We start from the raw sequence: 46,667 nt of genomic DNA, 5'->3' as shown, positions 1-46,667 counted from the left end.
CAAATCATTTATTTCTAACTATTAAAGGAAGTATTTGAAGTATTTCCCTTTTTCATACAAGAAAAGTAATTAGCTTTTGTTCATCAAAAATTGATAATTTGTAAATAAGCAGCTCTGTTGATTTCCACTACAGGGAACTCGCTTTCCGTGGGGCGTGAGCTGAGCCTCCTCGGCAAGCCTGCGGGGTCTCAGCCTTCCCGCATCTCCCAGAGGAGTCGAGTACCCTTTCGTTCCAATCATCTTCTTTTAAAAAATTTATTTTCATAGAGAATTCTTTAGAAATTTAATAATAACCAAGTTTCTTTTTTAAATTAATCAATATGAAAAAGATAAATTACTAATAATTTCTTATAGTTCTTTATGGCACCGTTATATTCTCAGTCATCAAGAAGCTATGTGTTGATTTCCAATTAAGGGTATTTAGTGCAGGAACAAGGAAAGGCAGAATCGAAGAGTATTGAAAAGATATAAAAAAACTTTAGAGAATTATATTGAATTCCTCGATATACCTACTTTTAATATGCCCTTTCCTGCCACTGCCTTTCCCTCCCTTTCCTGCTTTCCCTGCATTCCCTGCCTATAATTTTGCAGGATTTAAGGAAGGTTTTATCGAACATTTATTTTTTAGGCTTGTTAATGTTAATTGTTGATTTTTTACAAAACACAATTTGAAAATGATTTTATGCAATTTAAAGACATTGATTGGAGTGGAAGGTGGGAGAACTAAAAAGCAGGAAGAGCAGGCAAGGCCGGGAAAGAAGGGGAAAACAGATTGATAGGAATACTGAAAGGAAATCAATAAAATTCTCTAAGGTCTTTTAATCTTTTTTCCTTTCTTTGATCCTGCTCTTTAGGGCATCCTGGAACGGAAATCATCAACATTCTTTTTTAACAGAACCATTTTTTAAGAAAACAAATATTTATTTAATCACACTCAATCTAATGAAGAAATCATACTTATTTTGAAAGAGAGAATGAAACTATGAAAACTGATATTGTGCAATCAATCAATTATAATCAAGCGCCTGATTCTGTACGTCGTGAGATTGCTGGATTACTGCATCGGGTTTGGCCGAATGCTTGTCCAATGCCGAATGAAAAGATCCCAGAAGCCCATGGTAAAGAACTAAATGCACACTCATTTTATACTTACATAGATGGAAAGTTAATTAGTTATGCAGGTGTAGTGCAAAAGACGATTAATCACGTAGGACAAACATTTAGTATAGCTGGACTTAGCTGTGTTGCGACTGATCCCGATTATCGCTACCAAGGGTTAGGTTTACGTACAGTAGTTGCCGCTACCCAATGGATTGAAAAACAAAGTGACATAGATTTTGGCATATTCACATGTAGTCCATCTTTAGCTAATTTCTATCATAATAGCGGTGCTTGGACAGTCGTAGAAGATGTGGTGCTGATTGGCAGTCGAGATGAGGGGGCTTTATCTAGTCGATCAATAGATGTTGTCGTTTTGATGCGTTTGTTTTCCGAGAAGGCTAAAGTACAAGAATCACTTTTGCGTCATTCCACAATTAGTCTGGATCTGCCAGTTGGTCAGTTTCTATAGCAAATCATATTAATATTAAATACTTTTATATAAAAAAGGACCGCTATTAATTGCATCTAATTGTTCGTTATGTCTAACAATTGAGATGCAGTTTAGAATAGCTGTCCTTTTTATATAATTTTTAACATTTTAGTTGCGGATAAGTATTTATTGTTTTAGTAAGGTGTTGGCGTTGCAGTACCTGGTGGTCTCCACCATGATTCAACTGTTTTCCAAGCTGTATTGAAATCATAGCCTCTTCCCATTAAATATCCGATTGCTACAGCTTCAGTTAATGCATGTTGATATCCAAGATGTTGTGCTTCACGTAATCCATGGCTAACAGCTGGATTTATGATGGATAAAACTTGTTGCGATGTCATTCCGCTTGTTTGTGGATTTCGATAAAAATCATAATAGTCCATCTAACACACCCCTTTCCATTTAGTAAAGTACACAGAAAAAATGCTTTTTGGGTACTTTATAAGCTATGTTGATATGGGTTAATGCGGAATAGGCTATTAACCCAACACCCGTTTTTTATTTTTGGCTCTGTTAGATACGTAGACATTTTCGAAAAAGATTTTATGGATTTATTCTCCTTAAACTTGCTTTTCCTTGTTCCTACCCTTAATAAATAATTTAAATAAAAGGCTCTGTTAATGTTAATTGTTTATATTTTACAAAACACATTTTTGAGAAAGATTTTATACGATTTAAAGACATTGATTGGAGTGGAAGGTGGGAGACTCCTATGGGAGTAGCGGGAAGGGTGAGACCCCGCAGGCTTGCCGAGGAGGCTAAAGCCTCACGCCCCATGGAAAGCGAGCATCCTGGAACGGAAATCATCAACATTCTTTTTTAACAGAGCCAAATAAAAAAAAACGACAAACTATGAATTAAATTTATCGTCAATCATACGCTTATTTTATATTTTCAAAAAACACATCATATCCACGACCAATATCTTCTACACCATGTGAATCAGATCCATACATAAATTCGATTTTTAATGATTTTGCTAACTGAACAACATGGTTTGGGGGATATGTTTCACCACAGAATGGTTTAAATAAACCTGCTGTATTGTAGTCTAAAATATAATTTTTTTCTTTTACTAAATTTAATAGATCAGTTTGTTTTTTTATGATCTTTGCTGTGTCTTCACATTTTAAAAATTGCATAAATTTATTGCATAAAGTCATATGCCCTATTCGATTTGGTTTGAATCGTCCAAAATCATCTAAAATTGATTGCTTTACTAAATCGTAGTATGCGATTTGAAATGCTTCTGTACTTCCATAATGTTTCACTAGTCCAACTAATGTATCTTCTGCTGAATAATCAATACAGTGGTAGCCATTATGACCTTCTAAATAATGAACTGATAAAATTCCAGTATCACAGTATTTACCATATTCTTTTAAAAAGTTTTTAAACCAAACCTCTTCATTAGGCAAATAATCATATTCGAATCCGATTTTTATTTGAATACGATCTTTATATTTTTCTCTCACTAAAAACATTTCCTTTAAATATTCATCTACATTTTTTTCGGACATAGCTAACGTATTAATCGCTTCTTCAGGCTTTAATGCGTTTTTAAATGAATCTGGAACTGGCGTATGCTCAGTAATATGATATTCACTGAATCCCAGTGCGATTGCTCTCTCAATCATTATTTCTACTTCATCACCAGTTCCGTGAGGGCAGTATTGTGTATGTGTGTGACCGTCAACTTTCAAGACTTTATTTTCTCCTTTCTCTTAAGAAGACTTTCACTGATGTCCTCAAGCTTAACTCCTTTTTCGACCATTAAAACGATTGTGTGATAGACAAGATCACTAATTTCATAAATTAATTCTTCTGTTCCTTGATTTTTAGCTCCAATTATTACTTCACTTGCCTCCTCACCGATTTTTTTCAAAATCTTATCAATTCCTTGTTCAAACAAATAAGTAGTGTAAGAACCTTCAATTGCATTCATTTTTCGATCAAGAATAACCTCATATAAATTCTTTAATAGATTTTGCGATTCATTTTGAACCGTATTCGTTTCATTATTTAATCGTAGTTTATCAGAAAAACAACTATAGCTACCTGTATGGCAAGCAACTCCTACTTGCTTTACTTGAAGTAAAATTGTATCTTGGTCGCAGTCATATGAAATCGTACTTACATACTGGTAATTTCCTGAGGTTTCACCTTTTTTCCAAAGAGATTGGCGGCTTCTACTATAAAATGTTGCAACTCCTGAATCAATCGTCATTTTTATCGATTCTATATTCATATAAGCTAACATCAATACTTCTTTTGAAGTAACATCTTGAACGATAGCAGGAACTAAGCCTTGGTCATTAAAACGAATATTTTCTATTTGAAAAGTCACTTTGTCTCCCCCTATAATCGTACTGAAACGTTTTTATCTTTTAAATAATTTTTTAAGTCCTTAATCTTTATTTCTCCAAAATGAAAAACTGAAGCAGCAAGCACTCCATCAATATTTGCATATTCGATTGCTTCATAAAAATGTTCTAGTTTGCCTGCCCCTCCTGATGCTATGATTGGAATATTTACTTCATCCGTAATTTTTTTCAATAGATCGATATCATATCCTCTTTTCATGCCATCCTCATCAATACTGTTTATAACAATTTCACCAGCACCTAGTTCTACACCTTTTTTTGCCCAATCGATTACGTCCCACTCAGTTTCTTTACGACCACCATTTATAAAAACTTTATATCTGCCATCTTTATTTTTCTTTGCATCAATTGAAAGTACTACACATTGTGAACCAAAGCGATCTGAAGCTTGTTTTATTAGATTTGGATTTAACACAGCAGCAGAATTTACTGAAACTTTGTCCGCACCATTTCTTAATAATTTTGTAAAATCTTCAATTGTTCGTACCCCTCCACCAACACTAAATGGAATACGTAATTCTTTGGCAACCTCTGAAACAAAATGTAATGAAATATCTCTTTCTTCATTTGAAGCTGTAATATCGTAAAAAACAAGCTCATCTGCTCCATTTTCACTATAGTATTTTCCGAGTTTACTAGGAGAATCTACATCTTGGATATTTGAAAATTGTTTTCCTTTTACGACTCGACCGTTACGAACGTCTAAGCACGGAATAATTCTTCTTGCAAGCATTTTATAGCCTCCTCTACCGTAAATTTTCTTTCATACAATGCTTTTCCAGAAATTGCACCATATATATTTAATTGGCTTAGTGCAAGAAGGTCATCAATTGAACTGACTCCGCCTGAAGCAATAATGTTTAAGTTCGTCTCATCATTAAGTTTTTTATAAGCTTCTAGATTTGGTCCACATAACATACCGTCTTTTGAAATATCAGTGTATACAACAGTTTTCACACCGAGTAATTCAAGTTGCTTACAAAAGTTAAAGCTATCTAGATTCGTAGATTCTTCCCAACCATTTATTGCAACATGACTATTTTTTGCATCTACACCAACGATAATTCGATCACCGTATTTTAAAATAGCTTGTTCTACTAGCTGAATATTTTTAATTGCCGCTGTTCCTAAAATGACTCGTTTAATGCCTAATTCTAACCAAAACGTAATTGTCTCAAGTGATCGAATTCCTCCTCCTAATTGAATTTCTAAATTCGTCTTTTGAACGATTTCTTTTACGATCGCTGCATTCTTACGTTCCCCGGTTCTTGCCCCATCTAAGTCAACAATGTGCAAAACTTTACTGCCAGCTTTTTCAAAATCTAAAGCAACCTCTAATGGTGATTTCTCATAGATTACAAGTCTATTAAAATCTCCTTGTTTTAGTCGAACACATTTACCATCCTTCAAATCAATTGCTGGAAATAGAATCATATAGGCACATCTCCTTAAATGCTTTTAATAAATTAAGACCAGTTTCTGAACTTTTTTCAGGATGGAATTGCATACCATAAATATTTCCAGTTTGGATAACCGCTGGAATTTTAACCCCGTAATCACTATAAGCAACCAGTTCATCGTCCGTTGAATTGACGTAAAAAGAATGAACAAAATATACATAATCTCCGTCTTTTATATATTTAAGTAATGGTTCATTTTTACTGAAAATTAACTTGTTCCAACCCATATGCGGAACTTTTACAAAGTTAGGGATTTGCATTACTTTACCAGGTATGAGCCCCAATCCTTTTGAACCATTGTTTTCTTCGCTAAATTCATATAGTAATTGCATTCCTAGGCATATCCCTAAAATAGGAGTACCATTTTTTACTTTGGATTGGATAATCTCTGTCAAATTTAGACGATTTAATTCGCTCATCGCAGCTTCAAATGCGCCTACTCCTGGTAGAATGATCGAAGAAGCCTGATTGACCTTTTTTATGTCATTACTAATTGCTACTTCTAATCCAATTTCTTCAAACGCTCTTTTTAACGAATCTAAATTACCTACGCCATAGTCAATAATAATGTTCAATTTATAACATTCCTTTCGTCGAAGGTAATCTTGTCGAAGTGATCTCAACCGCTTGTTTTATCGCTCTTCCGAAGCCTTTAAATAACGCTTCAATTTTATGGTGATCATTTTCTCCGTACAATACTTCCATATGACAATTCATCTTAGCTTCAGAGCTTAGTGCTTTAAAAAACTCTTTGAAATTTTGTGTATCAATTTTTCCTAGTCTATCTCTTACAGTTCGATCATTATAAACGAGATATGGTCTGCCGCTAAAATCGACCACTACTCTAGCTAATGATTCATCCATTGGAACATAAGATGAACCATACCGATTAATTCCAATTTTTTCACCTAATGCGTCTAATAAAGCTTTTCCGATTGCAATACCAACATCCTCTGTCGTGTGATGATCGTCGACTTCAAGATCTCCATCACAAATAATTTCTAAATCTATGCCACTATGAAATGCAAATAATGTTAGCATATGGTCTAAAAAACCAATTCCTGTCTGGATATTATTTATTCCTTCACCGTCTAAATTTAATTTCAAGTTTATGTTCGTCTCGTTTGTTTTTCGTGAAATAATTGCTGTTCTCACACTTGCTCCTCCTCAAAACGTATACTAATTGCTTTTGCATGGCCGTATAAACCTTCTTCATTTGCAATTATTTCAATATGTTGTTTTGCTTCATTTAATGCTTGTTTATTGTAATAAACAACTGAAGTTTTCTTTTGAAAATCATTCACATTTAATGGTGAAGTAAACCTTGCCGTACCACTAGTTGGTAATGTATGATTCGTGCCTGCATAATAATCTCCAACCGGTTCTGGCGTATAGTCGCCTAAAAAGATCGCTCCAGCATTTTTTATTTTATGAACAATTGACTCAGGGTTATTAATCATCACTTCTACATGCTCTGGTGCAATTTTATTAACAAACTCAATTCCTTCATCGATTGTTTTTACGACAATTATTGCGCCATAATTTTCGAAGGCACTCTTGATAATTTCTTTTCTTGGTTGTTTTTCTAATTGATTCGGTATTTCTTGTAGGATCGACCTTGCGAGTTTTTCTGAATTCGTGATGACAATACTTGATGCCATTTCATCATGCTCCGCTTGAGCCATTAAATCTGCCACTATATACTTTGGATTTGCAAATTCATCCGCTAATACAACTACCTCAGTTGGACCGGCAACCATGTCAATACCTACAACTCCAGAAACATATTTTTTAGCAAGCGCTACATAGATATTTCCAGGGCCAACTATTTTATCTACTTTTTGAATGCTTTCAGTACCATATGCGAGCGCGCCAATTGCTTGTGCACCACCTATTTTTAATACTTTTGTTGCCCCTGCAAGTTTAGCAGCTACTAAAATTGAAGGTTTAATTTTCCCTTCTTTATTCGGAGGAGTAACAATGATAATTTCATCTACCCCGGCTAATTTCGCAGGAATTACATTCATTAAAACGGTTGAAGGATATGCAGCTTTTCCACCTGGGATATAAACGCCAACTTTTTCGATTGGATGAATGATTTGTTTAACGTAATGATTTTCCCCATTAATTTTATAGCCGTCTTGTAATTGTTTTTCATGATATTTTTCAATATTTTTCTTCGCTTGAATTAATGCATTGATCAATTCTTCATCTGTCTGTTCCATTGCTTCATTAAATTCATCTTCACTTACCTCAAAGTTTTCTAGTTTCACATCATCATAGATTAACGAGTATTGCCTTACTGCTTCATCGCCATTTTCTTTTATATTTAATAAAATCTTTTCAATACTTTTTACAATATCCAAAGTTTGTAAATTAGTTCGGTTAAGAATGTTTTCAAGCTTCTCATTTTGTTGATCAATTGATAAAATTTCCAACATATGCATCCTTTCCTTTCTTTACTTTTTCTAGAAATTGTGAAATTCGTAAATGATTAAATCGATAACTAACTCGATTTGAAATGATTCTCGCACTAATTGGAATCATCTTTTCTAAAATTACTAAACCATTCGCTTTTAAGGTGCTTCCAGTTTCAACTAAATCGACAATAATATCTGACATCCCTACGATTGGTGCTAGTTCTACTGAACCATTTAAATAAATTAATTCGATTGGTTGCCTATTCTGAAAATATTTTGACGTTATATTTGGATATTTTGTTGCAATTTTTAATGGTTCATCACCTCGATTTAGTAAAGTTCCTGGAAAACCCGCAGCTGCAAAAATACAATTGCCAAGTTCTAAATCCATCAATTCGTACACATCTTTTTCTTGCTCTAGTAAACTATCCTTCCCTACAAATCCGAGATCAGCCACTCCGCGTTCCACATATGTAGCGACATCTACAGGCTTAACAACTAAATATTTGATTTTGTTCATCTCATCTACAAAAATTAACTTTCTAGTTATCGAATCGATGACATTTCCATAACCTGCATGTATTAATATTTTTATTACTTCTTCTTCAAGTCTTCCTTTTGCTAAAGCTATCGTAAGCCAACTCATTTATCATCCCTCATTTGACTTGTAATCCAAGCATCTGTGTCGATTGAAAAACCAATCGCATCAAGTCTATTTTCCGAATCTTCAGACACTAAAAGATAGCGTCCTCCACTCAAAACCTCTTTGTTTAAATTGTCATAATATCCTTTGATGACAATCCCATCGTAATAATCAAATTTATTTACGATTGATAAATCTAGATGAATAAACGGACTAATTTCTTGTAATTTAATTAGTTTTTCAACCGCATTTTCCATCTCAACATTTAAAATGCAGCTCCTGATTATTGTATTAAGTTTTTCACCTTTACCTTGTAATTTAAAAAGTTGATCAAACACATTTTTACCTTGTAACGGTAGGTTGATCGACTGAATATACCGTTCTAATTCATCTTTGTTTTTTAAATAAATTAACTTCTTCAATTTTGCTTTTTGGGGTTCTGATAATTTACATGCTTTAAATAGCCCATCTAAAAATCCAGTGTGACCAATTTCCAGTATGAATGGAACACTACTTAGTAAATCAATTGCCATTACAATTACTTCAATCTCTGTTGACTCACTAATACTGCCTAAATTCTCAATACCAAATTGATTAATTTCTTGAATTTCTAAACCAAGATTTCGATAGATGGTTGATTGATAAAATACTTTACATTTTTCCTGCTTTAAAGCGATCGGGTAAATTTCTTTCATCAAAGCACTCGTTAAATCTGGTCTTAGCAATAAAATTTGCTGTAATCGAGTTAAAACAACTACTAGATCTTCGCGAGATAATCTAGGGTTTCTACTAGAGAAAGAGTCATACTCTTCAAAAAGCTGAGGACGAAACGGTATATAACCTCGTTCAATCGCATAATCTTCCATCTTTCGTTTATATTGATAATGCATTAAAGACTGTTTTAATTTCCCTTCCACTAAAAGATCCCCTTTCTTTGAAAAATAAAAAGGCCATACAGGTTAATGCCTGCATGGCCTTTTGGCACGACACAAGCACCTTTTTCGTAACACGAAGAGGGCTTGTATCTACGGTCAATTTTTATCCGTAGATTCAAACCCTGGGTGGATGATGATGTTGTAACCCAATAATCGTGCGTGCGAAAATCATGTTTATGTCTCCTTTATCTTTTTATTTTTATTCATATTAATGAATTTAATTATAGTTGTCAATACATTTTGACAAATTAAAATTTTAAAAAGGTTCACATTAAGGTTTTTTAATTAATAGCTCATTTTCACTAAACAGCTGCTTTATTACGTTTATGAAAATATTGCATGTGCTAGTACACTAATTTTTCTATCAGTTATTTTTTAATTTCTTTAAAGTTCTTTGGTAAAAAAGTTCATTAATTCCTTGAATTACAATCAACGTTAAAGCCATAGTAGATAAAATATTTGAAGGAATTTCATAAAAAGTATAATCAATAAACATTAGTAATAACACTATACATATTTTAATAATTTTAGCTTTAAAAGCTTCTTTTTTTATTAATTCAATATTATTCAATAAAAACCCTCTTTTACTATTTAGAATCTATTCCCTTTTATTTAAGAATTGGAACATTAACAATTTTCATTAGTCTTTCATGGTTACTACTTTTATGCCATTTATCATCCTTCCTATGTTATGTGATTTATTTCACTCTTCAAGCTTAACAAATATAAAATGGAATGATTATCCAAAAAATGAATACTTTATGTCGTTTTTTGTCATTCATCAAAGATTAAGTAATCAAAGTTTTTTTGCTAATTAATGAAATTAATTCACGCTTAAATTAAATGAATTCTACTAATTTAAGAAAACAAAAAATCGTCATTTTCAAATGACGATTAACTCAGAAATATATAATGGTTAATATGAATAAAGGTCATTAAAAAGACAATCCTTTTTTTATTTGTCGTTCAAACTGTTTATTAATTTGTTCTAAGTAAAGGTTATTTTTAATGTTTTTTAATGAATACATTTTATTGAAGTATAAGTTGATTGGAACGAAAGGATGCTCGACTCCTATGGGAAATGCGGAAAGGCTGAGACCCCGCAGGCTTGCCGAGGAGGCTCAGGTTTCGCCCCATGGAAAGCGAGAATCCTGTAGTGGAAATGAACATCACTCAACTTCCTTTACGAAAATTTGATCATTAGTTGACAAAATTATATTTCAATAAAGTAAAAAAAAATCGTCATTTTTCAAATGACGATTTTCTACACTCATTATATTTTCGAAGTATTTTTCGTTAACGCAGCTTTTAAATTTAAAATTAATCCTTCATTTTCAGCTGCAGTACCAATTGTAATTCGAATACCATTAGGGAATGCACGGATAATGTATCCTTTTGATTCCAAATCTTTAAAGATTTCTTGGCTATTTTCAACTGGAACAAAAATGAAGTTAGCTTGAGATGGATAGTATTCTATTCCATAATCATTTAAAAATGTTTCATATTGTTCCATACCTTTTTTATTTTCTTCAATACAGTTTTTGATAAAGACTTGATCATCAAGTGCTGCCATTGCTGCCACTTGGGATACCATTGATGTGTTAAATGGAAGTCTTGCTATATTTAATTCCTCAATTAATTTACTATTTGCAATCCCATACCCTATACGGAATGAAGCTAGGCCGTATGCTTTTGAAAATGTTCTTAAAACAATTAGATTATCAAATTGTTTTAACAATGAAATTGTATCAGGGAAATCAGATGCCGATACATATTCAACATAAGCTTCATCTACAACTACAAAAGTTGAGCTAGGGATTTTTTCTAAAAATTCTACTAGTTTACGAGTGCCTATATATGTACCTGTTGGATTATTTGGATTACAGATCCAAACGATTTTTGTATTATTATCTACTTCTGACAACATCGTGTCTAAATCATGAACACCATTTACTAAAGGTACTTTTCTAACTTCTGCACCTTCAATCACTGCATGATGAGCATATTGTGAAAAAGTTTGTGAAGCTTGGACAATATTGTGTTCACTCGTTAGCAATGCTCGACTAATCATTTGAATGACTTCGTCAGCGCCACTTCCAAATATTAATTGATTAGGCTGTATATTTAAGAAGTTCGCTAATTTCACGCTTATTTCTTCTGTCGCCCCATCAGGATAAATCGCAAATTTACTTACTACATTACGTAGTTCTTCAAAAACTTTAGGAGAACAACCAAACGGATTTTCATTTGATGCAAGCTTTACTACTTTTTCAAGACCATATTCTCGCATAACTACTTCACTTGGTTTACCTGGTGTATATGCTTGAAGGGTCAAAATTTGTGGTTTCACGTACATTTTGATTTCTCCTTTTATTCAAATTTTTGTATAATGTTGCTAGTTTATCATATTAAGTTGCTATTAATCTAGTTTTATTTTCAAGAATATTCCTAATTATCTAGTACTTATACTCACCGATGCTAGAACGAACAAAGGATAAAATACACTGTTTTACTTGAATACCTTTTATGTTTTTGGTACTGGATGAGGAGCTTTCGATTTCAAATAAAAAGTAGAATCAAAAGACTCTACTTTTCAATCCAACTACTCATATATGCAGGATCCTCAAATGGATGTGCTTCTTTTACTACATAAAGCGGTCTAAATGTATCGATCATAACCGCTAATTCTAATGTTTCTTTCTTACCAATACTACCTTCTGTTTTACCTGGATGTGGTCCATGAGGGATACCTGATGGGTGTAAAGTTATCGATTCTTGTTCAATTCCTTTCCTACTCATGAAGTTACCTTCAACATAGTATAGGACTTCATCACTATTTACATTACTATGAACATAAGGTGCAGGAACTGCTTCTGGATGATAATCATATAATCTTGGAACGAATGAACAAACAACGAAATTATGTCCTTCGAATGTTTGATGAACTGGTGGTGGCTGATGAATTCTACCTGTAATCGGTTCGAAATCCTCAATATTAAAAGCCCATGGATATAAATACCCATCCCAGCCTACTACGTCGAATGGATGATGTGTTAGAACATGTTTGTAAAGGTTTCCTCTTGCTCTAGTTAGAACAGTAAATTCACCTTTTTCATCAAAAGTTTCTAACGTTTCTGGCCCTCTAAAATCACGTTCACAAAACGGACTATGCTCTAGCATTTGACCATACTCATTCCGATAACGTTTTGGAGTCGTTAATTGGCTATTCGATTCTACAATTAAGAACTTTGTATCATCATTAGGAACTACTTTGTAAATCGTACCAATCGGGATCATAATGTAATCCCCTTTACGGTAAGTAATTGTTCCAAACATTGTTTGGATTTCACCAGAACCATAATGGACGAAGAGCATTTCATCGCCTTCACCATTTCGATAAAAATGGCGACTTTCTTCAGTTACATTCGCTACTGCTATTAACAAGTCAGAGTTCCCTAAAATATAAACTCTTCCTTCTAACGCATCACCAGATCGTTCTATATTTTTCGTACGAATATGACGATGTTGTAGTGAAGATTGTTCTTCAAATTCAATGTGAAGCGATTTATAAAATGCTGTTTCACTTACCGACGTTGGCATATGGTTATGATATAAAATCGATTGAGTACCCGAAAATCCTTTTGTACCCATTACTTGTTCTCTATATAATGAACCATCTTCTTTACGGAATTGAATATGCCTTTTTCTTGGTATTTTACCTAAACTACGATAGTACACAGATTTCCCCTCACTTTCTAACAGTATTTCGTAATGTACCTAATCCGGTAATGCTTAGCTCAACGACATCCCCATCTTCTAACCAGCGATGCTTCTCTTCACCAAGCTCTAAAATACAACCTGTTCCAACAGTTCCAGAGCCAATAACATCTCCAGGATATAAGGTGACATTTTTTGAAGCGTGAGCGATTAATTCAGCAACTGAATAATAAATTGAAGTAAAATTGCCACTAGAAATGACTTTCCCATTTACCGCAGCAGTCATTTCCAAATCATAGCTTTTTTCTGTTCTATATTGTTCAATTTCATCTTTTGTTACAATCCATGGTCCTAAAGAAGTTGCAAAATCCTTGCCTTTTGAAGGACCTAGGCCAACTTTTACTTCATGTGCTTGAATATCTCTTGCACTCCAGTCATTCAAAATTGTATAGCCTAGAATGTAGTCATCCGCTTCTTCAACTGAAATATTTTTGCCTTCTTTACCGATTACACAAGCGATTTCTAATTCAAAATCCATTCTTTTGCAATTAGTTGGAATGCTTACAGAATCATCTGGTCCAATAACCGCTCGATGATTTGTAAAATAGAAAACAGGAACGTCATACCATTCAGGTATCATTTCTAAGCCTCTTTTTCCACGAGCAGTTTTTACATGCTCCTCAAATGCATAAAAATCACGGATACTTTGTGGTTTTGGTAATGGTGCTCGCAATTGAACAGAAGAAAGTGGAATCCACTCTTCTGTTAACTCTGCAATTTCATTTTTATAGTTTTCATAGTTTTCTAGAATTGTTAGCAGATCGGCTGGAATTCGTCCATTACTAACCTTATTTAGGTCAATTACTTTGTCTTCAATTAGTAATCCTGCTTTCTCTTTACCATCATATTGAAAAGTAATAAGTTTCATACATTCACCTTTTTCTTTCAATTGCAAAAGTATCAGAAATAGCACGTGAATATGAATGTCCAGCAAGGCGACCTACAGGATTTAGCTTTTCAGTATTTATTTTGCCATCCTCATATAATTCATCATTTATATGAACATTAACAACTTTACCAATTACTAAACTACCAGCACCTTTGTTCTCACCAAAATGTAATAGCTCATGAAGCTCACATTCTAGTCCTACTAAACTCTCTTTTACTCGTGGAACTTGTACAGTTGTTCCCTCAACTTTTGTAAGGCCAACTTGTTCAAATTCATCTACTCCATATGGAAAATCAGTAGCAGCATTATTAACATGCTCGCAAATTTCTTCACTTACAATATTAATAATGAATTTTTTTGTAAGTTCGATATTTTTTAATGTGTCTTTTTTCTCGCCATCTGTTCCTCGAATCATCGGTGCAAAGCACACTAGCATCGGGTCAGCACAAATTGCTGTAAAGAAACTAAAAGGTGCAACATTCGCTACACCTTCAGTATTTACAGTTGAAACAAAAGCAATTGGACGAGGTAACACTGAACCAATTAACAGCTTATAAGCATCTTGCCATGGTAAAGTATCCGGTCTAATTTCCATTGTTACAACTCCTTATAGATTTCCTCGAAGCTCTTGCTCGCGCTCGATTGATTCGAATAATGCTTTGAAGTTACCATCTCCGAATCCTCTAGCACCTTTACGTTGAATGATTTCAATAAATAAAGTCGGACGGTCTACGATTGGACGAGTAAAGATTTGTAATAAATACCCTTCATCATCACGGTCTACTAAAATCTTTAATTCTCTTAATTTCTCAATATCTTCATCAATTTTTCCAACGCGCTCTGTTAACATATCATAATACGTATCTGGTGTTTTTAAGAATTCTACACCTAATGCTCTAAGTTTCGTAACAGTATCAACAATATCCTCAGTTAATAAAGCAATATGTTGTACGCCTGGTCCATTGTTATAGTCTAAGTACTCTTGAATTTGTGATTTCTTTTTACCATCAGCAGGTTCATTAATCGGGAATTTAATTCTGCTTCCATTTGTCATAACTTTTGACATTAATGCAGAATACTCAGTACTAATATCATCATCATCAAAATGGATCATTGATTGGAATCCCATTACATTTTCATAATAAGAAACCCATTCTTCCATTTTTTCAACGTTACCAACTACATGGTCAAGTGCGATTAAGCCAGTTTCATTTACTGGAATTGTGAAAGCACGATCTTTAAATCCTGGTAAGAAAGGACCATTGTAATCGCCTTTTTCGATTAATGTGTGAATTGTATCACCATAAGTTCCGATTACTGCTTTTTTAACTGTTCCATATTCATCACTAATTTCAGTTGGAGGTAAGATTTTAATTGCTCCACGGTTTACTGCCCCTTGATATGCTTTTTCAATATCATCAACTAATAAAGCGATATCTTTTACGCCATCACCGTGTTTTTTTACAAACTCAGCAATTTTAGAATCCTCTTTTAAAGTTCCAGTAATCACTAGACGGATTGATCCATTTTTTAGTACATAAGAAACTTTATCACGCACTTTTGTTTCTAAACCAGAGTATGCTACTGGCGTAAACCCAAAAGTGTTTGCGAAGAAATAAGCTGTTTGTTTCGCATTACCTACATATAATTCTAAATGATGAACATCTTGTACTGGAAAAACATCATAGCTAGTTTTTGCTTGTTTTAATTCATTTTGCTTCATTATAATTTCCCCCTATAAGATACGATTTTTGTGAAGAAAAAAACTATGTAAAAACGTTAAGTAAACGCTTACAAAACAAATAAACTGCATAATAAAAAAATTCTTAACAAGGATGACGAACCGCCAAGAATATCACTTAAAATTATATGGGCATTCCTCCTTTAAATGAACACACAACCTTTACTACTATATTAATGTAAAGATCAATTTATGATTCGATTTCACATTTATATAGTAGTTTCTAAATTAATTATTTCTACACTTTTTTTGAAATTCCTTCAAAAAAAATTCAATTAATTAAAATTTCTGTCGTTTTTTAAAATTCAATTAATTCTCCATCACATTTTGCTTTTTCTTTATATGATGACCACCCCATGCACATAATGCATCCAAAATTGGTTTCATTGATTCTCCATATTCATTTAATTCATACTCTACTTTCGGTGGTATTTGATCATACGTTATGCGATTAATCAGTCCATCAGCTTCTAATTCTCGCAATTGCTGCGTTAACATTTTTTGCGTTATTTTCGGCATTAATTTTCTAAGCTCATTCGTTCTCTTTTTTCCAGTTTCTAAATGGCAAAGAATAATACATTTCCACTTTCCACCTATTACCTCAATCGCAGCCTCAATTGGCATATTATAATCCTTCATAAAATCCTCCGTCATTCTTTCGTTCGTTTTTCGCAAATATAGTGAAACTTATTATCCCATTTGGAATTTAAAACTCTGTTAGAAATGAGTTCTGTGTAGAGAAAAGTCTTATTTAAACCAAATCTAACTTGTTCAAATATTACTAAATTAACATTTCTTCGTTAAATTATCCATAAATATAGCATAGTACTATTTTATTATCCACTTCATAACATAAGTCATTAGTTAACGAAGCTTTCCTAAATTAGTCAAACTTATTTCTTCTAATTCAATTCATTTTATAGGAACTTTTTAGTGCCTATGGAACTATTTAGTACGTACTTTATCTTTTGTCTGTTTTCCTTCATACTACTTAGGTTACAAAAAATATTCTTTTTATTTGAAAGGAGTCGTATACACTATGTTTATTCTTCATGGAAGTTCTAGAGAAAATGGTAATACTGAACAATTAACAAATTTAATCACGAAAGATGTAAAGACGACTGAAGTTCATTTACGTCATAAAAATATAAAAGCAATTAATGATCAAAGACACGAATCAACTGGATTTCAACCAATTGATGATGACTATGAAGAAATTATTAAAGAAATGCTTGATCATGAGACGATTATTTTTTCAACTCCTCTCTATTGGTATGGAATGAGTGGTTATATGAAAAACTTTATCGATCGTTGGTCTCAAAGTCTTCGTGATAAAGAGCTTCAATTCGCAGATAAAATGAAGGGCAAAAAAATGTATGTGGTAATTGTAGGTGGAGATAATCCAAAAATGAAAGCTCTTCCTTTAATCTTACAATTTAAACATATTTTTGAATTTGTTGGCGCATCATTCGAAGGGTATATTATAGGCGTAGGAAATACACCTGGAGCAATATTAGAAGATGAAGAAACAATTCAACAAGCAAAATTATTAAATGAATCTTTAAAGTAAAATATTCGTAACTAGTAATAGAAGGAGCAATACATTGATTTCATTTTTACAACATAATCCAACTAAATTATGGTTTGGGAAAAACCAAATCGAGCAAATTACAAGCGAAGTACAAAATTATCATCGTATCTTAATCGTTTATGGCGGTGGCAGTATTAAAAAAAATGGTGTATACGATGATGTAATGCAACAATTATCTGGAAAAACTGTGTTCGAACTTTCCGGAGTTGAGCCAAACCCAAGACTTTCGACAGTTCAAAAAGGTATCCAAATTTGTAGGGATGAAAAGATTGATTTCATTTTAGCTGTTGGTGGAGGCAGTGTTATAGACTGTGTTAAAGCAATTGCAATTGGGGTACCTTACGAAGGGGATGTTTGGGATATTATAACACGTAAATCTCAGGCAAATGATGCAACTCCTTTTGGAACTGTTTTAACTTTAGCAGCAACAGGTTCAGAAATGAATTGTACTTCTGTAATTTCTAATATGGAAGTGAATGAAAAAAGAGGCTGGAGTAATCCACTAGTTTTCCCTAAATTTTCAATTTTAGATCCAACTTACACATTTTCTGTACCTTTGGATCAAACCATTTATGGAATCGTTGATATCATGTCGCATGCTTTAGAACAATATTTCCATCGTGTAAGCAATACACCAATGATTGATCGTTTTATTGAAAGTGTTCTAATAACTGTCATTGAAGCTGGTAGTAAGCTTGTTAACGATTTAGAAAACTATGACTTACGTGAAACGATTATGTATGCTGGTACAACTGCTTTTAATGATACATTATTAAATGGAACAGATGGTGGAGACTGGGCTTCTCATCAAATTGAGCATGCTGTCTCTGCCATTTACGATATCCCTCATGGCGGTGGTTTAGCGATTATTTTCCCAAATTGGTTAAGCCATTGCTTAGACTTTGACCCAAGCAGAATTAAAATGCTTGCTACAAATGTATTTGGAATTTCTGAAGAAGGAAAAACAACGAAACAAGTAGCAGAAGAAGGTATTGAAGCACTTAGAAGTTTTTGGAACTCAATTGGAGCTCCAAATCGACTTGCAGATTACCAAATTGATGACTCTCGATTAGATGAACTAGTTGAAAAGTCATTCGTAAAACCAGTCGTTGGTGGATATAAAATTTTAGATAAAGAAAGTGCTAGAGACATTTTAGTCCGCTCACTTTAATTTTTAAGGAACCTTGTAGTATGTACAGGGTTCCTTTTCGTTGTATTAATTGTTTATATATATATGTACTAATTTATTTTGAGTAGAAATTGTTCAATAATTTGGTATTTACAAATGGTTTTTAGATATTTTTTTAAGAATATGAATGGAACGAAAGGATGTTCGACTCCTATGTGAAAGGCAGGAAATACAGATAGGAAATATATTATATATAGGAATTCAATAAAAAACTCTACAGTCTTTTAATATCTTTTCCTTTCACTTTCCCCTTGATCCTGCCTTCCTTATTCCTGCTCTTCATCATGAATCCTGTAGTGGAATTCAACAAGCACATACTTTTCATCACTAAGAATTAGTATAGAAAGAATCATTTTTCACCAACACAAAAAAGAACCTCGTCATGAATGAGATTCTTTTCAGAGTGTTGAAATATATATCGATCAATTTGAAAAAAGGTCATTAAGTGAACATTTTTGAAATAAAGTTAGTATTTTTGATCATCTATTTATGAATAGAAATGTTAATCTGTTTTGAGTATTTTTTTCATTAGTTAAAATATTAAATACTAATTTTTAGAAAATGAATTCAAAGCTTATAGGACGATGCTTTTTTTGAGTTTGTCGTTAAGCTGATTAATATTAACCTTTTTTAATGAATACTTTTTTTAAAAGGATAAGTTAATTGGAACGAAAGGATGCTCGACTCCTATGGGAAATGCGGAAAGGCTGAGACCCCGCAGGCTTGCCGAGGAGGCTCAGGTTTCGCCCCATGGAAAGCGAGCATCCTGTAGTGGAAATTAACATCACTCAACTTCCTTTACAAAAATTTGGTCATTATTTGACAAGATAATTTTTCAACAGTGTGAAAAGAACCTCATCATAAATGAGGTTCTTTTTTACTAAAATTTCATTTCTACCCAATTTAAATCATTTAAATGATGATCTACAACGTTACAGCACATATTTGGGTTAATTGTTTCTACATGTGAAATGGTAATTGACGACATTGTTACTGCAAATTTAACCGTGTCCACAATGTCCATATTATTCATGTAACCATAACCAATACCTGCTACTAGTGCATCACCGGCTCCAGTTACATTTACGACTGAAATACCGTCGGCTTTAATGATTCCCTCTTCTATTCCATTGTTGTAATAGATTCCTTCAGCATCTAAGCTTATAAATACATTTGTAACCCCTAATTCTCGGAAATATCTCCCTGCTTTTCGAACATCTTCGATCGATGTAATATCAAATCCACATAAAACCTCAGCTTCGTGACGATTTGGTTTAATCGTATGAAAATATTGAATGTAATCTTTAATTTTTGAGGCTTTTGATGCAGATACAGGGTCTAGAATAAATTTTGTATCTTTGTGAAAATTTGTTAATAAATAAGCTAAAATACTTGGATTGTCCGCGTCTACTACCATATATTCAGCATTTCTGATCACGTCTATTTTCTTGTTAATAAATTCTTCAGTAAAATTATTTGTAATCGTTAAATCAACTACTGCTGAAACCATCTCTCCAGACTCATCTAAAATGGCTAAATAGGTTGGTGTTGATTCACCTTTTATGATTAAAGTATCGTCCATATCAATATTAATGTTTCTTGCATGATTTAACATGTTAATCCCGTTTATATCATCACCAATTACAGAAATAAACTTCGTATTTAAGTTAATCTTTGCCATATTCTCGGCAATATTACGGCAAACACCTCCAAATGATACTTTTACACTACCTGGATTTGAATCAAATGGGCGATAATTCTTTTTCGTAAAACCAATAATATCACATATAGAAACACCAAATACTAATATATATGGATTCGATGAAGAAGGTATTGTCATTTTGTCAGTCCTTTCAGTCTAGATTGAAAGATAGATAATTACTTTATTTAGTCAATTATATCAGTATAGTAAAATTTTATTAAGATATTTTTATGATTTTTTTACAAAAATTAATTCTTTTTTATCATTGACTAATCCTCGCAAAAAGTATAATATATAAACTTGCGTTAAAATTTATATTTTTACGTGGTTCGAAAACCTCCCACGAAAAAAAACTAAGGAGAAACAAAATGAAATTAAAAACAATCGCTGTAAATGGAGTATTTGCTGCTCTTTATATCGCAGTAACATACTTTGTTCAACCATTCGGATTTACGAATATACAATTTCGTGTTTCAGAAATATTCAATCATTTAGTTGTATTTAATAAAAAGTACATATTTGGAGTAGTTTTAGGTGTTTTTTTAGCAAACTTATTTTCTCCACTTGGTGCTTATGATTTGATTTTTGGAGTTGGTCAATCGATTATTTCATTACTAATCACGATTGCTACATCAAAATTCATTAAAGGGATCATTCCAAGAATGATCATTAACACAATAGTTTTCACTATAACTATGTTCTTAATTGCAATTGAACTAAAACTTGCTCTTGGATTTCCATTTCCAATTACTTATTTAACAACCGCTGTTGGAGAATTTGTTGTAATGGTTGTTGGTATACCAGTCATGTACTATTTAAATAAACGTATTAAATTCGAGCATCTTATGTAATGAACGTGGGTTTGCATAGGTTGATGCTTTCAGAATTTCCGTTAGGTGAAAGTGGTTTACCTACTCAAAAAAGAGTTGTTTCCAAATTAGGAAACAACTCTTTTTAATTATGTATTATTTGTCTTCTCTTAAAATATATTCGTTACCATCTTGATCATAGAAAGAGAACATTGTTCCAAAAGGCATTCTCATTAAATCATCAACTTTTACGCCGTTTTGTTTCATTTTTTCATATGCAGCTTCAACATCCGTTGTACTAAATAATAAAGAAGGATGAGCAACTTTTTCTGGCTTGTGCTTTTCCATTGAAGATTTAGAGTAAAGAACTAATGTAGTAAATTCACTTTCACTTGGTGCTACTTCAATCCATTTTGCGTCTTGTCCCATTGGCATTTCATATTTTAAAACAAAACCGACTTTGTTAATCCAAAAATCTTTTGCTGCTTCTTGGTCTTGTACATAAACAGTAACTTTACCTATTTTGTTAATCATTTTTATAACTCCTTCTGGATAATATTACTAATCAATTTAATTTTATCAAACCCAAATCTATAAAACAAATCCATTTTCCTCACCATTACCTTCTAGTGATGACACTTGTTTTTTCATCTTTTCTCGATTGTCGGAAATTTTTTACTACAATTAACCATATATTGTATTTGTAAAGAACAAGAGAAGATTACTTTAAAGGAGAATCTAACATATGAGTAATAAGGTTTGGAATGACGTGGATGAATATATTATTGAAAAATTAATACCAGATAACCAAACATTAGAAAATGTATTGATCGCCAATAAACAAGCTGGTCTCCCAAAAATTGATGTATCTCCGACATATGGCAAACTACTTTATCTACTAGCAAAGATTAAAGGTGCTAAACAGATTTTAGAAATTGGTACATTAGGTGGATATAGTAGTATTTGGCTTGCTCGTGCCCTTCCTGAAGACGGTAAATTAATTACGCTAGAAATCAACCCCGAACATGCAAAAGTAGCTGAAAAAAATATCCTTGATGCAAATTGTCAAAATAAAGTAAAGGTTATTGTAGGTAAAGCATTAGAAAGTTTACATACACTAACAGAATCTAATCAATTGTTTGACTTAATCTTTATTGATGCAGATAAACCAAACAACCCTCATTATCTTGAATTGGCATTAAGATTAGCAAAATCTGGTTCATTAATAATAGCAGATAATGTCGTTAGAAATGGTGAGGTTTCAGATGAAAGTAATCATGATGAAAGTGTTTTAGGTATTAGAAAAATGATGGATATCTTATCAAATGATCCACGAATAGAATCAACCGCAATCCAAACTGTTGGATTAAAGGGATACGATGGATTTGTACTCAGCGTTGTAAAATAATAGGATTATGTAAAGTAAAAAGGATAGTAGTCATACTAACAATCCTAAAAAAGGCTCTGTTAAAAAAGTATGTTGATGATTTCCTTTCCAGGATGCTCGCTTTCCATGGGGCGTGAGGCTTTAGCCTCCTCGGCAAGCCTGCGGGGTCTCACCCTTCCCGCTACTCCCATAGGAGTCTCCCACCTTCCACTCCAATCAATGTTTTTAAATTGTATAAAATCTTTCTCAAAAATGTGTTTTGTAAAATATCAACAATTAACATTAACACAGCCTTAAAAAAAATCAAATCTTAAAAGACAATGCTTTTTTTGAAATTATTGTTCAACCTGATGAATACTTTAATAAAAGAATAAGAAGATTGAAACGAAATGATGCTGGACACCTATGTGAAAGGCAGGGAAAGCAGATAGGAAATATATTTTATATAGATTAATAAATTACTCTAAAGCCTTTTAATATCTTTTATTTCAACTTCCCCTTGATCCTGCCTTTCCTTATTCCTGCTCTTCAGCATGCATACTGTAGTGGAAATGAACATCACTCAACTTCCTTTACGAGCAATTAGTAATTATTTGATAGAATTATTTTTCAACAGCGTAAAAAAAAGGATAGAAACTAACTATCCTTTTTCTATTACATTACTCGTTTAAACATTTTTTCTAATTCATACGAACTAAAATGAATGACAATTGGACGACCATGTGGACAAGTAAATGGATTGGTTGATTTTCTTAGCGATTCAAGTAAACTAAAAATTTCATCGTTCGTTATGAATTGATTCGCTTTAATAGATGCTTTACAGCTCATCATGATAGCTTTTTCTTCTCGTAATTTTTTTATATTAATTGTTCCACGTTTTAAAAGCTCTTGAATCATTTCATCAATTAATGTCTCCTCTTGCCCTTCTGGAAACCAGTTTGGATGTTCACGGATTACATAGCTATTTGAGCCAAACTTTTCTATAAACAGTCCTACTTCTTGAAGCTCATCATGATATTGGTCTAATAGAATTGCTTGTTCAGGTGAGACATCAAATGTAATTGGTATTAGTAGCGTTTGAAGTTCGGATGCTACTTCGCCAATTTTTTCTTTAAAATATTCATAATAGATTCTTTCTTGTGCAGCATGTTGGTCAATTAAATACAATCCGTTCTCATTCTGAGCAATGATATACGTACCATGCATCTGACCGATTGGATAAAGCGGAGGTAATTGATCAATCGTTTGATCATCATAAATCTCTTCTTTAATCACGACAGTCTCTTCAATCTTTTGTTCTACTTCTTGTTTAGTATTTGAATCATTTTCGTCACTATAATTGTTGAAATAAATACTTTCATAATCAATTGGCGGCTCTTGTTCTGTTTGATTCGAAGTTTCGTTCATTTCCCAATTCTCTTCAATGATAGAACGATTCGTTTGATTTGGTATCGAACTAGAGTCGGTTATCGTTCTATGGTCATTTTGCAATGAAAAAGGTAGTTTCTTCTCTACTTCCTCTCTTGATGTATGTTCAAATGAAAAAGTAGATTGTTCACTATATATTTTTTCTTTTGGTGCACTTCTAGTAATTTCAGGAATTAGCGAACGACCTCTGAAAACTTTTTTGATGCTTTCGCTAATTAATGTAAATAATTGATCTTCTTTACTAAAACGTACTTCTTGTTTAGTAGGATGCACATTCACATCGACTAATTGAGGATCCATTTTTACAAATAGTGCAACAATTGGAAAGCGCCCAATTGGTAATAACGTATGATACCCCTCACTAATTGATTTATTCACTCCATAATGTTTTACATATCTTCCATTTACATAAAGTGAAATATAATTTCTTGTCGCACGCGTATATTCTGGCATTGATAAATATCCTTCAATTTGAAAATCTAATGATTCACCTTTAAAATGAACCATGTTTTTAGCAATTTGAAGACCATATAACGAAGCTAGAATTTGTCTTGCGTCACCGTTTCCATTGCTTCGGAACATTAATTTATCATTATGCTTTAAATCAAATGCTATATGAGGATTCGCTAATGCCAATCGATAAACAACGTCTGTCACATTACTCAATTCGGTTTGAACAGTTCGCATATATTTCAAGCGAGCTGGAGTATTAAAAAATAAATTAGATACTTCTATGCTTGTCCCTTTCGATTTCGCAATCTCGTTTTGGGATTGTAAAACTCCGCCTTTTAAAACGGTCTCAATAGCTGGGCCGTTTTCTGTAGAAGTTTTTACAGTTACATAACTAACTGATGCGATACTCGGCAATGCTTCACCTCGAAAGCCTAACGTACGAATACGAAATAAATCATTTTCATCTTTTATCTTACTTGTAGCATGACGTTCAAAAGCGAGTACGCTATCTTCTTTTGTCATTCCTTCCCCATTATCACTTACAAATATTCTCGAAAGGCCACCGTCATTTATTTCAATTGTTATACGAGTACTTACTGCATCAATTGCATTTTCAAGTAATTCTTTAACAACTGACGATGGTCGTTCAACTACTTCACCAGCAGCTATTTGATTCGCTAATATTTCATCTAATTTTTTTATCTTTGACATTTGCTTCCTCCTTTCAGAAACAGATTGATTGAAGAATAAAAAGAAAGGACTTCCAGACTATTGGCAAACGCTCGCTTTCTTCGTTGCTTCACCAGCCTGTGGTGCTCATTACCGTCTATGGTAACTTCGCTCCTCGTCTGGTTTCGCACCTCGAAAGACAAGCGTATTCAATCAGTTTGGAACTCTGAAATATGAGACTTTGGATATTCACTGAAGGCCTAAATGTCTTCTTTTATTTTTTAACTTGCTTCTGTAGTTCATATAATAGATTAAATGCTTCCATCGGATTTAATTCTAGTAAATTAATTGTTTTTAATTGATCGATTACTGGGTGATTTTTAACTACTTCTTTAATTGTCGGTTGAGCATCATCAAATAAACTTAATTGTCCTTGCAAATCATCTTTTTTTGTTTCAACAGGTTTTTCACTAACCGTCTCTTCTTTTGTTTCCTGTCTCACCAAATTAGAAACTTCATCATTTGAAACAGAGTTTTCATGAATAACAGTTGGATTATTTGATTCTAAATCTCTTAGTAGTTTTTTCGCTCTACTAATTACGTCTTTCGGAAGATTAGCTAATTCTGCAACATGAATCCCGTAACTTTGGTCAGCAGCACCTTCAAAGATTTTATGAAGGAATAATACTTTGCCATCTTGTTCTTTTGCAGCTACATGAAAGTTTTTCAAATACTCCAATTCATTCGCTAATACTGTCAACTCATGATAGTGCGTAGAGAATAGTGTTTTCGCACCAATATGATTATGAATATATTCAATCATCGCTTGAGCTAGTGCCATTCCATCATATGTCGAAGTACCTCTACCGATTTCATCAAATAAGATTAAACTTTTTTCCGTTGCATTTGTGATCGCATAATTTGCTTCTAACATTTCGACCATGAACGTACTTTGTCCAGAGATTAAGTCATCTGCTGCACCAATTCGTGTAAATATTTGATCAAAAATAGGTAATTTAGCGTATTCAGCAGGTACATAGCATCCTATTTGCGCCATAATACTAATTAGTGCTACTTGTTTCATATACGTACTTTTACCAGCCATATTAGGTCCAGTAATTAAAAATTGATGCGTTTCATGATCAAGATTTGTATCGTTTGGTATATACTCAGAATCAATTAAAACTTGTTCAACTACCGGATGTCGTCCATTTTTAACGATATATTCGCGTTCTTGCGTAAAAGATGGTTTTACATAACCATGTTTTTCACTTATTACTGAGAAACTCTGTAAAACATCGATTTGGCTAATTACTTGTCCCAATACTTGAAGTCTTGATAAATATTGTTTTACTTGTTCACGAATTGAAATGAATAGTTCATATTCTAAACCAATCATTTTCTCTTCAGCTTCTAAAATCATCGTTTCTTTTTCTTTTAATTCTTCCGTAATAAAACGTTCTGCATTTGCTAGTGTTTGTTTACGCTCGTAACGCCCTTCAGGTAGCTGGCTAATATTTGATCGAGTTACTTCAATAAAATAACCAAAGATTCGATTATAACCTATTTTTAAGGATTTAATCCCTGTAATTTCTCTTTCACGTTGTTCAAGTTCCATTAACCAATTTTTGCCGTTCTTACTAACAAATCGATATTCATCTAACGTCTTGTTAAAGCCATCTTTAATAATATTGCCTTCTTTTATTGATAGAGGTGCATCTTCAATAATGGCATTTTCTAAAAGCAGTTGAAGTTCATCACAAGGATCAATTTCATTTATTAAAGCATCAATTTCATCATGATTAATTGATTTTAAGGCATGGATAATTGAAGGTACAGTTTGTAATGAACGTTTTAACTGTAATAAATCTCTTGCATTTACATTCCCAAATGAAACTTTTCCAGCCAATCGTTCTAAGTCATATACTTCTTTTAATAGTTCTTTTAGATCCTCACGGATAAAATAGTTTTCCATTAATAATTCAACTATTGTTAAGCGTTTATCAATTTGTTTTGAGCTGACTAAGGGACGTTGGATCCATTTTTTAAGTAATCGTCCACCCATAGCAGTCTTTGTTTCATCTAGTAACCAATTCAAAGAACCTTGTTTATTTTTAGAACGCTGGGTTTCAATTAATTCCAGATTTCTCATTGAATACATGTCCATATTTAAGAAATCATGTTGGTTAATAACAACTATTTCTTGTAAGTGAGAAAGTGTTCGTTTTTGTGTTTTTGATAAATAATTTAACAATCTTGCAGCAGCTGATTTTAAACTTGCCTGATCAATTGTTTTTACTACATCAACAAATTCTTCAGTTAAGCGGTCATTCTCTTCAAAAGAGACTGTAATTGAAAAACTTTTCTCGAGTGTTTGGATTGCTTTCGAAGAAAAATCATTACTCACAACAACTTCTTTCGTACCTGTTGCAGCAATTTTAAGTACAGCTTCTTCAATCGATCCATTTAGTAACAGTGCATTTCCTTCACCAGTCGTTAAATCAATCCAAACTAATCCATATTGAATGGATGAAATTTCCATTAGTGTGGAAATATAATGGTTTTGCTTATCTTCAATTGATCTACCTTCCATTTGAGTACTTGGTGTAATCAGTTGCACGACTTCTCTTCGAACAACTCCTTTTGCTACGGTTGGATCCTCAACTTGTTCACAAATTGCTACTTTATAACCCTTTTCAACTAATTGCTCTATATATCCGGCTGCGGAATGATACGGAACCCCACACATTGGAATTCGTTCATCTGTTCCTCCCGCTCGTCCAGTTAACGTAATTTCTAAAACCTGTGATGCTTTAATTGCATCTTCAAAAAACATTTCATAAAAATCACCAAGTCTAAAAAATAAAAAAGCATCCTGATAATTTTTCTTTATATTTAAATATTGCTCGATCATAGGCGTATAAGTTGCCATTCTATCCTCTCCATCAAAAAACATTCTTTGCATATTATATCACATTTTGACGAATCCTTTCGTATGTTTGAAAGTTAAGATAAAGAAAGCTGATCGACTGATGAGCCTTTTAATTTTATATAGCAGTGAATCGACTATTTCATAATCCCTAAAATTCCCATGTACTTTTAGTTTATAATTTTAGCAGATAAAAAAGCTAGGAAGTTTCACCTTCCTAGCCTCTACTACTCTTCTTCGCCTTCTAAAATAAAATCAGGATCTAAATCTTCAAACTCATCATCTACATCGAAGAAATCATCGTCATGATGTACACCATCCGGCGCAACAAGTACAACGATTTTCGTTTCACCTACAACTTCAACTAATACTTCTTTCTCAACCGTTACGATAAAACGATTACCATTAGGAGAAATAATTGCATCTAAACAATTTGGATGTTTTAATGATTTCGCAATTACCTCACAATCTTCTCCAGTAAAATTTTCATCTCGGTGTCTTAATTTTACTACTTCATGATACTTAACTGACTCTGGCACTACTTCAGTTTTCGTATTGTCACCATAGGAGTACCAAATATTGATATCATATTTACCAGATACCTCTACTCCGTCTTTTACTTTTTTCGCATCATATACATGGTTTATAACCCAGCAGCCTAGAATACTTGATGGAGTATGACTTGGTGTGATTGTATGAGTAACTTTGTTATATTTCTTGCCTCTTCCTACGACTGCTTTCGTTATAATCTCTCTGTGTTCAGACATAGGTGTGACCCTCCTCGTTCCATTTTCATTTCATTCTATGCGTGACATTTGCGGAATGTGTTAATGACATGAAAATTCTTTTATACAAGTTAAAAAAACATGTGATGATAAATTGTATGACGAGAGCCTAATAAAGTTGACTGTATTTTGAAGAATTTAAAAAATAAACATTTAAAATTACGATTTTAAGGGCAGGAAAGGCAGGAAGAGCAGGAAAGGAAGGGAAAAGCAAAAAGGTGAGAATTATTTTGAGGAATTCAATAAAAGTGTTTATGTGTAGGGGGATCTCGGAGGAATTTTTCATTTGTAATTGGTAGTGTCGAAAATTTTTTATCCATTTATATTGTGTTTTCGTAAGAATTTTAATAAAAATTACTACTTTTCATTTAAACAGATCTAGATTGTCTGTTATCTAGCGAAATAATACCCTAACTGGTAATGGTAATTTTGTACATTATTTACAATTCTTTATATTTTAATATCAGTTTTACTAATTTTATTTGCGATTTTCACAATTTATTTGCAGTTCTTTAATTTTTTGCAACCTTTCATCAGTTATTTGCAGAAACATACTTCTTATTTGCCATCCCTTTGGACTTATTTGCAGATCAGACTTTATTTACTTCTACACTTCATTTTAATTTCTAACTTCACTTGATAAATCTTAATTCAAAAAAAGACACAACAAGCAAACTTAATTGCTAGTTGTGTCTTTTTCATTAATGGCTACAGCTATCTGTACTGCAACCTGATGGGCCATTCGCTACCTTTGAACCAGTTTCACCACTTAGTAGGTTACCACCAGTTGATTTAATAATTTCATCCGTTACACCATTTGAGATCGTGTGTGCGATTAATTGAAGTAAACCATTCACTTCTACTTGAGAAGATTGGAATTGTTGAACGATTGGAATCGATTCTAATTTTTCGTTTAATTCATCAAGCTCTTGCTCAACTTTTTTAAGCGCTTCTTTTTTACCCCAATGTTCAAGGTTTACGGCTTGTTTTTGTAATGACTTAATTTCTTCAATATAAGCTCTTACAGATTCACTTTCATTAATTTGAGCTTCAGCTCGTTTAAAAAAGTCTACTTCTTCTGTTTCAGAAATCATTACTGCTAATTCTTTTGCTCTTTCAACGATATCAGCTTTCGAATATTTTCCCATTATAGCACCTCAACAGTTTCTTCTATTAATTCTCCATCTAATGACCATGTTTTCGCTTTTGTTACTTTTACTTTAACAATTTGACCTACAATCGATTTAGGACCTCTAAAGTTAACTAGTTTATTATAAGGAGTATATCCCGCAAGAACGTCAGGATTTTTCTTACTCTCTCCTTCTACTAATACATCAACAATTTGACCTTCAAAACGCTTATTAAATTCAGCAGATTTTGCATTAACAAGTTCGTTCAGACGTTGTAAACGTTCTTTTTTAACACTCTCAGGTACATTATCAACCATTTTTGCAGCTGGTGTACCTTCACGAGGTGAATAAATAAACGTAAACGCTAAATCAAATTCAACTTCTTCAAATAGTGTCATTGTTTCTTCAAATTGCTCATCCGTTTCATTAGGGAATCCAACAATAATATCGGTCGTAAATGAAATATGTGGCATTGCAGTTTTTAATTTTCTTACTAACTCAAGATATTGTTCACGATCATATTTACGTGACATAAGTTTTAATATTTCAGAGCTTCCTGATTGTACTGGTAAATGAATATGTGGCATTAAATTGCCGCCTTTTGCTAGTACCTCAATTAAATGGTCATCAAAATCACGAGGATGACTTGTTGTAAAGCGAACACGTGGAATGCCAATCTTACGGATTTCATCCATTAAATGACCTAATCCATATTCACCATTATTTAAATCTTTACCATACGCATTTACGTTTTGGCCTAATAAAGTTACTTCCTTATAACCTAATCTAGCCAATTCACGTACTTCATTAATAATATCTTCTGGCTGACGACTACGTTCTTTACCACGTGTATAAGGAACAATACAGTATGTACAGAACTTATCGCATCCATACATGATATTAACCCATGCTTTTATTTCGCCTCGACGCACTTTTGGAAGGTTCTCAATTACGTCACCTTCTTTTGACCATACCTCGATAACCATTTCTTTACTAAACATCGCTTCTTGAATAATAAATGGTAATCTATGAATATTATGTGTACCAAATACCATGTCAATAAATGAGTGTTTTTGAAGGATTCGATTTACTACTGCCTCTTCTTGAGACATACAGCCACAAATACCGATTAATAAATCAGGTCTTTGAAGCTTTAAAGGTTTCAAATGACCAATTTCACCAAACACTTTGTTTTCAGCATTTTCTCGAATTGCACATGTGTTTAATAGAATAATATCAGCATCTTCTACAGATGTTGCTACTTCATAACCCATTGTTGTTAAAATACCAGCCATAACTTCTGTATCATGCTCGTTCATTTGACAACCATACGTACGGATTAAGAATTTCTTACCTACACCTGAATTTCTCATTTCTTCAGGAATTTCGAAACCACGATCATACATAACTTCTTCTTTACCTCGACGCTTTGCGTCAACCAAAGAAGGTGCTTGGTAAACTTTTTCAAAGTATTTACTGTAATCTTTATCTGATTTATCTTTTGAATTATTTATATTAGTGCCCTGAAGGCGTTGTTGTTCATTCATGTAAGAATCTCCTTTCATTGAAACGTCCACACATTATTTAAGTATATAACGTTATTCTACAATATACAATGTGCCTTACGCAAAAAAGAAAGGCTGATAAGGCAGGGTTTTTGAGAAAAGTAGGACAAAGGGTAAGAGATTAAAAGAGATCCATTGAGTTATTTTTATAATATACCTGTTTTCCCTGTTTTTCCTACTTCTCCTGCCCTTCAAATCAGCTCTTAATTCTCCAAATCATATGATCAAATCCCTTTTCCCAATAATCCTTTAATAAGTAATCAGGCTCACCAAATTTCTTTTTCCAGATTTTTTGAGCATTAATATATCCACTATCTAGACAAAATTCTTCTATGCCTTTCTTTTTTAGAGTAGTGTGCATTGTATTTAGTAATAAATTTCCGATCCCTTTCTTTTGATAGTCAGGATGAACAAAAACGGTTCCTATCTCAATAAGATCTTTTAAGGCATTGTTTGTACAAATATTTATAAGTTCACTGACCTGGCCATATTCAATTGAACCAATAATCTTTTCGTGATCGAGGGCAATTAAAAAATACCTATTTTCACCATTGCTTTCAAAATCATTTTCCAAGTATTTTCCTTTCGTTTCGATTTCTTCTTGAATACTTTCAATCTTATCCCCTATACCTTCTTTATGAAAGGTATCTGTAATCACTACTCGAAAAAATTCGTTTAATTCTTCTATCTCGTCAATTCTTGGTCTTCTTATTTTAATATTCTTCATTTTATAACACTCCTTACTACAAATCACTTCAACAACAAATTTCATTAATCCTTCTATAAAATAGATAATAGTATGAATAAAAAAACTCCTTTAAATTAGGAGTATTCTCACGCTGTTGAAAAATAAGGCTTGTCAAATAACTATCAAATTTACGTAAAGGAAGTTGAGTGATGTTCATTTCCACTACAGGATGCTCGCTTTCCATGGGGCGAAACCTGAGCCTCCTCGGCAAGCCTGCGGGGTCTCAGCCTTTCCGCATTTCCCATAGGAGTCGATCATCCTTTCGTTCCAATCAACTCATTCATCAATATAAGTATTCATTAAGAAACTATTTAAATATCCTTTACTTAGACCAAATCCAAAAAAGCATCTTCTTTAAAGATTTGAGTTCTTTTTTCTAAAAATTAGTATTTAATAGTTTAAACTAATAAAAAAATCAAAGTAATGATTTGAGATAAATAGATGTTCAAAAGTACTAACTTTATTTTCAAAATGTTCACTTAATGGCATTTTTTCATATTGACCTATATCTATTTCAACACACTAAAAAAACTCCTCTAAAAAGAGGAGTTTTCTGTTTATTACATGAATTCAGCTACTAATTTTTCGAATTGAGCTTTTTCTAATTGAAGGTCTGCTTCAACTAATGCATCTTCACTGTATCCAGAGATTAATTCTTGGTAAGATTTTTGTTCTTTATTTTGATAAATCAAACCAGTTACTAATCCTTTATTTTGCATTAATGTTTGCATAGCCATTTCTTTATTTGAAGGATCATACCCTTCAATATCAGAAAGCTTAACAAGATTTTCTTTAAACCAGTCATATGTGTTTACTTTATTGTAAGTTACACATGGACTGAAAACGTTAATTAAAGAGAAACCTTTATGGTTAATACCTTGCTCGATTAATGAAGTTAATTCTTTTAAGTCACTTGAGAAACTTTGAGCTACGAATGTACCACCAGCTGTTAAAGCCATTTCCATTACTGAAAGTGCTGATTCAACAGAACCATGTGGAGTACTCTTAGTTTTAAATCCTACATCACTACGTGGAGATGTTTGACCTTTTGTTAAACCATAGATTTGGTTATCCATTACGATATACGTAACGTCGATGTTACGACGAATTGCATGGATTGTATGACCTAAACCGATTGCGAATCCATCACCGTCACCACCAGAAGCGATAACAGTTAGATCACGGTTAGCCATTTTAACACCTTGTGCAATTGGAAGTGAACGACCGTGGATACCATGTAATCCGTAAGAGTTAATATATCCAGAAATACGACCAGAACATCCAATACCAGAAATTACTGCAAGGTTATCAGGTTCTAAACCAACATTTGCTGCTGCACGTTGAATAGACGCTTGTACTGAGAAGTCTCCACAACCTGGGCACCAGTTTGGTTTAATATTATTACGAAATTCTTTAAATGTTGCCATTTAGAACAACTCCTTCCTTGCAAGTGTTGTAAATTTCTTTAGGTAAGAAAGGATTTCCATCATATTTTAATAAGCTTGAAATCTTTTCTGCATGACCACAATTCATTTTAATAATGCTTGCTAATTGACCAGTAGCATTATTTTCAACAACGATTACACGTTTAGCTTTTTTAAGCTCAGGCATTAATTCGTTTGTTGGGAATGGGTGAATTAGACGAATATGAGCGTGGTTAACTTTGATACCTTCTTGCTCTAAACGAACCATTGCTTCTTCAATTGCACCACGAGTTGAGTTGAAACCAACTAGTAATACATCAGCATCTTCATGCTTAGAGTTCACTAACACTGGGTTAGGGAATTTTAGGTTGTTTAACTTACGCATACGTTTATCCATTTGTTGATTACGGTTAATTGGCGATTCTGAAGGTTTACCCATTTCATCATGCTCAACACCAGTTACGTGGTGAATTCCACCTTTCATACCTGGTACTACACGAGGAGAAACTCCATCTTCAGTCACTTCATAACGTTTGAAGTACTCTTTATTTTCAGATACAGGTAATTCTTGTTTGTAATCAAACTTACCACGGCGAATTTGTACTTTTTCAAATTGTAGTGGTTCAACAGTTTGTTTACCTAAAGAAAGTTGTAAGTCAGTAATTACGATAACAGGAACTTGGAATTCTTCAGCTACGTTAAACGCTTCCACCATATCGTAGAATCCTTCTTCTACTGTACTTGGAGCGATTACTACTTTTGGAATCTCACCGTGAGTACCGTAGATCATAGCCATTAAGTCTGATTGTTCTTGTTTAGTTGGAAGACCTGTACTTGGACCACCACGTTGAGTATCAACGATTACTAATGGAACTTCTGTCATACCAGAAAGACCGATTGCTTCCATCATTAATGAAAGACCAGGACCTGCAGATGAAGTTAATGTACGAACACCAGCATAGTTAGCACCGATTGCCATTGTACAAGCAGCAATCTCATCTTCAGTTTGGATAACTGCGCCACCATACTGAGGTAATTTTTGAATTAAGTATTCCATAATTTCAGATGCCGGCGTAATTGGATACGCTGCCATAAAACGAGAACCACCAGCTAATGCACCCATAGCGATTGCATCATTACCGATTAAGAACATACGTTTTTTGCCATCAGCTTCTGATAATTGCATTTTATTAACATTCACGCCAAGCATTTCTCTCATTTCTTCTGCTCCACGTGCAATTGCCTCTATGTTTTTATCAACAATTTGTTGACCTTTTTTACCAAAAATTTCATTTACAACTTCTCTGAACACTTCGATTGAAAGTCCTAAAATTGCACTTGAAGCACCAACTGCAACCATGTTTTTCATTAAAGAAGTACCAAGTTCAGTCGCTAAATCTGTAAATGGAATTGAATAAAGTGTTACGTCTGTTGAATCTGGAATTGTCGGATTAAATTTAGCATCAGCGATTACAATGCCGCCTTTGCGTAATTCATAAAAGTTTACATCGATTGTTTCTTGGTCAAAGGCTACTAAAATATCTAAGTCATCTGAAATCGCACGAACTTCAGTTGTACTTACACGAATTTTATTATTAGTGTGACCACCTTTAATACGAGAAGAGAAATGACGGTAACCATATAAATAGTAACCTAAACGGTTTAACGCTATTGCAAAAATCTCTCCTGTACTTTCGATACCTTCACCCTGTTGTCCTCCAACTTTCCATGAAAGTTGTTCAATCATTTCCTACACCCCTTTGAATGCCCTCATTCGTAGTAAATTAATATAAATAGATAATTATTTTGCATATCATTCATTTTTTTATAAAAAGAATGAAAGTGATTTAACACACATCTTTTGATATGTGTTAATTCGCTTTCAATTCTAGACCTAATGACCAAAAAAATCAATCATTTTAAAGAAATTATTCTTTTAATTTTTATATTTTTATTATTCTGAACAAATAACCTGTTATTTGAAATGAATATAGGATGAATAATTCTCATACATAAAGCCTTTTACTTGCTCTTCTGTATAATGTTTTAACAATTCATTTGTTAAATTTTGATATAGACCGACATGATGTAAATTCGTTGGATGAACCTCGATCCCATCAAAATCTGATCCCATTGCAATATATTTTTCTCCACCAAGGGAGCACATATAATCAATATGTTTTAGAATATCTGAAATCGTAGCCGTTCCTTCATCCACTAAAAATGGTGGATAGAAATTAATCCCTACGATTGCACCTCTATTAAACATTGCTTTTAATTGGTCATCATTTAAATTTCTTGGATTTTTACAGATTGATTTTGCATTTGAATGAGTTGCAGTTGGATATTTTGCTTGATGAAATGCATCCCAAAATGCAGCTTCACTACAATGGGAAAGATCACACCACATATTATGTTCATTTAAGTAGTGAACTACACTTCTGCCAAAATTTGTTAATCCTCCATTTCTTTCTTCAAGAATCCCATCTGCAGCTTCATTTGCAAAATTCCATACTAAACCAACACTGCGTACCCCTAGACGATGTAAAATCTTTAGACGGTTAATATCACCTAAAAGTGCGTCACAGCCTTCCAGTGTCAAAATAGCACCCATCTCATTCTCTTTTAGCCCAACTTCATCTTCTTTTGTTCGAATAACTTTAATATTATTTTTTTCATTCGCAATTTTTTCATGAAAAAGTGTAACACACTGAAGGGCTGCATCAAATTTTATTAATTTATGTACACTTTCTGGAATATAAATTGCATAACATTGTACTTTACTCTTACCCTCTTTTAAGCGATCCACGGATACTTGTAATAATTCATCATTTTCAAAATTAATTGAAGGTTTTTCTAATAATTTCATTAAGACATCACAATGAGCATCGAATATTTTCATTTTTTTAACTTCCTTCCAATTTTTTAGATTATTTAATTTATTTTACCATACTTATAAAAGCCCTATATAAACTAATAATTATTCATAAAAAACATCGATAAACGACCCTTCAGGCTAATACTGAAGGGAATTGTAATTTTATAGTTGATACATAGTTTTAAATCTTCGAATGATCATTTTCCTAAATAAAATAAAAACAACCTGTCGCTTTTGGCTACAGGTTGTTATTATTAACGAGGTTCTACGATTAATTTAATCGCTGTACGCTCTTCCCCATCGATTTGAATATCTGTAAATGCAGGGATACAAATCAAGTCAACTCCGCTTGGTGCAACGAACCCCCTAGCAATTGCAACTGCTTTTACAGCTTGGTTTAACGCGCCAGCTCCGATTGCTTGAATCTCTGCTGATCCACGCTCTCTCAATACACCTGCAAGTGCTCCTGCTACAGAATTAGGGTTTGATTTTGCTGAAACTTTTAATATTTCCATTCCTAGATCCTCCTTGTTACTTACAAAGCTATTATTGTGTACAATAAAAACTATTCTCGATAACAAGAAGTTATTCCTGCAAATTTTTAAAAGTTTTTTAAAAATTTTTACTATTCTTTTAATTACAATTAAAACTCTTGATGATCATCGTTAATTTGAATTCTTTTTATGGATTTCGCTAAGCCACTTTGCTTATCTAATTCAATGATAACACCACTTAATTGCCCTCTGCCCTCATCTACTTCAAAGCGTACTGGTAAATTCGTTAAGAATTTTTTAAGAACAGCTTCCTTTGTTACGCCTAGAATTCCATCATAAGGACCAGTCATACCTACATCTGTAATAAATGCAGTACCTGCAGGTAACACTCGTTCATCTGCAGTTTGTACATGCGTATGTGTTCCAACTACCGCTGTTACTCTACCATCTAAATACCAACCCATTGCGATTTTCTCACTTGTTGCTTCAGCATGAAAATCAACAAAAATAATTTTTGTTCTTTTTTGTGCGATTTTAATTAATTCATCAGCTTTTTTGAATGGACAATCAATTGCCGGTAAGAATGTTCTACCTTGTAAATTGATTACAGCTATTTCAACATCATTAAAATTTAGAAAGACAAGTCCATTCCCTGGTGTGCCTTCAGGGAAATTAGCTGGTCTTACTAAGTATTTTGCATCATCAATAAATTCAAATATTTCTTTTTTATCCCATGCATGATTCCCAAGTGTTACTGCTTGAGCACCTAATTCTAAAAATTCACGGTAAATCTTTTCTGTTATCCCTTTACCGTGTGCTGCGTTTTCACCATTTATAATTGTTACTGATGGATTAAACTTTCTTTTAAGGGCCTGAATATTAGACTTTACCATTTCTCTACCATTTGAGCCAACTACATCGCCAATAAACATTATTCTCATTTCGTTACATCCTTCCAACTTGCCTTTACTTCTTAATTTCATCTAAATCTTATTCTTAGATTACCCAAAAATACGAAAAGCTCCATTACTAGCACAATCCGAATCTTTCATCTATGCCAATCAACTAAGATAAAGTCCAGTTTGTATTAGTTGGAGCTATTTTGAAAATACTTAATTTTGTGGAATAAAAAGAAAATAAAGTGGTAAATACCACTTTATTTTGCATACTCAACTGCTCGAGTTTCACGAATAACCGTAACTTTAATATGTCCTGGATAGTCCAGTTCATCTTCAATACGTTTTCTAATATCTCTAGCTAGTCTATGAGCTTGTAAATCATCAATTGTATCTGGTTTAACCATTATACGCACTTCTCGTCCAGCTTGAATAGCGAATGATTTTTCAACGCCTTCATACGATTCAGAAATCTCTTCAAGTTTTTCTAAACGACGAATATAGTTTTCTAAAGTTTCACTACGTGCTCCTGGTCTAGCAGCAGAAAGAGCATCTGCTGCAGCTACTAGAACTGCGATAATTGATGTTGGTGCTGCATCACCGTGATGCGATGCAATACTGTTGATAACAACTGGATGTTCTTTATATTTTGTTGCTAATTCTACACCGATTTCTACGTGGCTACCTTCTACTTCATGATCGATTGCTTTACCTATGTCATGAAGTAAACCTGCACGTTTAGCAAGCTTAATATCTTCACCAAGCTCAGCAGCCATTAATCCAGCTAGATTCGCAACTTCCATAGAATGCTTTAATACATTTTGACCGTAACTAGTTCTAAACTTCAGACGACCTAATATTTTAATTAAGTCAGGGTGAATACCATGAACACCAACTTCAAAAGTAGTTTGTTCACCGACTTCACGTATGTACTCATCTACTTCGCGTCTTGATTTTTCAACCATTTCTTCAATTCGAGCTGGATGGATTCGACCATCTTGTACTAATTTATCAAGTGCAATTCGAGCAGTTTCACGACGTATTGGATCAAAACCTGATAAAATAACAGCTTCAGGTGTATCATCAATAATTAAATCAATACCAGTTAATGTTTCTAAAGTACGTATATTTCGACCTTCTCGTCCAATTATACGACCTTTCATTTCATCATTTGGAAGATTTACAACCGATACAGTTGTTTCTGCAACATGGTCTGCAGCACAACGTTGGATTGCTAATGATAAAATATCTTTTGCCTTCTTATCTGCTTCTTCTTTTGCACGAGCTTCTGTTTCTTTTACTAGTATTGCTGTTTCATGGGATAATTCATTTTCGACCTTAGTAAGTATTAATTGTCTTGCTTCATCACGATTTAAGCCAGAAATTCTTTCTAACTCCTCTTGTTGAGCAGCAATTAATCCTTCTATCTTGCTTTCCAGTTCTTCTATCTGTTGTTGTTTTAAAACAAGAGATTCCTCTTTTCTTTCAAGAACAGACTCACGTTTTGAAAGTCCTTCATCTTTACGATCTAAGTTCTCTTCTTTTTGCATTAAACGATTTTCAATCTTTTGTATTTCACTACGACGATCGCGAATATCGTTTTCTGCATCTGTACGAATTTTGAAGATTTCATCCTTTGCTTCCAATAATGCTTCTTTTTTAATTGATTCTGAATCACGTTTTGCATCTTCAATAATTTGATTTGCATGATTAGTTGCGCCATTAATTTTAGCTTCTGCAATGGACTTACGGACAAAAAATCCGACAGCATAACCGACTCCGAATGTGGCAAGCAATGCGAAGATGATCAAAATTATAGTTTGTGCACCCATGATTTCACCTCCTCTTGCTATTTAATTAGTTTCATTTTTGTCGGCTGTTATATTGTATTTATAATTGCATCAACATACAGCACACTTAAATTTCAAAAGTTCACAAAAAAGTAATATTTTTTTAGAATATACACTTAAATATTAAAACTCTTACCAAATGATGTCAAGCATTGTAAATCGCATACTTACTTGATTTATCAATATTTATTACATTTTTACTAGATTTCATACATATGAAGTGAAATTTTATTCAACTTTATTAAAATTTTTGCTTTTTTTATCTTGTTTTACTCTCTTGTAAAAGAAGAACGTTGATCTCCACTGCAGGATGTTCGCTTTCATTAAGAGCAGGCACAAGGAAAGGCAGGATTAAAGAGAAAGGATAGATATTAAAGGATTTATAGACTTTTATGAAATCACACAAGTAGTTCCAGTCCTACTGTCCTAAATGAATTTTCCTGCCTTTCCTGCTCCATCCTGCTTTTCCCTGCTTTTCCCTGCTTTTTCCGTGTCTCAGCCATCCCACACTTCCCACAGGAGTCGAACTTCCTTCCGTTCCGATCAACTTCTCTTTTAATTTCAATAAAGTTCTTTATTAAGCAGACTTCAAATAAAAATATTTAAATTTACTTTCTGCTTAGTAGTATGGTAAAGCTATTAAAGTCTTTTATTGAATTCATTGTAATACATTCTATTGTCCTGCATTCTCTGCCTTTTCTTGCTCCGTCTGTTTCAATCTGATGGATATAATAGATTAACAATTGAGTAATGCATCTAAAAAAATGCGGGCACTTTTAATAAGCACCCGCATTTTGGATAGTTTTAAACTAACTTATTTACTTTTATGGTAAGGATTATTCTTCTAATAATGAGAATTGTTCATCATCTGATTCTGTTACAATTACAGGATTATCTAAACCATAGTGTTCGCGAATTGCTTGTTTAACTGTATCACGTATTTCTCTATTTTCTTTTAAGAATTGCTTAGCATTCTCACGGCCTTGTCCAAGACGTTCTTCATTATATGAGTACCATGCACCACTCTTAAGTACGATATCTAATTCAGAACCAATGTCTAGGATTTCTCCTTCTTTAGAAATACCTTCTCCGTACATAATATCTACATCTGCTTGTCTAAATGGTGGTGCCACTTTATTTTTAACAACTTTAATTTTCGTTTTATTACCAACAATATCATTACCTTGTTTTAGTTGCTCTGCACGACGTACTTCTAAACGAATTGTTGAGTAGAATTTTAACGCACGTCCACCTGGAGTTGTTTCAGGGTTACCGAACATAACTCCAACTTTTTCACGAATTTGGTTAATGAAAAATGCAATCGTTTTTGATTTATTAATCGCACCAGAAAGTTTACGTAATGCTTGAGACATTAAACGAGCTTGAAGACCTACGTGAGCATCACCCATCTCACCTTCGATTTCAGCTTTCGGTACTAATGCTGCTACTGAGTCAACAACAATAATGTCAATTGCACCACTACGTACTAATGCTTCTGCGATCTCAAGTGCTTGTTCCCCTGTATCCGGCTGAGATAATAATAACTCATCAATATTTACACCTAATTTTTGAGCATAAATTGGGTCTAAAGCATGCTCAGCATCAATAAATGCAGCTTGTCCACCATTCGCTTGAACTTCAGCGATTGCATGTAATGCTACAGTTGTTTTACCTGAACTTTCAGGACCATATACTTCAATAATTCGACCTCTTGGGTAACCACCAACACCTAATGCAACGTCTAGTGCTAACGATCCACTAGAAATAGTTGAAATTTGGCGATCTGTTTGTTCTCCAAGTTTCATAATTGAACCTTTACCGAATTGTTTTTCAATTTGTTTTAAAGCCATATCTAAAGCGGCTTGACGATCACTCATTAAGATTCCTCCTCAGGATTACATTTATCTCTTACATATATAATAACTGTTTTTTGTTCGTTTGCCAACAAAAAAATAGAACGTTTATTCGATGTTTTTTGTGATTATAGTCATTTTTTCAAGAATAGAAACGCTTGTTTCGTATTTTTCCCTCTATAAATCTAGATTTTTATCAATTTAATAACTATAAAATTAAAAAACTCGGCTAATTAACCGAGCTTTTTTATTATAAAATATTCTACTGTGTATTATAAGTCTTGACTTTCATAACTTGAATTAATTAATTTAAGTAATTGATTTGCCCCATTTTTGACACTTGATAATCTAATTTGCTCCCTAGACCCACTGAATTGAAACTCTTTAATGACAGGATCTAATTTACCTATTTTCATTCCGATAAAAACTTTTCCAACTGGAACATCCTCTAATGTTGAAGGACCGGCTTCACCAGTAAAACTGATTGAAATATGACTATCTGTAAGACTTTGAATATTTTCAACTAGTGATTTGGCACATTCTGCACTAACTGCGCCATTATTAGTAAGAATCTCTTTTGGTACGTTTAGTAGATTTTGTTTCATTTCATTCGAATAACATACGACACTACCTTTAAAAATAGATGAGTTACCAGGAATATCAGTCATCCTTTTACTGAATAATCCACCTGTCAAACTTTCAGCAGCTGATAGTGTAAGGTTTAATTCTTTAAGTCTTCTTGATAATACGATAAACAAGTTATCGCCATTTGTTCCATATATAAATTGTCCTACTCGTTCACGAATTTTTTCTTCAGCTTGTGCAATTAATTTTAATGCTTCTTTCTCATTAATCGCATTAGCGGTAATTCGTAGCATTACTTCACCTTCACTCGCTAAAGGGGCGATTGTTGGATTCGATTGAGTTTCAAGTAGATCTAGAATTTGAGTTTCTAAAATCGATTCTCCAATCCCAAAGAATTTAAGTTCTTTTGAAATAATGGTACTTGCTTCCTTTCCTTTTAAAAAATAAGGAATTAATTCATTCTCAACCATAGGAATCATTTCTTTAGGTGGTCCCGGTAATAATACAAATTGTTTATCTGAAACTTCATATACCATACCAGGTGCCATTCCATTTTTGTTTAATAATACGTGTGCATTATTAATAACTAATGCTTGTTTTTTATTATTCTCAGTCATTGGACGATTTACTTTTATAAAAAACTGTTCAATGTATTGAAGAGATTGATCGTGATAAACAAGTGATTCATTTACAAATTCAGAAACAACTTCCTTTGTTAAATCATCCTTAGTTGGTCCTAATCCACCTGTTAATATAATTAAATCACTTCTTGTTGAAGCAATTTCCAATGCACTTTTTAGTCGTTCGGAATTATCTCCTACAACTGTTTGGAAATGATGGTGATATCCAAGAGTAGACAAATGTTTAGCTAAAAATTGCGCGTTCGTGTTTGCAATTTGTCCTAATAGTAGCTCTGTTCCAACAGCAATTATTTCTGCTCGTTTCATATCATTTCCTCCTAATTAACTAATTTACATTGATTTAAGAAGGACTTCTCTATTTTTATAAAAATAATCCCATCCTGAGTAAACTGTAAAAAATAATGCAACCCATAACGAAACATCAGCAATCGAAAATGGTAAGAAGTTTAATGGGAAGTCATGTAAGAAATAAGCTGAAATTGCTACAATTTGAGCCCAAGTCTTAATTTTACCTAGCATTGCTGCAGCGTGTACTTCTCCTGAACCAGCTAAAATCATTCGTAATCCAGTTACAGCGAATTCTCTACTAATTATAACGATTGTGATCCATGCTGGAACATAGCCAAAATCTGTTAAAATAATTAATGCTGAGGAAACTAGTAGTTTATCAGCAAGTGGATCTAAAAACTTTCCAAAGTTGGTTACTAGATTATACTTTCTTGCATAGTGGCCATCGATAAAATCCGTAACAGAAGCAATAATAAAAATTGCTGCTCCTACTAAGTGATTTACTGGAATGGTATCACCAATTAAAGTGATATTCCCCCAATCAAAATCTATTAAAACAACTAGCATAAATAATGGAATTAAACAAACCCTTGATACGGTAATCTTATTTGGTAAATTCATGGTAAAAAACCTCCAAAACTTTCTAAAAAATGAAGCAATTTAAAATAAATGAATAAAAGCCATCATAAAGATGACTATTGATTCATTTTTAAATTTTTAATCGTAATCTTTTGGTGAACTGCATCTGTTGGACTAACTGGATATTTAAAAACCTCATCATTAATACGTAGCTCAACATTATTTGAAGCACCAATATTTACAGTAACTTCATTTTCAGCTGTTAAGTCGAAGTTTTGAGATTGTCCTTGTTTTAAAATACCACTGTAAAACATCTTTCCATCAACATTTTTTAAATCGACATAACTTTCACCATTTGCAATTACATCTAATTTAAATACATCTGTTCCAGATAATGAAATTGTTGTTCTTTTACCTGCAGCAGAATCAACTGTAATTTTTTGAGTTGTCTCCTGAGTTGTAACATTATTTTTTGGCTTTTCTGCTTTTTTCTTATCTTTTTTCGCTTGATCCAACGCATTATTTTCTGGTTTCTCTATTTCAGAACTAGAGTTAGATTGAGTTTGGTTAATATCAGCAGATTTTTGATTATTTTTAGAAGGCAACATCATGTAAATAGCGATGCAAATTCCAATAATCAATAACGCTACTAAAATTTTTGGTAAAAAATCCATTATACGAGATGATTTAACGTTGCTTAATGGTTCTTTTAGTTTTGCTGCTCTACTAGGAATTTCTTCATGTTTTACTTCTTCAGCAATTGTTGTTTCTTCTTCTGTTTCTTCTACTACTGGTTTTTCAATTAGAAAACTCGATACATCGACACCAACAGTTTCTGCATACTGTCGTATAAACGCACGTACGTAGAATTGCCCTGGCAATATATCATAATTTCCTTCTTCAATCGCTTCAAGATAACGTTTTTGAATCTTCGTTAACTCTTGAACGTCATCAATTGATAAACCTTTAGCTTCTCTAGCTTCACGTAAAAATTTTCCTAATTCTGTCACAAGTTACACCCCAACTAACTTTAAAAATCAAACATTGAGAACGAGTTGTGTCCATTTTTATTCATTTGGTCTACAAGTTCATATTTAATTTCTTCATTTTCATCATTTCTTAATTCTATTATGTAATCAAAATCATCCAAGGAGTATTCAGTTTGCTGTACAAATACATCAGGATGTTCTACTACTTTCACAGAAGACATCGCCATAATCTCGCGAACCAATTGCCAATGTTGCTCATTAGCTCTTCTATGAGAAAGAATACCATCAATAATAAATACATTATCTGAATTATATTCATCTTCTATTAATTGACTTCTTAATGTTTGTTTAATTAATGTTGATGAAACAAACAACCAGCGTTTATTAGCACAAACACTTGCTGCTACAACTGATTCAGTTTTACCAACACGAGGCATACCTCTAATACCAATTAGCTTATGTCCAGGCATTTTGAATAGCTCAGCCATAAAATCTACAAGCATTCCTAAATCATCGCGAACAAAGCGAAAAGTTTTTTTATCATCTTCATCTCGTTGAATATAAGTACCATGCCTTACAGCTAAACGATCTCTAAGTGTTGGCTTTCTTAATTTAATTATTGTTATATTGTCCATAGTATTTAAAATTGATTCAAATCTAGTAATTTGATCATCATTATCACAACCAAGTAACATTCCACGTTTCATTGTGTCAACACCATTGATTGTTAAAATATTAATCCCTAGCATACCGATTAACGAAGCAATATCTCCAAGTAGTCCAGGGCGATTCTTATGTATTTCATACTCAAAATACCATTCGATTAATTCCATACCAATACCCCCTATTATTTAACTACTTATACTCTACATTTAATAATAAACGATTTCACCATAATAGAAAAGGTAAAATATGTGAAATAACTAACTTTCGAATTGAATTTTTCCTAAGAAGTATGCCAACCTCCATTTACTCCAAGAATTTGGCCAGTAATATAAGAAGATTGTTCGGAAATAAGGAAATTTACTGTGTTTGCAATTTCACTTGGAACTGCTAACCGATTCATAGGAATTTCATTCGCAATTTCGATTAAATCGTCTTCACTAAATGAACTTAACATACTCGTTTTTACGGCCCCAGGAGCTACAGCATTTACTTTTATTCCACTAGGTCCTAATTCTTTCGCTAACGCCATAACATAAGCATTTTGAGCACCTTTTGTTGTTGAGTATAATACTTCACATGAAGCTCCAACTTGTCCCCATATTGAAGAAATGACAACAATATCACCCGATTTTTTAGCCACCATATTAGGAAGAAAAAAATTCACAACTTTTATTAAACTTTTTATATGCAGTTGTGTTAATTTATCAATTTCTTCATCAGTTACATCATTGATCAAGCCAAAAATTGAAAAACCTGAAGCATAAACAATCGAATCAATATTGGAAGTAATTTGAGAAGTTAGTGTATCTACTCCAATTTTACTCGATAAATCAGCTTGAACTAATTGGCATTCTAGATCATTTTCTTTTGCTAGTTTTACTATTTCGTTAAGTGGCTCCTTTTTACTATTATAGTGGACAACTAAATCATGTTTTTCTTCGATTAATTTTTTTGCAATAGCTAATCCAATATCTCCACTTGCACCTATAACTAAAATTCTTTTTCTCATTTATTATAATCTCCATTTATATAAGGTTTAAAGCAAGTAAAATGGTAATTTGTAGTAGGGATATGTGTTTTCTTACTATCCCCTTAACAAACTTTGTTAGTTTTTAAATATAAAGCTGTTACCTTATACTTTTCTTTTTTAATGCTCTGTTAAAAAAGAATGTTGATGATTTCCGTTCCAGGATGCTCGCTTTCCATGGGGCGTGAGGCTTTAGCCTCCTCGGCAAGCCTGCGGGGTCTCACCCTTCCCGCTACTCCCATAGGAGTCTCCCACCTTCCACTCCAATCAAT

42 protein-coding genes and 1 riboswitch are annotated in these 46,667 nt (G+C 33.0%); of the genes, 5 read left to right on the top strand and 37 right to left on the bottom strand.

Annotated elements, in window-relative coordinates; all coding sequences use genetic code 11:
* Positions 1–982 precede the first annotated feature (982 nt).
* Positions 983–1,570 (top strand): GNAT family protein, encoded by a 588-nt coding sequence (locus B7R67_RS17405; RefSeq protein ID WP_088072259.1) that lies wholly within the window; start codon positions 983–985, stop codon positions 1,568–1,570.
* Positions 1,571–1,725: 155 nt separating this feature from the next.
* Here B7R67_RS17405 and B7R67_RS17400 read toward each other — a convergent pair whose 3' ends face one another.
* The 17 genes from B7R67_RS17400 to B7R67_RS17320 all read right to left on the bottom strand — a co-directional run bounded on the left by B7R67_RS17400 (position 1,726) and on the right by B7R67_RS17320 (position 16,479).
* A complete protein-coding gene (locus B7R67_RS17400; RefSeq protein WP_235822203.1) occupies positions 1,726–1,974 on the bottom strand; it encodes a hypothetical protein in 249 nt (82 codons plus the stop codon).
* A 498-nt stretch (positions 1,975–2,472) separates the two neighbouring features.
* A complete protein-coding gene (gene hisJ, locus B7R67_RS17395; RefSeq protein ID WP_088072258.1) occupies positions 2,473–3,294 on the bottom strand; it encodes a histidinol-phosphatase HisJ in 822 nt (273 codons plus the stop codon).
* Positions 3,291–3,938: a bifunctional phosphoribosyl-AMP cyclohydrolase/phosphoribosyl-ATP diphosphatase HisIE gene (gene hisIE / locus B7R67_RS17390; protein WP_208615669.1), complete on the bottom strand. Its 648-nt coding sequence runs from the start codon at positions 3,936–3,938 to the stop codon at positions 3,291–3,293. Before hisIE ends, hisJ begins: the two co-directional genes overlap by 4 nt.
* An 11-nt stretch (positions 3,939–3,949) precedes the next feature.
* Positions 3,950–4,708, bottom strand: a complete 759-nt coding sequence (gene hisF / locus B7R67_RS17385; protein ID WP_088072257.1) for an imidazole glycerol phosphate synthase subunit HisF — start codon at positions 4,706–4,708, stop codon at positions 3,950–3,952.
* Positions 4,678–5,409, bottom strand: a complete 732-nt coding sequence (hisA, locus tag B7R67_RS17380; RefSeq protein ID WP_088072256.1) for a 1-(5-phosphoribosyl)-5-[(5-phosphoribosylamino)methylideneamino]imidazole-4-carboxamide isomerase — start codon at positions 5,407–5,409, stop codon at positions 4,678–4,680. Before hisA ends, hisF begins: the two co-directional genes overlap by 31 nt.
* Entirely contained in the window at positions 5,387–6,010 is a 624-nt protein-coding gene (gene hisH / locus B7R67_RS17375) for an imidazole glycerol phosphate synthase subunit HisH (RefSeq protein WP_088072255.1), read from the bottom strand. Before hisH ends, hisA begins: the two co-directional genes overlap by 23 nt.
* Position 6,011: 1 nt before the next feature.
* Positions 6,012–6,590, bottom strand: a complete 579-nt coding sequence (gene hisB / locus B7R67_RS17370) for an imidazoleglycerol-phosphate dehydratase HisB (RefSeq protein WP_088072254.1) — start codon at positions 6,588–6,590, stop codon at positions 6,012–6,014.
* A complete protein-coding gene (hisD, locus tag B7R67_RS17365) occupies positions 6,587–7,873 on the bottom strand; it encodes a histidinol dehydrogenase (RefSeq protein WP_407920409.1) in 1,287 nt (428 codons plus the stop codon). The genes hisB and hisD overlap by 4 nt, the downstream gene beginning before the upstream one ends.
* Positions 7,854–8,501, bottom strand: coding sequence for an ATP phosphoribosyltransferase (hisG, locus tag B7R67_RS17360; protein ID WP_088072252.1), 648 nt, complete (start codon positions 8,499–8,501; stop codon positions 7,854–7,856). Before hisG ends, hisD begins: the two co-directional genes overlap by 20 nt.
* Positions 8,498–9,415, bottom strand: a complete 918-nt coding sequence (locus tag B7R67_RS17355; RefSeq protein ID WP_088072251.1) for an ATP phosphoribosyltransferase regulatory subunit — start codon at positions 9,413–9,415, stop codon at positions 8,498–8,500. The genes hisG and B7R67_RS17355 overlap by 4 nt, the downstream gene beginning before the upstream one ends.
* A 382-nt stretch (positions 9,416–9,797) precedes the next feature.
* The gene (locus B7R67_RS17350) at positions 9,798–10,004 is read right to left on the bottom strand and encodes a hypothetical protein (RefSeq protein ID WP_088072250.1); all 207 of its coding nucleotides are present in this window, start codon (positions 10,002–10,004) and stop codon (positions 9,798–9,800) included.
* Positions 10,005–10,706: 702 nt separating this feature from the next.
* Positions 10,707–11,789, bottom strand: a complete 1,083-nt coding sequence (hisC, locus tag B7R67_RS17345) for a histidinol-phosphate transaminase (protein ID WP_088072249.1) — start codon at positions 11,787–11,789, stop codon at positions 10,707–10,709.
* A gap of 230 nt (positions 11,790–12,019) precedes the next feature.
* The gene (locus B7R67_RS17340) at positions 12,020–13,171 is read right to left on the bottom strand and encodes a homogentisate 1,2-dioxygenase (RefSeq protein WP_088072248.1); all 1,152 of its coding nucleotides are present in this window, start codon (positions 13,169–13,171) and stop codon (positions 12,020–12,022) included.
* 10 nt (positions 13,172–13,181) lie between these two features.
* Entirely contained in the window at positions 13,182–14,078 is an 897-nt protein-coding gene (locus tag B7R67_RS17335; protein ID WP_088072247.1) for a fumarylacetoacetate hydrolase family protein, read from the bottom strand.
* A 4-nt stretch (positions 14,079–14,082) separates the two neighbouring features.
* Positions 14,083–14,694 carry a flavin reductase family protein gene (locus B7R67_RS17330; protein ID WP_088072246.1) on the bottom strand — a complete coding sequence of 204 codons (612 nt, stop codon included), beginning with the start codon at positions 14,692–14,694 and terminating at the stop codon, positions 14,083–14,085.
* A 12-nt stretch (positions 14,695–14,706) separates the two neighbouring features.
* Positions 14,707–15,822, bottom strand: a complete 1,116-nt coding sequence (gene hppD, locus B7R67_RS17325) for a 4-hydroxyphenylpyruvate dioxygenase (protein ID WP_088072245.1) — start codon at positions 15,820–15,822, stop codon at positions 14,707–14,709.
* 327 nt (positions 15,823–16,149) lie between these two features.
* Positions 16,150–16,479, bottom strand: a complete 330-nt coding sequence (locus tag B7R67_RS17320) for a winged helix-turn-helix transcriptional regulator (protein ID WP_088072244.1) — start codon at positions 16,477–16,479, stop codon at positions 16,150–16,152.
* Positions 16,480–16,879: 400 nt separating this feature from the next.
* On the opposite strand from B7R67_RS17320, the gene B7R67_RS17315 reads away from it, so the two are divergent.
* Complete coding sequence (locus B7R67_RS17315; RefSeq protein ID WP_088072243.1) at positions 16,880–17,410, top strand: flavodoxin family protein; 531 nt, start codon at positions 16,880–16,882, stop codon at positions 17,408–17,410.
* Between the two features lie 34 nt (positions 17,411–17,444).
* Positions 17,445–18,602 carry an iron-containing alcohol dehydrogenase gene (locus B7R67_RS17310; RefSeq protein ID WP_088072242.1) on the top strand — a complete coding sequence of 386 codons (1,158 nt, stop codon included), beginning with the start codon at positions 17,445–17,447 and terminating at the stop codon, positions 18,600–18,602.
* A gap of 898 nt (positions 18,603–19,500) precedes the next feature.
* Here B7R67_RS17310 and B7R67_RS17305 read toward each other — a convergent pair.
* Positions 19,501–20,460 carry a carbohydrate kinase family protein gene (locus tag B7R67_RS17305; protein ID WP_088072241.1) on the bottom strand — a complete coding sequence of 320 codons (960 nt, stop codon included), beginning with the start codon at positions 20,458–20,460 and terminating at the stop codon, positions 19,501–19,503.
* Positions 20,461–20,640: 180 nt separating this feature from the next.
* Positions 20,641–20,685, top strand: a riboswitch (PreQ1 riboswitch).
* A gap of 5 nt (positions 20,686–20,690) precedes the next feature.
* Here B7R67_RS17305 and B7R67_RS17300 point away from each other — a divergent pair.
* Positions 20,691–21,173: a QueT transporter family protein gene (locus tag B7R67_RS17300; RefSeq protein ID WP_088072240.1), complete on the top strand. Its 483-nt coding sequence runs from the start codon at positions 20,691–20,693 to the stop codon at positions 21,171–21,173.
* A gap of 114 nt (positions 21,174–21,287) precedes the next feature.
* On the opposite strand, the gene B7R67_RS17295 is transcribed toward B7R67_RS17300, so the two are convergent.
* Positions 21,288–21,665, bottom strand: a complete 378-nt coding sequence (locus tag B7R67_RS17295; RefSeq protein ID WP_088072239.1) for a VOC family protein — start codon at positions 21,663–21,665, stop codon at positions 21,288–21,290.
* Between the two features lie 211 nt (positions 21,666–21,876).
* Here B7R67_RS17295 and B7R67_RS17290 point away from each other — a divergent pair, with 211 nt between their 5' ends.
* Positions 21,877–22,539, top strand: a complete 663-nt coding sequence (locus B7R67_RS17290; RefSeq protein ID WP_088072238.1) for an O-methyltransferase — start codon at positions 21,877–21,879, stop codon at positions 22,537–22,539.
* A gap of 633 nt (positions 22,540–23,172) precedes the next feature.
* On the opposite strand, the gene mutL is transcribed toward B7R67_RS17290, so the two are convergent.
* The 18 genes from mutL to ymfI all read right to left on the bottom strand — a co-directional run bounded on the left by mutL (position 23,173) and on the right by ymfI (position 46,377).
* Positions 23,173–25,110 carry a DNA mismatch repair endonuclease MutL gene (gene mutL / locus B7R67_RS17285; protein ID WP_088072237.1) on the bottom strand — a complete coding sequence of 646 codons (1,938 nt, stop codon included), beginning with the start codon at positions 25,108–25,110 and terminating at the stop codon, positions 23,173–23,175.
* 232 nt (positions 25,111–25,342) lie between these two features.
* Positions 25,343–28,000: a DNA mismatch repair protein MutS gene (mutS, locus tag B7R67_RS17280; RefSeq protein WP_088072236.1), complete on the bottom strand. Its 2,658-nt coding sequence runs from the start codon at positions 27,998–28,000 to the stop codon at positions 25,343–25,345.
* 224 nt (positions 28,001–28,224) lie between these two features.
* Positions 28,225–28,764, bottom strand: coding sequence for an outer spore coat protein CotE (cotE, locus tag B7R67_RS17275; protein ID WP_088072235.1), 540 nt, complete (start codon positions 28,762–28,764; stop codon positions 28,225–28,227).
* Between the two features lie 719 nt (positions 28,765–29,483).
* The gene (locus B7R67_RS17270; RefSeq protein WP_088072234.1) at positions 29,484–29,930 is read right to left on the bottom strand and encodes a RicAFT regulatory complex protein RicA family protein; all 447 of its coding nucleotides are present in this window, start codon (positions 29,928–29,930) and stop codon (positions 29,484–29,486) included.
* Positions 29,930–31,459: a tRNA (N6-isopentenyl adenosine(37)-C2)-methylthiotransferase MiaB gene (miaB, locus tag B7R67_RS17265; protein WP_088072233.1), complete on the bottom strand. Its 1,530-nt coding sequence runs from the start codon at positions 31,457–31,459 to the stop codon at positions 29,930–29,932. The genes B7R67_RS17270 and miaB overlap by 1 nt, the downstream gene beginning before the upstream one ends.
* Before the next feature lie 214 nt (positions 31,460–31,673).
* Positions 31,674–32,204: a GNAT family N-acetyltransferase gene (locus tag B7R67_RS17260; RefSeq protein ID WP_088072232.1), complete on the bottom strand. Its 531-nt coding sequence runs from the start codon at positions 32,202–32,204 to the stop codon at positions 31,674–31,676.
* Positions 32,205–32,785: 581 nt separating this feature from the next.
* Positions 32,786–33,652: a 2-oxoacid:ferredoxin oxidoreductase subunit beta gene (locus B7R67_RS17255; RefSeq protein ID WP_088072231.1), complete on the bottom strand. Its 867-nt coding sequence runs from the start codon at positions 33,650–33,652 to the stop codon at positions 32,786–32,788.
* Positions 33,639–35,396, bottom strand: coding sequence for a 2-oxoacid:acceptor oxidoreductase subunit alpha (locus tag B7R67_RS17250; protein ID WP_088072230.1), 1,758 nt, complete (start codon positions 35,394–35,396; stop codon positions 33,639–33,641). The genes B7R67_RS17255 and B7R67_RS17250 overlap by 14 nt, the downstream gene beginning before the upstream one ends.
* A 228-nt stretch (positions 35,397–35,624) precedes the next feature.
* Positions 35,625–36,551, bottom strand: coding sequence for a dipeptidase (locus tag B7R67_RS17245; RefSeq protein ID WP_088072229.1), 927 nt, complete (start codon positions 36,549–36,551; stop codon positions 35,625–35,627).
* A 230-nt stretch (positions 36,552–36,781) separates the two neighbouring features.
* Entirely contained in the window at positions 36,782–37,042 is a 261-nt protein-coding gene (gene spoVS, locus B7R67_RS17240) for a stage V sporulation protein SpoVS (RefSeq protein ID WP_044893696.1), read from the bottom strand.
* Positions 37,043–37,170: 128 nt separating this feature from the next.
* Positions 37,171–37,962 (bottom strand): TIGR00282 family metallophosphoesterase, encoded by a 792-nt coding sequence (locus B7R67_RS17235; RefSeq protein WP_088072228.1) that lies wholly within the window; start codon positions 37,960–37,962, stop codon positions 37,171–37,173.
* A gap of 215 nt (positions 37,963–38,177) precedes the next feature.
* On the bottom strand, positions 38,178–39,749 hold the full coding sequence (rny, locus tag B7R67_RS17230) for a ribonuclease Y (protein WP_088072227.1): 1,572 nt from the start codon (positions 39,747–39,749) through the stop codon (positions 38,178–38,180).
* A gap of 854 nt (positions 39,750–40,603) precedes the next feature.
* A complete protein-coding gene (gene recA / locus B7R67_RS17225) occupies positions 40,604–41,644 on the bottom strand; it encodes a recombinase RecA (protein ID WP_088072226.1) in 1,041 nt (346 codons plus the stop codon).
* Between the two features lie 248 nt (positions 41,645–41,892).
* On the bottom strand, positions 41,893–43,152 hold the full coding sequence (locus B7R67_RS17220; protein ID WP_088072225.1) for a competence/damage-inducible protein A: 1,260 nt from the start codon (positions 43,150–43,152) through the stop codon (positions 41,893–41,895).
* 24 nt (positions 43,153–43,176) lie between these two features.
* A complete protein-coding gene (gene pgsA / locus B7R67_RS17215) occupies positions 43,177–43,755 on the bottom strand; it encodes a CDP-diacylglycerol--glycerol-3-phosphate 3-phosphatidyltransferase (protein ID WP_088072224.1) in 579 nt (192 codons plus the stop codon).
* A gap of 74 nt (positions 43,756–43,829) precedes the next feature.
* A complete protein-coding gene (locus B7R67_RS17210) occupies positions 43,830–44,723 on the bottom strand; it encodes a helix-turn-helix domain-containing protein (RefSeq protein ID WP_088072223.1) in 894 nt (297 codons plus the stop codon).
* 20 nt (positions 44,724–44,743) lie between these two features.
* Positions 44,744–45,535 (bottom strand): DUF3388 domain-containing protein, encoded by a 792-nt coding sequence (locus B7R67_RS17205; RefSeq protein ID WP_088072222.1) that lies wholly within the window; start codon positions 45,533–45,535, stop codon positions 44,744–44,746.
* Positions 45,536–45,648: 113 nt separating this feature from the next.
* Positions 45,649–46,377, bottom strand: a complete 729-nt coding sequence (gene ymfI, locus B7R67_RS17200; RefSeq protein ID WP_088072221.1) for an elongation factor P 5-aminopentanone reductase — start codon at positions 46,375–46,377, stop codon at positions 45,649–45,651.
* Between the last annotated feature and the right edge of the window lie 290 nt (positions 46,378–46,667).

The sequence above is a fragment of the Gottfriedia luciferensis genome (assembly GCF_002156865.1).
In the GTDB taxonomy this organism is placed as follows: domain Bacteria; phylum Bacillota; class Bacilli; order Bacillales; family Bacillaceae_G; genus Gottfriedia; species Gottfriedia luciferensis.
Note: the sequence above shows the minus strand (reverse complement) of the source record. Positions and strands in the feature narration are given on the sequence as shown.

What these genes read in the sequence shown, in the direction of transcription:
- rny (WP_088072227.1), bottom strand. Translation starts at nt 39,749, where the DNA reads ATGGGTGCACAAACTATAATTTTGATCATCTTCGCATTGCTTGCCACA.
- B7R67_RS17305 (WP_088072241.1), bottom strand. Translation starts at nt 20,460, where the DNA reads ATGACAATACCTTCTTCATCGAATCCATATATATTAGTATTTGGTGTT.
- B7R67_RS17205 (WP_088072222.1), bottom strand. Translation starts at nt 45,535, where the DNA reads ATGGAATTAATCGAATGGTATTTTGAGTATGAAATACATAAGAATCGC.
- B7R67_RS17235 (WP_088072228.1), bottom strand. Translation starts at nt 37,962, where the DNA reads ATGAGAATAATGTTTATTGGCGATGTAGTTGGCTCAAATGGTAGAGAA.
- hppD (WP_088072245.1), bottom strand. Translation starts at nt 15,822, where the DNA reads ATGAAGCAAAATGAATTAAAACAAGCAAAAACTAGCTATGATGTTTTT.
- B7R67_RS17335 (WP_088072247.1), bottom strand. Translation starts at nt 14,078, where the DNA reads ATGAAACTTATTACTTTTCAATATGATGGTAAAGAGAAAGCAGGATTA.
- hisC (WP_088072249.1), bottom strand. Translation starts at nt 11,789, where the DNA reads ATGTACGTGAAACCACAAATTTTGACCCTTCAAGCATATACACCAGGT.
- B7R67_RS17400 (WP_235822203.1), bottom strand. Translation starts at nt 1,974, where the DNA reads ATGGACTATTATGATTTTTATCGAAATCCACAAACAAGCGGAATGACA.
- B7R67_RS17270 (WP_088072234.1), bottom strand. Translation starts at nt 29,930, where the DNA reads ATGGGAAAATATTCGAAAGCTGATATCGTTGAAAGAGCAAAAGAATTA.
- B7R67_RS17300 (WP_088072240.1), top strand. Translation starts at nt 20,691, where the DNA reads ATGAAATTAAAAACAATCGCTGTAAATGGAGTATTTGCTGCTCTTTAT.
- mutL (WP_088072237.1), bottom strand. Translation starts at nt 25,110, where the DNA reads ATGTCAAAGATAAAAAAATTAGATGAAATATTAGCGAATCAAATAGCT.
- B7R67_RS17315 (WP_088072243.1), top strand. Translation starts at nt 16,880, where the DNA reads ATGTTTATTCTTCATGGAAGTTCTAGAGAAAATGGTAATACTGAACAA.
- miaB (WP_088072233.1), bottom strand. Translation starts at nt 31,459, where the DNA reads ATGAATGAACAACAACGCCTTCAGGGCACTAATATAAATAATTCAAAA.
- B7R67_RS17290 (WP_088072238.1), top strand. Translation starts at nt 21,877, where the DNA reads ATGAGTAATAAGGTTTGGAATGACGTGGATGAATATATTATTGAAAAA.
- ymfI (WP_088072221.1), bottom strand. Translation starts at nt 46,377, where the DNA reads ATGAGAAAAAGAATTTTAGTTATAGGTGCAAGTGGAGATATTGGATTA.
- B7R67_RS17320 (WP_088072244.1), bottom strand. Translation starts at nt 16,479, where the DNA reads ATGAAGGATTATAATATGCCAATTGAGGCTGCGATTGAGGTAATAGGT.
- B7R67_RS17405 (WP_088072259.1), top strand. Translation starts at nt 983, where the DNA reads ATGAAAACTGATATTGTGCAATCAATCAATTATAATCAAGCGCCTGAT.
- recA (WP_088072226.1), bottom strand. Translation starts at nt 41,644, where the DNA reads ATGAGTGATCGTCAAGCCGCTTTAGATATGGCTTTAAAACAAATTGAA.
- B7R67_RS17250 (WP_088072230.1), bottom strand. Translation starts at nt 35,396, where the DNA reads ATGATTGAACAACTTTCATGGAAAGTTGGAGGACAACAGGGTGAAGGT.
- hisG (WP_088072252.1), bottom strand. Translation starts at nt 8,501, where the DNA reads ATGAGTTGGCTTACGATAGCTTTAGCAAAAGGAAGACTTGAAGAAGAA.
- pgsA (WP_088072224.1), bottom strand. Translation starts at nt 43,755, where the DNA reads ATGAATTTACCAAATAAGATTACCGTATCAAGGGTTTGTTTAATTCCA.
- B7R67_RS17220 (WP_088072225.1), bottom strand. Translation starts at nt 43,152, where the DNA reads ATGAAACGAGCAGAAATAATTGCTGTTGGAACAGAGCTACTATTAGGA.
- B7R67_RS17295 (WP_088072239.1), bottom strand. Translation starts at nt 21,665, where the DNA reads ATGATTAACAAAATAGGTAAAGTTACTGTTTATGTACAAGACCAAGAA.
- B7R67_RS17245 (WP_088072229.1), bottom strand. Translation starts at nt 36,551, where the DNA reads ATGAAAATATTCGATGCTCATTGTGATGTCTTAATGAAATTATTAGAA.
- hisA (WP_088072256.1), bottom strand. Translation starts at nt 5,409, where the DNA reads ATGATTCTATTTCCAGCAATTGATTTGAAGGATGGTAAATGTGTTCGA.
- hisF (WP_088072257.1), bottom strand. Translation starts at nt 4,708, where the DNA reads ATGCTTGCAAGAAGAATTATTCCGTGCTTAGACGTTCGTAACGGTCGA.
- cotE (WP_088072235.1), bottom strand. Translation starts at nt 28,764, where the DNA reads ATGTCTGAACACAGAGAGATTATAACGAAAGCAGTCGTAGGAAGAGGC.
- mutS (WP_088072236.1), bottom strand. Translation starts at nt 28,000, where the DNA reads ATGGCAACTTATACGCCTATGATCGAGCAATATTTAAATATAAAGAAA.
- spoVS (WP_044893696.1), bottom strand. Translation starts at nt 37,042, where the DNA reads ATGGAAATATTAAAAGTTTCAGCAAAATCAAACCCTAATTCTGTAGCA.
- B7R67_RS17330 (WP_088072246.1), bottom strand. Translation starts at nt 14,694, where the DNA reads ATGGAAATTAGACCGGATACTTTACCATGGCAAGATGCTTATAAGCTG.
- B7R67_RS17260 (WP_088072232.1), bottom strand. Translation starts at nt 32,204, where the DNA reads ATGAAGAATATTAAAATAAGAAGACCAAGAATTGACGAGATAGAAGAA.
- B7R67_RS17255 (WP_088072231.1), bottom strand. Translation starts at nt 33,652, where the DNA reads ATGGCAACATTTAAAGAATTTCGTAATAATATTAAACCAAACTGGTGC.